Origin of the sequence: Solibacillus silvestris, from assembly GCF_051967575.1 — a bacterium.
In the GTDB taxonomy this organism is placed as follows: Bacteria; Bacillota; Bacilli; order Bacillales_A; family Planococcaceae; genus Solibacillus; species Solibacillus silvestris_B.
On record NZ_JBQCJW010000004.1, the window covers coordinates 11,419 to 69,089 of the forward strand.

The 57,671-nt window shown below is 42.0% G+C and carries 56 protein-coding genes, 1 riboswitch and 1 other annotated feature (1 of these 58 running past the window's edge); of the genes, 21 read left to right on the forward strand and 35 right to left on the reverse strand.

Features of this window, described 5'->3' with window-relative positions:
• The 3 genes from ACTHOQ_RS03530 to ACTHOQ_RS03540 all read right to left on the reverse strand — a co-directional run.
• The coding region (locus ACTHOQ_RS03530; RefSeq protein WP_440494292.1) for a collagen binding domain-containing protein at positions 1 to 5,204 on the reverse strand (5,204 nt) is incomplete at its 3' end.
• Positions 5,205 to 5,786: 582 nt separating this feature from the next.
• On the reverse strand, positions 5,787 to 7,094 hold the full coding sequence (locus ACTHOQ_RS03535) for an HD domain-containing protein (protein WP_440494293.1): 1,308 nt from the start codon (positions 7,092 to 7,094) through the stop codon (positions 5,787 to 5,789).
• 132 nt (positions 7,095 to 7,226) lie between these two features.
• Complete coding sequence (locus tag ACTHOQ_RS03540; protein ID WP_008404549.1) at positions 7,227 to 7,451, reverse strand: YuzB family protein; 225 nt, start codon at positions 7,449 to 7,451, stop codon at positions 7,227 to 7,229.
• Between the two features lie 231 nt (positions 7,452 to 7,682).
• Between ACTHOQ_RS03540 and ACTHOQ_RS03545 the strand changes: the two genes are divergently transcribed.
• On the forward strand, positions 7,683 to 8,327 hold the full coding sequence (locus ACTHOQ_RS03545) for an RsfA family transcriptional regulator (RefSeq protein ID WP_440494294.1): 645 nt from the start codon (positions 7,683 to 7,685) through the stop codon (positions 8,325 to 8,327).
• Positions 8,328 to 8,437: 110 nt separating this feature from the next.
• Here ACTHOQ_RS03545 and lipL read toward each other — a convergent pair whose 3' ends face one another.
• The gene (lipL, locus tag ACTHOQ_RS03550; RefSeq protein WP_440494295.1) at positions 8,438 to 9,265 is read right to left on the reverse strand and encodes an octanoyl-[GcvH]:protein N-octanoyltransferase; all 828 of its coding nucleotides are present in this window, start codon (positions 9,263 to 9,265) and stop codon (positions 8,438 to 8,440) included.
• 166 nt (positions 9,266 to 9,431) lie between these two features.
• Between lipL and hemQ the strand changes: the two genes are divergently transcribed.
• The gene (gene hemQ / locus ACTHOQ_RS03555) at positions 9,432 to 10,169 is read left to right on the forward strand and encodes a hydrogen peroxide-dependent heme synthase (protein ID WP_440494296.1); all 738 of its coding nucleotides are present in this window, start codon (positions 9,432 to 9,434) and stop codon (positions 10,167 to 10,169) included.
• A 375-nt stretch (positions 10,170 to 10,544) separates the two neighbouring features.
• Here the strand turns inward: hemQ and ACTHOQ_RS03560 are convergent, their stop codons facing one another.
• Positions 10,545 to 10,715: a hypothetical protein gene (locus tag ACTHOQ_RS03560; protein WP_440494297.1), complete on the reverse strand. Its 171-nt coding sequence runs from the start codon at positions 10,713 to 10,715 to the stop codon at positions 10,545 to 10,547.
• Between the two features lie 417 nt (positions 10,716 to 11,132).
• Between ACTHOQ_RS03560 and gerQ the strand changes: the two genes are divergently transcribed.
• Positions 11,133 to 11,444: a spore coat protein GerQ gene (gerQ, locus tag ACTHOQ_RS03565; RefSeq protein ID WP_440494298.1), complete on the forward strand. Its 312-nt coding sequence runs from the start codon at positions 11,133 to 11,135 to the stop codon at positions 11,442 to 11,444.
• Between the two features lie 122 nt (positions 11,445 to 11,566).
• Here gerQ and ACTHOQ_RS03570 read toward each other — a convergent pair whose 3' ends face one another.
• From ACTHOQ_RS03570 to ACTHOQ_RS03595, 6 genes are all read right to left on the reverse strand, one after another.
• Complete coding sequence (locus ACTHOQ_RS03570) at positions 11,567 to 13,252, reverse strand: methyl-accepting chemotaxis protein (protein WP_440494299.1); 1,686 nt, start codon at positions 13,250 to 13,252, stop codon at positions 11,567 to 11,569.
• A gap of 2 nt (positions 13,253 to 13,254) precedes the next feature.
• Positions 13,255 to 14,448 carry a M20 family metallopeptidase gene (locus tag ACTHOQ_RS03575; RefSeq protein ID WP_440494300.1) on the reverse strand — a complete coding sequence of 398 codons (1,194 nt, stop codon included), beginning with the start codon at positions 14,446 to 14,448 and terminating at the stop codon, positions 13,255 to 13,257.
• 136 nt (positions 14,449 to 14,584) lie between these two features.
• Positions 14,585 to 14,962: a DUF423 domain-containing protein gene (locus ACTHOQ_RS03580; RefSeq protein WP_440494301.1), complete on the reverse strand. Its 378-nt coding sequence runs from the start codon at positions 14,960 to 14,962 to the stop codon at positions 14,585 to 14,587.
• A 24-nt stretch (positions 14,963 to 14,986) separates the two neighbouring features.
• Positions 14,987 to 15,259: a YwdI family protein gene (locus ACTHOQ_RS03585; RefSeq protein WP_440494302.1), complete on the reverse strand. Its 273-nt coding sequence runs from the start codon at positions 15,257 to 15,259 to the stop codon at positions 14,987 to 14,989.
• Positions 15,256 to 15,438, reverse strand: a complete 183-nt coding sequence (locus tag ACTHOQ_RS03590) for a uracil-DNA glycosylase (protein WP_440494303.1) — start codon at positions 15,436 to 15,438, stop codon at positions 15,256 to 15,258. The genes ACTHOQ_RS03585 and ACTHOQ_RS03590 overlap by 4 nt, the downstream gene beginning before the upstream one ends.
• Positions 15,439 to 15,477: 39 nt before the next feature.
• Positions 15,478 to 16,188 carry a uracil-DNA glycosylase gene (locus ACTHOQ_RS03595; protein WP_440494304.1) on the reverse strand — a complete coding sequence of 237 codons (711 nt, stop codon included), beginning with the start codon at positions 16,186 to 16,188 and terminating at the stop codon, positions 15,478 to 15,480.
• A gap of 164 nt (positions 16,189 to 16,352) precedes the next feature.
• Here ACTHOQ_RS03595 and thiD point away from each other — a divergent pair, with 164 nt between their 5' ends.
• From thiD to ilvA, 5 genes are all read left to right on the forward strand, one after another.
• A complete protein-coding gene (thiD, locus tag ACTHOQ_RS03600) occupies positions 16,353 to 17,201 on the forward strand; it encodes a bifunctional hydroxymethylpyrimidine kinase/phosphomethylpyrimidine kinase (protein ID WP_440494305.1) in 849 nt (282 codons plus the stop codon).
• Between the two features lie 228 nt (positions 17,202 to 17,429).
• Positions 17,430 to 17,780, forward strand: coding sequence for a YojF family protein (locus tag ACTHOQ_RS03605; RefSeq protein WP_440494451.1), 351 nt, complete (start codon positions 17,430 to 17,432; stop codon positions 17,778 to 17,780).
• Between the two features lie 13 nt (positions 17,781 to 17,793).
• On the forward strand, positions 17,794 to 18,471 hold the full coding sequence (bshB2, locus tag ACTHOQ_RS03610) for a bacillithiol biosynthesis deacetylase BshB2 (RefSeq protein ID WP_440494306.1): 678 nt from the start codon (positions 17,794 to 17,796) through the stop codon (positions 18,469 to 18,471).
• Between the two features lie 283 nt (positions 18,472 to 18,754).
• A complete protein-coding gene (locus tag ACTHOQ_RS03615) occupies positions 18,755 to 20,107 on the forward strand; it encodes a YjiH family protein (RefSeq protein ID WP_440494307.1) in 1,353 nt (450 codons plus the stop codon).
• 492 nt (positions 20,108 to 20,599) lie between these two features.
• On the forward strand, positions 20,600 to 21,862 hold the full coding sequence (gene ilvA, locus ACTHOQ_RS03620; RefSeq protein ID WP_440494308.1) for a threonine ammonia-lyase IlvA: 1,263 nt from the start codon (positions 20,600 to 20,602) through the stop codon (positions 21,860 to 21,862).
• Between the two features lie 138 nt (positions 21,863 to 22,000).
• On the opposite strand, the gene ACTHOQ_RS03625 is transcribed toward ilvA, so the two are convergent.
• From ACTHOQ_RS03625 to ACTHOQ_RS03635, 3 genes are all read right to left on the reverse strand, one after another.
• Positions 22,001 to 22,795, reverse strand: a complete 795-nt coding sequence (locus ACTHOQ_RS03625) for an ABC transporter ATP-binding protein (RefSeq protein ID WP_440494309.1) — start codon at positions 22,793 to 22,795, stop codon at positions 22,001 to 22,003.
• Entirely contained in the window at positions 22,788 to 23,828 is a 1,041-nt protein-coding gene (locus ACTHOQ_RS03630) for an ABC transporter permease (RefSeq protein ID WP_440494310.1), read from the reverse strand. Before ACTHOQ_RS03630 ends, ACTHOQ_RS03625 begins: the two co-directional genes overlap by 8 nt.
• Positions 23,829 to 23,963: 135 nt before the next feature.
• Positions 23,964 to 24,977, reverse strand: coding sequence for an ABC transporter substrate-binding protein (locus ACTHOQ_RS03635; protein WP_440494452.1), 1,014 nt, complete (start codon positions 24,975 to 24,977; stop codon positions 23,964 to 23,966).
• 296 nt (positions 24,978 to 25,273) lie between these two features.
• A riboswitch (PreQ1 riboswitch) is annotated at positions 25,274 to 25,319 on the forward strand.
• Positions 25,320 to 25,325: 6 nt separating this feature from the next.
• Here ACTHOQ_RS03635 and ACTHOQ_RS03640 point away from each other — a divergent pair.
• The 8 genes from ACTHOQ_RS03640 to ACTHOQ_RS03675 all read left to right on the forward strand — a co-directional run bounded on the left by ACTHOQ_RS03640 (position 25,326) and on the right by ACTHOQ_RS03675 (position 31,999).
• Positions 25,326 to 25,811: a QueT transporter family protein gene (locus ACTHOQ_RS03640; protein WP_440494311.1), complete on the forward strand. Its 486-nt coding sequence runs from the start codon at positions 25,326 to 25,328 to the stop codon at positions 25,809 to 25,811.
• A gap of 188 nt (positions 25,812 to 25,999) precedes the next feature.
• Positions 26,000 to 26,227, forward strand: a binding site (T-box leader).
• 79 nt (positions 26,228 to 26,306) lie between these two features.
• Positions 26,307 to 27,290: a chorismate-binding protein gene (locus ACTHOQ_RS03645; RefSeq protein WP_440494312.1), complete on the forward strand. Its 984-nt coding sequence runs from the start codon at positions 26,307 to 26,309 to the stop codon at positions 27,288 to 27,290.
• Between the two features lie 6 nt (positions 27,291 to 27,296).
• Positions 27,297 to 28,334: an anthranilate phosphoribosyltransferase gene (trpD, locus tag ACTHOQ_RS03650; protein ID WP_440494313.1), complete on the forward strand. Its 1,038-nt coding sequence runs from the start codon at positions 27,297 to 27,299 to the stop codon at positions 28,332 to 28,334.
• Positions 28,331 to 29,125, forward strand: coding sequence for an indole-3-glycerol phosphate synthase TrpC (gene trpC / locus ACTHOQ_RS03655; RefSeq protein WP_440494314.1), 795 nt, complete (start codon positions 28,331 to 28,333; stop codon positions 29,123 to 29,125). Before trpD ends, trpC begins: the two co-directional genes overlap by 4 nt.
• Positions 29,122 to 29,739, forward strand: coding sequence for a phosphoribosylanthranilate isomerase (locus ACTHOQ_RS03660; RefSeq protein WP_440494315.1), 618 nt, complete (start codon positions 29,122 to 29,124; stop codon positions 29,737 to 29,739). Before trpC ends, ACTHOQ_RS03660 begins: the two co-directional genes overlap by 4 nt.
• Entirely contained in the window at positions 29,736 to 30,923 is a 1,188-nt protein-coding gene (gene trpB / locus ACTHOQ_RS03665; protein ID WP_440494316.1) for a tryptophan synthase subunit beta, read from the forward strand. Before ACTHOQ_RS03660 ends, trpB begins: the two co-directional genes overlap by 4 nt.
• Positions 30,920 to 31,699 carry a tryptophan synthase subunit alpha gene (gene trpA / locus ACTHOQ_RS03670; protein WP_440494317.1) on the forward strand — a complete coding sequence of 260 codons (780 nt, stop codon included), beginning with the start codon at positions 30,920 to 30,922 and terminating at the stop codon, positions 31,697 to 31,699. The genes trpB and trpA overlap by 4 nt, the downstream gene beginning before the upstream one ends.
• Before the next feature lie 69 nt (positions 31,700 to 31,768).
• Positions 31,769 to 31,999: a sulfate permease gene (locus tag ACTHOQ_RS03675; RefSeq protein WP_440494318.1), complete on the forward strand. Its 231-nt coding sequence runs from the start codon at positions 31,769 to 31,771 to the stop codon at positions 31,997 to 31,999.
• A gap of 38 nt (positions 32,000 to 32,037) precedes the next feature.
• Here the strand turns inward: ACTHOQ_RS03675 and ACTHOQ_RS03680 are convergent, their stop codons facing one another.
• The 11 genes from ACTHOQ_RS03680 to ACTHOQ_RS03730 form a co-directional block, all read right to left on the reverse strand.
• Positions 32,038 to 32,160, reverse strand: coding sequence for a hypothetical protein (locus tag ACTHOQ_RS03680; RefSeq protein WP_440494319.1), 123 nt, complete (start codon positions 32,158 to 32,160; stop codon positions 32,038 to 32,040).
• Between the two features lie 17 nt (positions 32,161 to 32,177).
• A complete protein-coding gene (locus tag ACTHOQ_RS03685) occupies positions 32,178 to 32,882 on the reverse strand; it encodes a DUF4956 domain-containing protein (RefSeq protein ID WP_440494320.1) in 705 nt (234 codons plus the stop codon).
• 20 nt (positions 32,883 to 32,902) lie between these two features.
• Entirely contained in the window at positions 32,903 to 33,604 is a 702-nt protein-coding gene (locus tag ACTHOQ_RS03690; protein ID WP_440494321.1) for a polyphosphate polymerase domain-containing protein, read from the reverse strand.
• A 4-nt stretch (positions 33,605 to 33,608) separates the two neighbouring features.
• On the reverse strand, positions 33,609 to 34,319 hold the full coding sequence (locus ACTHOQ_RS03695; RefSeq protein ID WP_440494322.1) for a CotH kinase family protein: 711 nt from the start codon (positions 34,317 to 34,319) through the stop codon (positions 33,609 to 33,611).
• Positions 34,312 to 35,532 carry a CotH kinase family protein gene (locus ACTHOQ_RS03700; RefSeq protein ID WP_440494323.1) on the reverse strand — a complete coding sequence of 407 codons (1,221 nt, stop codon included), beginning with the start codon at positions 35,530 to 35,532 and terminating at the stop codon, positions 34,312 to 34,314. The genes ACTHOQ_RS03695 and ACTHOQ_RS03700 overlap by 8 nt, the downstream gene beginning before the upstream one ends.
• A 92-nt stretch (positions 35,533 to 35,624) precedes the next feature.
• Positions 35,625 to 36,869 (reverse strand): sensor histidine kinase, encoded by a 1,245-nt coding sequence (locus ACTHOQ_RS03705; RefSeq protein WP_440494324.1) that lies wholly within the window; start codon positions 36,867 to 36,869, stop codon positions 35,625 to 35,627.
• The gene (locus ACTHOQ_RS03710; RefSeq protein ID WP_440494325.1) at positions 36,869 to 37,549 is read right to left on the reverse strand and encodes a response regulator transcription factor; all 681 of its coding nucleotides are present in this window, start codon (positions 37,547 to 37,549) and stop codon (positions 36,869 to 36,871) included. The genes ACTHOQ_RS03705 and ACTHOQ_RS03710 overlap by 1 nt, the downstream gene beginning before the upstream one ends.
• A gap of 128 nt (positions 37,550 to 37,677) precedes the next feature.
• The gene (locus ACTHOQ_RS03715; RefSeq protein ID WP_440494453.1) at positions 37,678 to 38,616 is read right to left on the reverse strand and encodes an L-threonine 3-dehydrogenase; all 939 of its coding nucleotides are present in this window, start codon (positions 38,614 to 38,616) and stop codon (positions 37,678 to 37,680) included.
• 407 nt (positions 38,617 to 39,023) lie between these two features.
• The gene (locus ACTHOQ_RS03720; protein WP_440494326.1) at positions 39,024 to 39,344 is read right to left on the reverse strand and encodes a YolD-like family protein; all 321 of its coding nucleotides are present in this window, start codon (positions 39,342 to 39,344) and stop codon (positions 39,024 to 39,026) included.
• A gap of 12 nt (positions 39,345 to 39,356) precedes the next feature.
• The gene (locus ACTHOQ_RS03725; protein ID WP_440494327.1) at positions 39,357 to 40,610 is read right to left on the reverse strand and encodes a Y-family DNA polymerase; all 1,254 of its coding nucleotides are present in this window, start codon (positions 40,608 to 40,610) and stop codon (positions 39,357 to 39,359) included.
• Between the two features lie 1,083 nt (positions 40,611 to 41,693).
• Positions 41,694 to 42,485, reverse strand: coding sequence for a carbon-nitrogen family hydrolase (locus tag ACTHOQ_RS03730; RefSeq protein WP_440494454.1), 792 nt, complete (start codon positions 42,483 to 42,485; stop codon positions 41,694 to 41,696).
• A 157-nt stretch (positions 42,486 to 42,642) separates the two neighbouring features.
• Here ACTHOQ_RS03730 and ACTHOQ_RS03735 point away from each other — a divergent pair, with 157 nt between their 5' ends.
• Positions 42,643 to 43,824, forward strand: a complete 1,182-nt coding sequence (locus ACTHOQ_RS03735; RefSeq protein ID WP_440494455.1) for a pyridoxal phosphate-dependent aminotransferase — start codon at positions 42,643 to 42,645, stop codon at positions 43,822 to 43,824.
• A gap of 281 nt (positions 43,825 to 44,105) precedes the next feature.
• Here ACTHOQ_RS03735 and ACTHOQ_RS03740 read toward each other — a convergent pair whose 3' ends face one another.
• The 4 genes from ACTHOQ_RS03740 to ACTHOQ_RS03755 form a co-directional block, all read right to left on the reverse strand.
• Complete coding sequence (locus ACTHOQ_RS03740; RefSeq protein WP_440494328.1) at positions 44,106 to 45,296, reverse strand: glycine C-acetyltransferase; 1,191 nt, start codon at positions 45,294 to 45,296, stop codon at positions 44,106 to 44,108.
• A 58-nt stretch (positions 45,297 to 45,354) separates the two neighbouring features.
• On the reverse strand, positions 45,355 to 45,972 hold the full coding sequence (locus ACTHOQ_RS03745) for a YczE/YyaS/YitT family protein (protein ID WP_440494329.1): 618 nt from the start codon (positions 45,970 to 45,972) through the stop codon (positions 45,355 to 45,357).
• A 14-nt stretch (positions 45,973 to 45,986) separates the two neighbouring features.
• Positions 45,987 to 46,475, reverse strand: a complete 489-nt coding sequence (gene ybaK / locus ACTHOQ_RS03750) for a Cys-tRNA(Pro) deacylase (RefSeq protein ID WP_440494330.1) — start codon at positions 46,473 to 46,475, stop codon at positions 45,987 to 45,989.
• A 263-nt stretch (positions 46,476 to 46,738) separates the two neighbouring features.
• Complete coding sequence (locus ACTHOQ_RS03755; protein WP_440494331.1) at positions 46,739 to 47,485, reverse strand: putative metalloprotease CJM1_0395 family protein; 747 nt, start codon at positions 47,483 to 47,485, stop codon at positions 46,739 to 46,741.
• A gap of 271 nt (positions 47,486 to 47,756) precedes the next feature.
• Between ACTHOQ_RS03755 and ACTHOQ_RS03760 the strand changes: the two genes are divergently transcribed.
• A complete protein-coding gene (locus ACTHOQ_RS03760; RefSeq protein ID WP_440494332.1) occupies positions 47,757 to 48,617 on the forward strand; it encodes an EAL domain-containing protein in 861 nt (286 codons plus the stop codon).
• Between the two features lie 97 nt (positions 48,618 to 48,714).
• Here the strand turns inward: ACTHOQ_RS03760 and ACTHOQ_RS03765 are convergent, their stop codons facing one another.
• Positions 48,715 to 49,347: a nitroreductase family protein gene (locus ACTHOQ_RS03765; RefSeq protein ID WP_440494333.1), complete on the reverse strand. Its 633-nt coding sequence runs from the start codon at positions 49,345 to 49,347 to the stop codon at positions 48,715 to 48,717.
• 189 nt (positions 49,348 to 49,536) lie between these two features.
• Positions 49,537 to 49,854, reverse strand: a complete 318-nt coding sequence (locus ACTHOQ_RS03770) for a hypothetical protein (RefSeq protein ID WP_440494334.1) — start codon at positions 49,852 to 49,854, stop codon at positions 49,537 to 49,539.
• A 401-nt stretch (positions 49,855 to 50,255) separates the two neighbouring features.
• Here ACTHOQ_RS03770 and ACTHOQ_RS03775 point away from each other — a divergent pair, with 401 nt between their 5' ends.
• Together ACTHOQ_RS03775 and ACTHOQ_RS03780 are read left to right on the forward strand one after the other, a co-directional pair.
• Positions 50,256 to 50,819: a sigma-70 family RNA polymerase sigma factor gene (locus tag ACTHOQ_RS03775; protein WP_440494335.1), complete on the forward strand. Its 564-nt coding sequence runs from the start codon at positions 50,256 to 50,258 to the stop codon at positions 50,817 to 50,819.
• On the forward strand, positions 50,803 to 51,885 hold the full coding sequence (locus tag ACTHOQ_RS03780) for a DUF4179 domain-containing protein (protein ID WP_440494336.1): 1,083 nt from the start codon (positions 50,803 to 50,805) through the stop codon (positions 51,883 to 51,885). Before ACTHOQ_RS03775 ends, ACTHOQ_RS03780 begins: the two co-directional genes overlap by 17 nt.
• Positions 51,886 to 51,963: 78 nt before the next feature.
• Here ACTHOQ_RS03780 and ACTHOQ_RS03785 read toward each other — a convergent pair whose 3' ends face one another.
• Positions 51,964 to 54,150 carry a DNA topoisomerase III gene (locus ACTHOQ_RS03785; RefSeq protein ID WP_440494337.1) on the reverse strand — a complete coding sequence of 729 codons (2,187 nt, stop codon included), beginning with the start codon at positions 54,148 to 54,150 and terminating at the stop codon, positions 51,964 to 51,966.
• A gap of 222 nt (positions 54,151 to 54,372) precedes the next feature.
• Positions 54,373 to 56,055, reverse strand: coding sequence for a methyl-accepting chemotaxis protein (locus tag ACTHOQ_RS03790; protein WP_440494338.1), 1,683 nt, complete (start codon positions 56,053 to 56,055; stop codon positions 54,373 to 54,375).
• A 498-nt stretch (positions 56,056 to 56,553) separates the two neighbouring features.
• Here ACTHOQ_RS03790 and ACTHOQ_RS03795 point away from each other — a divergent pair, with 498 nt between their 5' ends.
• Positions 56,554 to 56,754, forward strand: a complete 201-nt coding sequence (locus tag ACTHOQ_RS03795; RefSeq protein ID WP_440494339.1) for a cold-shock protein — start codon at positions 56,554 to 56,556, stop codon at positions 56,752 to 56,754.
• Between the two features lie 140 nt (positions 56,755 to 56,894).
• Here the strand turns inward: ACTHOQ_RS03795 and ACTHOQ_RS03800 are convergent, their stop codons facing one another.
• Together ACTHOQ_RS03800 and ACTHOQ_RS03805 are read right to left on the reverse strand one after the other, a co-directional pair.
• Positions 56,895 to 57,605: an ABC transporter permease gene (locus ACTHOQ_RS03800; protein WP_440494340.1), complete on the reverse strand. Its 711-nt coding sequence runs from the start codon at positions 57,603 to 57,605 to the stop codon at positions 56,895 to 56,897.
• On the reverse strand, positions 57,602 to 57,671 hold the 3' portion of the coding sequence (locus ACTHOQ_RS03805; RefSeq protein WP_440494341.1) for an ABC transporter ATP-binding protein. The gene runs 779 nt beyond the window's last position; only the last 70 of its 849 coding nucleotides appear in the window; the start codon falls outside the window, past its right edge; it ends in the stop codon at positions 57,602 to 57,604. Before ACTHOQ_RS03805 ends, ACTHOQ_RS03800 begins: the two co-directional genes overlap by 4 nt.

The following is a 57,671-nucleotide window of genomic DNA, read 5'->3' on the forward strand; positions in this document are numbered from 1 at the left end:
GGTGGTGTGCCTGGATTTGTCGGCTCACCTGGGTTTGTTGGTGGTGTGCCTGGATTTGTCGGCTCACCTGGGTTTGTTGGTGGTGTGCCTGGATTTGTCGGCTCACCTGGGTTTGTTGGTGGTGTGCCTGGATTTGTCGGCTCACCTGGGTTTGTTGGTGGTGTGCCTGGATTTGTCGGCTCACCTGGGTTTGTTGGTGGTGTGCCTGGATTTGTCGGCTCACCTGGGTTTGTCGGTGGTGTGCCTGGATTTGTCGGCTCACCTGGGTTTGTCGGTGGTGGCGTGTTGCCTCCTCCGCCCGGTGTCGGTGTTACCGGATTTTCCGGCTTAAACACCGCATCACAATTTTGGGTTGTAATCGTCCCTAATAACGTTGTACCTTCATATACTTTGTACGTGCCTGGTTCAACTGTATAAGGAACCGTTATTTTCCCATCCGCATCAGTTGTGCCTGCTGCAATCGTGTTTTCATTTGCATCTTTAATCGTAACTGTGATGTTTGGACGATTCATACCATATTGATTTTGGACAGTTAATGTAAAGATTGGACAGGAGTTTGTTGGAACTTGTACCGAAGCTCCACAAATTTCATCGATATAGCTAACATTAATTGTCCCTAACTCGCTTCCGGAAGTATTAAACACTTTATATGTTTCACCTTCTTGCAGCGTTCCATCTACTTTACTATATACAATTTGACCAGCTGAATTTGTCACAGAAGTCGCTACAACTGTACCATCAGCTTTCTTAATAACAATTGTTACATTTGCCCCTACTGGTTGTACGTTAGAATTATTAATTGTTAATGTAAATTGTGGACAAGCGTTTTTAATTACATCATCTACACAAGTAGATGTATATGTTACTTTAACATCCCCAATTTTTTCTCCTTTAGAGCCATCAGTATTTACTTCATAAACTGAATATTGTCCTGGCGATTGATTTGGCGGTAATTGAATTTTTCCATCTCCATCTGTTGTTGATGTAGTTAAATTTAACGGATTGCCAGAGCTATCTTCCACAATCACTTCTGCATTTTGTTTTGGCGTTCCATCTGGGTTTTTGACAGTGATGGCGAAAACAGTACATGCTCTTGGCAATTCAACTACCTCTTCACAATCACCCGTATAACTTAAGTCAAAATTTCCTAACTCTTTACCAGTAGTTTTAATTTTCACCTTATAATTCCCTACTGGAGTTGTAGTAGCTAGTTGAACTTCCCCATTTTCGCCAACTGTAGCTTCGATTGTTTTTGTCAAATCTGTTGAATCCGTTAAAATCACTACAGTCCCTTCAGACAAGTTACCATCTTCATCTTTTACAGTTAAAACAAATATCGGACAGCTTGGATTAGGTTGCACTTCTGCTTTGCAATCTGTAGTTGTTGTAAACTCGCCGATTTTAGTTGTACCATCTGCCTCGTAAACTATATATTTACCTGGTTCTAAATTGTTAAGTGTTACATTACCAGTACTATCAGTAGGATTAGTAACTGGAATTGTTTTACTGTCATCTTCAGTTTTCACAATTACCGTTTTTCCGCTTACCGGTTTTCCATCTGCATCTTTAACAGTTAATGTGAAAGTCGGGCATTTTGGTGCTTGAGTTAGTGATGTTCCACAGTCATCTCTATAGGATACTGTAATTTCACCTAAATACTGACTTCCTTCATAGACAGTATATTTCCCAGCCGGCGTTGTAGATGGAATTGTAATTTTACCATTCGCATCTGTAATTAATGGAGTAGCTGTAGTTACTTGGTTATCTGATGAATCCTTTAATGTAACTGTAACACCTACACGTGGCTTGTCGTTGCCATCAGCATCTTTTTCATTTAGTGTAACCGTGAATACTGGGCATGATGGTGAAGGTTTAATTTCTATATTACATGGCGAATTACCATAGTTTACATCAATTTCTTTTGTAATACCGCCATACGTAACGTCATATTTGCCAGCAGCTAATACCGGTTCATTACCACTTGCACCTTCACTATGCTTAAATACAAGTTTACCGTTCGTACCAATTGTATATTCCACAGTTTTTTCAGTGGATTTGTTTTTAAACGTTACTTTGTTTCCTGTAACATAAGGTTTTCCATCAACATCATAAAGGGTTACTGTAAATTTACTGCAAGCCAAAGTTGTTGGAATGTTTGATAACTGTATGACTTGATATCCAGCATACTTACCGGATGTCTCAACTTTCGCTGGATCAAGTTCAAACTCGTATGTCAGTGGCTGATAACCAGGCACCGTTTCCTCCACAACTTTATATTTCTGGCCTTGTGTGCTTTGTGCCAATTTCAGACCATAGTCTAAGTATCCATCTGCATTCGTTGTTTTTGATGCCAACAACGTGCTCCCTGTATATGGACCAAATAAATCAAACTTCACATTTGGCATTGGCTGCCCTGTGCTGGCGTCTGTCTTTAAAATAACTAGCTTCATCGTGCTAACACTGCCTCCACCGCTATAAGTGAAGTTGGCATGGCTATATTGATCAGAGCCTTGACTACCATCAGCACTTGTGTATGAAACTTCCACCAAATTTTCAAGGGCGCTTCCTGAAGGACCCATGAAAACTGTAGAATACTCTACGTAATAGGCTTTATCGCCATCAGGTAAATTCAATGTAAATACACCATTTTCGATATCGACTATTAAATTCTCATTCGTTAGTATTACAGGGTTCCCTTTTGCAGGAGTTGAGTTAATACCTGTAAAATTCATTTCCCATACTTTAAATGAATCTTTTAATATCAGCTGTGATGGATCTCCATCGATTTTGCCAACAGTATCAGTAATGACAATATTATTTAACTCCGATTGTGCATAGTTAAATTTAAAATTCCAATTAACTTTTGGCGAAGTACCATCTTGCGTACCTTCTTTATGCAGAATCTTTTCTGTATGCTCTACCGCCACTGTTTTTCCCCATGAAGCATTTGCTGTCGTAGACGTACCTTCATAAAGTGCAGCTTCGTTTAGAATAGTCTCTTTACCTGAACCATGCGGGAATACTTGATCCGCATCAATCGATTCATAAGTAATTTTGTAAGGCCCAATAATCGCTCCTAATTCAAGAACGATTTCATTATCCTTGCCTGATATGTTTGGAATCGTTTTTACCGGCCCCGGAACAAATGAGCCTGCTGCATCAAGGGCGCCCTCCGTCACTGTAATACTTTTCACTTTTTGACTCTCTGGTAACGAATCTTTAAAAATAGCATTGGTAAATGAGTTATAGTTAAAGTTCACCTCAACATCCCAATGGAATGTTTTTGTTTGATAGTTGTAATAGCCTTCTTTTTTACCATTTGCTTTTTGCTCTTCCTTGATAGATTGGGAAGCACTATCTGTTGTTGAGGCTGTTCCGAATATACCTGTATTAGTTAAATTAACCGTATTTTGATAAGTACGATCATTGACACCTGAATCTTTAATTGTATACTCCGTCGTGTAAGTAACAACTACTTCTTCACTTACAGCCTTATTTAACACTAGCTCAAACCCAGTTTCTTTTCCATCCGCTTCTGTAGTTGTAGTAAAGGTGAAGTCAGTGAATGACTGTCCACCAACTGTGACTATCGGTGTCCCTTGTACTTTTAAAAGCGAGCCGTTATATGTGTCTACAAAAGTAGTTCCACTTGCTAAATTATAGCCTGCTGAATTGGCTTTAATTTTCCAATTCATCGTTTTATCTGCATAGTTTACACCTTCTGCAGTTTTATCTAGTACGAATCTTTCTTTCGGGTACGAAGCCGCTACCGTACTTGTACCACCCGTTGTCATATCTTGCCTTGTAACTGTATTCTTATTTGTTAAACCATTTGTTGGATAAATGCCAGATGGTTTCGTTTTATATTTGATTGTATACGCTTCTGTTACTTCTTGCTTGAATGTTAAAGTAAATCCATTCGTATCATCGTTAGGAGTTACTGTGTATAAATTTGAGTCGACGGCTATTGTACCCGCTTCATCATATACTACTATGTTCCCTTCAAGTACATGTCCTTGTGTCCACGTATCAGTTAACACAGCATTAACTTGCGATATTGTGCGCTTATTGTGATTATATTTAATCGTCCAATTTGCTGTTAAATCATTATTAGGGCCTGAAACTGTTTTTTGCAATGGAGTGCCGAATGATACTGGTACATTTTTCTTACCGGACGGTATCCCATTATATTTAGCTTCATTGCCAAAATTGGCACTAGCGACGTTACCCGGGTCACCGATTTTTGTTTTATAAACAATACGGTAGCCTGTATATTCTTTATTTGGTAAATCGATTTCCATTGCTTTACCGCTAATGGTTGGTAATGAAGTTACAGGCGAACCCTCTGTGACAGTTCCATTCGGTGCAATATTTAATTCTGTAATCGAAACAATGGAATCAAATTCATGAGCACCTGTTAAGGTATCGCTGAATTTTGTAGAACCGCTTGCAGTGTTGACAGTTAGATTTGTATTTACATCTACAGTCCACGTAATGAATTCGCTGTTTTTTCCACTTCTATCAGCAGCACCATTTTTAGTGATTGTATTTCCAGTAGATGCGGGTGTGTAATTCAAAGTAATGACTTCAAATCCGGGTACTTGTATTGTATCTTGCCAATTACCGCTAGTCGATTGAAGCTTTCCACTCACTTCAAACCAGGCCTCAGTTGGCAATCCACCCGATTCACCTCTAATATTCTCTGAAAACGTTACAATTGCTGTTTGTCCTGAGATAGTGACAGTTCCAATAATCATAGTTCCCATGTATAAATCTTGGGGAGTGACAGTTAATTGAGCAAACTGTGAAGGCAACTCATAGCTCAATGTAGAGCCAGCCCCATAATTATGACCGGCTTCTAAGTTTAGCACCACCCTATATTTGATTTCACTTCCAAGTGGCGCAGAAACAGAAGAACTCACTTCTAGACCATTAATCTGAAGAGATATGTCCTCTCTTAATTTCGGATCTTGCCTATCAACAACTGTATTAAATGTCAGTGCCGCTGAATCAGGTGTTGCAGTAATAGTATTCATCAATGAATTTTCCAATTCAGATGCCGTCTCTTCGGCTGCATTCCCATCGCTTAAATCCAAAGTATCCGTTCCATCATCCGCAAACACAGTCTGATAGGAACCAATTGGACCTAATATCGTCTGGAAAACGAGCAAAATTGTCAATATTGCGATATTCAGTTTTTTCATTCTGCGATATATCCTCCTTTTTTATTCAATAAAATACTTTTTATTACATCCCCCTTTCTATTCATCTTTCCGATCATTTCAATATTACTATCCACCTCTGTACAAATTCTGTACAAGTTGGCAAATCATCAGATGAATGGAAACTGAGTTCGAGTACAAACTCTTGTGAAAATTTTTTTAAAATACTATTTATGCTGTGTTTAGTTTTCTTATTTGGGCATGAATAGGGAGGAAAAAGGATACCTTCATTAATTTAATTCTCAATTTCCTATAGAAGCGGTCAGTTGGCTGGCTTGCGAAAATATAATCCTCACTACAAGACAGATAATCCTCGCTATGCACAGGATAATCTTCACTAGCGTTCTCATAATCCTCAATTAGTGTGGCGTCATCCTCAGTTCAGACAAGATGGCAAAATATAATCCTCGAATTCCCAGAATACTCCTCACCATTTTTAGTGGCATAATCAATTATTCAGGAATGGATAGGTCTTCTCACTTTTTCACATATACAAATGCATAATCGAAACTAAAAAAGATATCCCGCAAGTACAAGCCTACGAGATATCTTCTTCAATTTCCGCTATATCGTTTGCATTAACTCCCGGATTTTCTGTCTCAATGATTTCGGGATGCGCTCATCTGCAAACAGCTCTTCTGGGTAATACACTTTATGGTCGACTTTTATGCGCCCGGCAATCGCTTCGACAATTTGGCTTTCCTCAGATAGTTCCCGCTGCCTTCCATCTTGCATAAGCAAATAAATCGGTTTTTTCGTCCCTTCGATTCCAGGACGGTAAAAATCATACGGCAAATCTGATGTGGAATCATGGACCAGATAATAGTCCGGATCAATGCCCGCCTCTGTAAACAGGCGGTGCAGCTGCTCATACACTTCGGGTTGCTTGAGCGGATTGAAGTTTTTGTATTTAAACAGTTTACGGTTGACGAATCTTCGGCATAAATCTCTTAAAATTTCATCGTCTTCTTCCATCCAAAATTGGAAATAGGCAAGCATAATGCTTTCGTCCAGCGCGATATAATCTTCAAGCGTAATCTTTCCTTTGAAAAAAGCGATGAAAGGGGTTGGCTCAGATTTAAATGAATAATTATTCGCACATAGCATCTTCACCCGCTTCAAAATATTATTGAGCACAACTTCCGCACTGCGGGATACAGGATGAAAGTATATTTGCAAATACATTTGATAGCGACTCATTATATAATGCTCGACCGCGTGCATTCCGCTTTCTTTAATGACAACCCCATTCTCGCGGGGGCGCATGACACGCATAATACGCTCCATGTCAAAATGGCCGTAGCTGACACCTGTGTAATAGGCATCCCGCTGCAAATAATCCATTCGATCGGCATCGATTTGACTTGAAATCAGGCTCACGACCAATTCATTCGGATACGTTTTTTCAATCACTTGCGCCACTTTCTCGGGGAAATCGGGTGCAACACGTCTGAGTACGGCATTGACCTCTGTATCTTCCAATAATATACGGCGAGTGAAATATTCATGATCGGTTTCGAATACATTTTCAAATGCATGGGAAAATGGTCCATGCCCTAAATCATGCAATAATGCGGCACATAATACGAGTAGCCGCTCAGATTCATCCCATTCTTTTCTTCCTTTAAATACGTCATCTACAATACGGCGAACAATTTCGTACACGCCCAGTGAATGATTAAAACGGCTATGTTCGGCTCCGTGGAATACTAAATATGTTGTACCAAGCTGCTTAATGCGGCGCAGTCTTTGGAATTCCCTTGTTTTTATCAAGTCCCAAACCACTTGATCCCGAACGTGAATATATCGATGGACAGGGTCTTTAAAAACTTTTTCCTCTTGCAGTTTTGTTTTTGCATATGTTGTCAACATAGCGACCTCCTTTGCCCTTTTCCTTATTATAAGGGAGTTCTCGGTGAAAAGAAATGAATCCATTATCGAACAGGATAAATGCGAAAAGGACCTGTCCTGAAAATTATTTCAGGACACGCCCCCATTACGCTACTACTTTTTTAGTTTGTCGAGCACCTTTACCATTAACTCCTCTTCAGTCAATGCGGCAACCGGACGATTGTTTACAAATGTGAATGTTTTTTTGCGGCCTGGACCACAGTATGAATGACAGCCAATTTCAATCGTTGCTTCTGGATCAATTTCTTTTAATTTTGGAATTAACGTCTTTAAATTAACGGCCTGACATTCATCGCAAACGTGAAATAAGTTTGCCATAGTGTCAACACCTCTCTTTTAGCTATTTTAGCTGTTTTAACCTATTTGCTATTGTATCGCATATTGCTTATTTCATTCAAGCATAATACTAGCAATTCCGTCAAAGGTCTGATAGGTATATATTGCTCATTATTCTAGCAACAATTTACGATATAGTGAATAAATGTTTTCCCCCTTGGACATGATAGATTTACAACAACCAAACTATGAATAAGATCAGGGGGAGTTTTTATGACAAAAACGAGACAAGATGCGTGGGTGAAGGAAAATGATGAACTATTGGCTGAGGCTGTTTTACGCCATGTCAAGGAAGGGAGCACACAGCTAAACGCGTTTGAAGAAGCCGGTGATTTGCTGAATCGAACAGCTGCGGCTTGTGGTTTCCGCTGGAATGCGGTAGTACGACGCATTTATGAGGAAGATTTGGCACAAGCGAAAAAGGAACGTAAAGAGCGTATGCGCATGATGAATACTGCGACAAAACGAAGAACGACGCCATTATACTTAATGCCTTCAAACGAGAATCAACCGACATCCATTCCATTATCGGCATTGTCGCTCGATATCGTCATTGCATACTTAGTAAAATTGCAGCATACAAATTCAAATGAACAGGATTTATTAAAGTGGCGCAAATTAACGTCCCTTTTAACAGAACAAAAATCCCAGCTCGAACAACAGTTGACGACGCTTCAAAAAGAAAACAAAGCGATTAAAGAAGATTACGAGCAATTTGTATCCATTATGAATCGCGCAAGACGGCTAGTTGCCCTGGAAACAGATTCAGAGCCGGCCGCACCGACATTCAAAATGGAGAGAAACGGCAATTTAATTTCCCAAACATCGTTAAATGATCCAGGCGAAGCGCTTTATTAGCACCTCGCCTTCTTTTTTTGCCGCATTAACGGGCAGTAAGCATCTAAAAGCCCGGGTGGCAAAGACTTTCAAACAGCAGCAATCAAGTCCCTGTTGGCTGAAGCTTCACTTTATTTTTTCAGCATTGATTCATTGCGTTTCAAAACACGCTGCAAATAATATCCATATAACTCCATTTCATCTTGCTGTAATGGGAGTTCATATAGCTGTCCATTCCACTGCGCCAAAAGATTGCGCAGGCACTCATTCACTTCATGCACTGTTATATTTCGTCCGCTAAGCTCTTGCAGCGAAGCCATTACATCTGGTTTAATAGCGGGATATTGGAATTTCGTTTCCTCCCCCTGCAGACCATCCTCATAAAACTTCGCAATCAGTTTTGCACGCTCACTTCCGCTGCCCTCAACACATAAGTAAATTTGCACTGCAATCCCGTTTTTCATGCGGCGCTGTGAAATTCCCGCAAACTTTTTGCCGTCGATGCTCAAATCATATGAACCTGGACAATACGAGCCGACAATTTCATATGCTTCTATTTTAGTAGCGATTTCAGGGAATATTTGACGGATCAATGCGACCATCATTTCAAAGGCGCCGTTGATGCTTAACGGTTTGTCTTCACGTATAACAATGGAGATGTTTAATACGCCGGCATCCAATACGACGGCTAATCCTCCGGAATTGCGCACGATTGGTGCATATCCGGAGTTCATTAATGTTTCCATCCCTTCTTCAATATGCGGCAGGCGGTGATCTTGAATGCCTAACACAACCGAATCGTGATGAACCCATGTACGTATTGTTGCATTAGCCATTTGCTGTCCGACAAGATGGCAAAGTGTGTCATCCATCGCAAACGACTCCAAAGGTGAGCGTTTATTCGCGCTAATCGATTGATCGATGAAGCGCCAAATTGTTTGTTCCAAAATTTCATTCATAAATGTTTGCTCCTAGCCTAATTTCTACTCACTTTAGCATACCGCAAATGCAAGTCATGTCAAATTGGTGAATATATTGAATTTGCAGTGTTGAAATGATATTTTTCCGTTGATCTATGCTACACTAAATGTGAATCATTTTCATTTACAAGGAGTGTTTGAGCATATGAATGAAGCAGCAATTACTTTAGACGGCTGGTATGCACTACATGATTTCCGCTCGATTGACTGGGCATCATGGAAATTAGTTTCGGCTGAAGAACGCGAAGCCGCAACGAGAGAATTTATCGCATTTTTGGAAGACTTAAATAAAGATACAGGTTCAAATGCTTTTTACTCAATCATTGGTCAAAAAGCGGATTTCATGATGATGACTTTACGTGAAACACCTGAGGAACTGAATGAAATCGAAACGAAATTCGCTAAACTGGCGATTGCCGATTTTACGATCCCAACATATTCTTACGTTTCAGTAGTTGAATTATCGAACTACTTAGCCGGCAAGTCTGATGAAGATCCATACCAAAACCCGCATGTACGTGCGCGTTTATATCCTGAACTGCCAAAATCCAAATACGTTTGCTTCTATCCAATGGACAAAAAGCGTGACGGCAACGACAATTGGTATATGCTTTCAATGGACGAGCGCCGTCAATTAATGCATGCACATGGTCTGATCGGCCGCAGCTATGCAGGCAAAATCAAGCAAATCATCACAGGTTCTGTCGGTTTGGACGATCATGAATGGGGCGTTACATTATTCTCCGATGAAATGCTTCAATTCAAAAAAATCGTCTACGAAATGCGCTTTGATGAAGTATCCGCTCGCTATGGCGAATTTGGCGAGTTTTTAGTAGGAAATTTATTGGATAACGAAAAGCTTGAAAAATTATTGGCAATTTAATGAAATGAAAAAAAGCTTGGTTGTTTTATAATGCAACCTAGCTTTTTTTGCCTTTTAAATGGAACAAGTATGCAGAAGATTTCATTCACAGTTGGAAAATGGGTATTTCATTCGCCATTTGTCACTATAGGAGGGGAATTTTGCCAACCTATTTCAGCTTCATGCAAATTCACCATTATAAAAAAGACCGGGTAGCTCTGGACATATTATCCCTGATCACCTTCACTTCAAGGAGACTCCATCAACCCAACCTCATCATGCCCATTGCAGTCATTCCGCCATATTGCCCCGCAACATGCGCTTTTCCTATACAAATCAAATTACCCGAATTTCCTGCATGCTTAATAGGTGAGTCGAAAAAATTCAACCCACCTTTTACGTATGATCATCCTGTAATTTTAAAATGATAATAATGGTATTAATGAACAAGCCCGTTACGATTAGGAGGATTAATAAATACCAATGAATCGGTTGTTCGTAAAATACCGCAACCGCGAAGGACAACAATGCACTAATAATTATTCCTAACCATACGCCTATTTTCATAGCTTTTCACCCCCGCGTTTTTCATTAACACTGGGCAACAATCTCATTTTTTATGTAACTTATCTTTACCCATTTTATTGAAAGTTATTACATATTTCTCAACTAATTATCCTATAGTATGTTACATGGACAAAAAATAACACTGTTATTGGTGTTCAACTTTTTTATGGATGCATATACTAAAGCGAAAAAGGAGGTCACTTATCACGATTACATTATCGCATATTGCCCTTCTTGCACGTTTAATGGACGTAGAAGCAGAAGAGTGTGAGTGCTCAGCTCATTAGGATGGACAGTGGAATGGTAGCCGATTCATAATGCTTATTGTTTCTTGCCCCTCGACTGCGGATTGTTCGAAAAACGTAATTCATTACTTAATGAAAGGATGCAAAATTGACTTATTATTGGACGTCTCCAATGCAGCAAATGAATCCTACGGCGGTTACAATGCCAACAAATATGCCAGGTTCAAGCATGCCACGCGAGGAATCTTACATCGAAAATATTTTACGGTTAAATCGCGGGAAACCGGGTACGTTTTATTTTTCATTTGATAATGCGGTAGCAGGCAGCAATACACGCGCTGTCCGTGGCGTTGTCGAAGCGGCCGGACGCGATCACGTCATTTTACGCGATCTGAAAAATAACCATCGCTTCCTGTTCCCGATGATTTATTTTGACTATGCAGAATTCGACGAGGAATTAAGCTATTTTACGCAAACACCTTAATCAAGGACGAATAAAAAACAAGGCGCTATGTATTTACAAAGCGTCTTGTTTTATTATTGGTTTTTTGGCAAAGCAGCCTGTATAAAAACGGCGCCTTATTGAAAGGCGCCGTCCATTATTCATCACACTTTAAACTGCTGGATTTCTTGCTGCAGATTTTGCGCGCTATCACTAAGTGTGTTTGCTACTGCATTGACCTGCTGCATTGTTGCAGTTTGCTCCTCTACGGCTGCTGCAATCATTTCCAGGTTGCTGCTTGATTCGTTGGAGCCTTTCGCAATCTCGTTTACCGATGCCGTCACTTGTTCCGCACTTGCCGAAAGCTGCTCGGAAGTTGCCGAAATTTCTTCGATTTGCGTCGACATATGAGTAACTGCCTCCACAATCGATGTAAACGAATCGCCTGCATTTGTAATGATTTTCACGCCATCTTCCACCGAAACCAATGATTCCGATACTGCGCGTTCTACATTTTCCGTATCTGCCTTAATTTCAAGCGTTAAATTCACGATGGAATTGGCGGAGTTTTTCGATTGCTCTGCCAGTTTACGCACTTCATCCGCAACGACCGCGAACCCTTTTCCGTGCTCCCCTGCTCGTGCCGCCTCAATTGCTGCATTTAATGCAAGCAGATTCGTTTGATCCGTGATCGCCGTAATGATTTGCGAAATATTATTAATTTCCTCTGTTTGTTCAGCAAGCTTTTGAACTAATTCATTTACCGAGTTCGTCGATGTGCTAATAATGCTCATTTGTTGTTGGGCATTATGGATAATTTGACCGCCGTTTTTCGCTGTTGCGGATGCATCAAGCGAATTGCCATGCAGCTTTTGCGTTGCCTCTGCAATTCTTTGCACACCTGTTGCTGTTTCTTCCATTGCACGGGCGCTTTCATTGGACGCATGTGCGGAAATTTGCGATTTTTCCGCCGTATCGCTTACACGCATTGTCACATCCTCTGTAGTCGCCGTAATTTCCTCCGTGCTCGCCGATAGTTCTTGGGCAGCAGCGCTTACCTGTTCTGAATTCATTTGAATATTTCTGATGAGGCTCGCCAGATTATTTTTCATCGCATTGAACGCATTGCCAAGCTGACCAATTTCGTCTTTTGTTTTCACCACGATATCCTGCTGCGATAAATCCCCTTCCGCAATGATATTCGCCTTTTTTACAATTGTTTTCAATGGCGACGTAATCGTTTTGCGGATATATAAAATAACAAAAAAGGCAATCAATATACTAATAATTAAAACAACTACCGCTACTGTTTCGGACAGTGCAATTGCATCATTGGCTTTTCCTTTAATTATGTCAAGCTGCTGTTCCTGATACTCCACAATTTGACTGGCTACATCCAGCATTCCGTTGCTTGCCACTTGAAGCTTTGCATTAATAAAGCCGTTTGCCAATATTTGATCGCCGCGATTATAAGCGTCGAGCATATCAAGATAGCCGTTATTAAAGTTATCGCGGAGCTTTTTCACTTGCTCCAAATATTCGACCATCACATCACTGACTACCAATGTATCCAAATAATCTATTTCCGCATCCAGCGCTTCATTGTACTGCTTAAAATTTGCAAAAGATTCCTCTTTGCCGTCTGATACTATCGCACGCGCATATAATCCCTGCATAGCTATGTTTAAACGTATTTGATCGACCGTGCGGATTTGTTCGACGCGGTGGTCAAGCGCCTCATCCATATTCCCTTGAATATTTTTTAAACTAAAATAATTAAGGGTTGAAGAGACTGCGATTAATACAATCATTAAAATGAAAGCAAAATTCAGCTTTTTACCAACGCTCATTGTCATACCCCATCTCTCTCGTCATTATTTAAAAGGAATTCCAGCGCTGCCTGTCCTAAAATTTGTGCAGCGATTAACATTGCCCGCTCATCAAAATCGAATTTTGCATGATGATGCGGATATACCGTTTCCCATTGCGGGTTTTTAGCGCCCGTAAAGAAAAAAGTTCCTGGAATATGCTGCATATAATATCCGAAATCTTCTCCTATCATAAATGGAGGGCATACCGTAAGCTTTTCAACAGCAGCTGTTTGCTCCGCTATTTTTGCAATGAATTTTGTTTCCGCTTCGTGATTAATGACAGGTGGATATCCGTCAAAATATTTGTACTCATATGTAGCATGCATTCCTGAACACGTCGCTTTTAGCAACAATTCAATCTCTTCTTTAATTTGTTTGCGCACTTGTTCATCAAATGCACGCACTGTCCCTTGAATTTTCACCGTATCTGCTATGACATTGAACGGATTGACCGCTTCAAATTGCCCGATTGTCACAACAGCAGATTCAAGCGGGGCAATTCGACGGGAAATTAGCGTTTGCACCTGTGTCACAAAATGCGCCCCGACTACAATTGCATCCACCGAATGCTGCGGCTCTGCACCGTGGCCGCCCTTTCCTTGAATGACAATTTCAAATCGGTCTGCCGCCGCCATAATGGCACCTTCTCTTACAAGCACTTCTCCTAAAGGGGTAGGTGCCCATAAATGCATGCCGAAAATGGCATCAACATCTTGCAAACAGCCATCTTCAATCATTGCCAATGCGCCGCCTGGAGCGAGTTCTTCGGCATGCTGATGAATAAAAACGATATTTCCCGCCAATTGTTCCTGCATTTCTGCCAATGCTTTCGCTAAAACGAGCAATGTTGCGGTATGTCCGTCATGACCGCATGCATGCATAATCCCATCGCTTTTTGATTTATAAGGTACATCATTCAATTCTTGGATTGCCAATGCGTCAAAATCTGCGCGCAAAGCCACAGTTTTTCCGGGTTTAGCCCCTCTTAGTGTCGCAACAACTCCGCGTCCACCTACATGTTCACGCACTTCCAATCCGAGCTCGCGGTGAAAGTCCGCAATATAAGCAGGTGTATGCACTTCCTCATGTGACAACTCGGGATATTCATGTAAATAGCGTCGAATGATAACCATCTCTTCAAAACGCTGTTCAAGCTTTGTTAATAACTGATTCATTTCTTTCGCTCCTTCACTAGCCTACTTTCTAACTATACATTAAATTCTAACAATTTAGATAAAAGATTTAGTTTTCTTTATAAAATAATAAAAAAAGCATATACTCCCAATTTATGAGGTACATGCTTTCAGTTTTCTATGCCTTTTTTACTACGGTTGTTATAATCATTATCCAGCCGATTAAAAACAGCACACCGCCGATAGGAGTGATTGCCCCTAATACGCCTATCCCCGTGAAAGCTAAAACCATTAGGCTTCCCGCGAAAAACACGATGCCGGCATTGAAGCAAATCATCGCAATCTTCAATTGCTTCACTTCGCCGAAAATGGCTTTTGACATTAAAATTCCGACTAAAATAAGCCCGGCTGCATGAAACATTTGATATTGAATTGCTGTATCCCAAATGCCGGTACTATAGTCGTCCAATATATCTTTCAATGCATGTGCGGCAAATGCCCCTAATGCCACAGCCAAAAAGCCGTGAATAGCGCCTGATATAATTGAGCCTTTCATGTGTTTACCTCTTTCTCTTATCTATTAAAAATCAAAAATCGAATCTCCGTTAGCATCCTCTTCATCAAGCTTTTGTGCCGGGATTGCCACGGGCTGTGCATAAACAGGCGCGGAAATGCTGGCACTTCCAAAGTTCTGCGGCGGAAGCTTCGGCAAATTCGCTTTTTCGTCCAAAACAACATCGCATAAGGCGCGTATGGCAGTGAGCTTTTCGCGTACTTGCTGCTCGGTAGTGGCATGGTTCGCTTCAACCGTCAGCTTTTCAATTTGCCTTACAATTGTTTCATGCGTAATCATCGTCCTTTGCCCCCTTCCCTATTTTTCGGCATAAACTTTAAGCAATCCATTCCCGATGACTGTTTTACAACGAGAGATGGCAGCTGCTTCGTTTTAAAACCGTAAGCGGTGCAGCCACGCGGATTATTTTGATCCCATGTCACACGAAAATGCTGACATTTAAAGCAATCAACTTTCATTAGCCGCTCCCTCTCTTTCTATCAATACTTTACCATGCTTCAGTCAAAAAGTTTAGTTTGTTTCGATGTGTTTCCCTTTAAACACCAGTTAATCGGCTGTTCACCGATTGCTTGAAGCGCCTCATTTGCTATTGAATATGGCTTGCTCCCAAAAAAGCCGCGATGTGCACTTAATGGGCTTGGGTGAGGGGATTCGATAATCGCATGCTTTTTCGATATTCGCTCAATTAATGCCCGCTTACTTTGTGCCGGCTTTCCCCATAGTATAAACACAATCGGTTTGTCGCGCTGTGCAAGCTTTTCAATGATGGCGTCCGTAAATTGTTCCCAGCCTTGGCCTTTATGGGAATTGGCTTTGCCTGCTTGAACTGTTAAAACGGTATTGAGCAGCAAAACACCTTGTTTCGCCCAATCTGTCAAATCCCCATCTTCCAACGTTTCACATCCGATATCCTCGTGCAGCTCCTTCATCATATTTTTAAGGCTTGGCGGCAACTTTTGCCCTTTTGCCACAGAGAAGCTCAAGCCGTGCGCTTGATTCGGGCCATGATATGGATCTTGGCCTAAAATCACTACTTTTACGGCTTCATAATCCGTCAGCTTTAACGCATTAAATATAAGCTCTTTCTTCGGATACACGACTTCATCTTTATATTGCTTCGCTAAAAATATTTCCAAGTTTTTATAATACGGCTGTTCGCTTTGCGGCGCCAATAATTCCCGCCAATTATTCGTTAGTTGTTCAATCATTTCTTTCACCTCATTTTAAACGGTATGGAATTTTGCTTTAAAGTTCAAGCTAATCCCCTCTGGCATTACGGTTTTTTTGTTTTCTGACTATTTTTATATAGTCAGATACACGTTATACTTAATACACTTATTATTCGAATATTCATTTTAAGGAGATATGCTTTATGACACTAAAAAAAACATTGACGATTGCAGGTTCTGACACTTCTGCCGGTGCAGGGATGCAGGCGGATTTAAAGGCTTTTCAGGAACACGGGACATACGGGATGGTCGCATTGACGGTTGTCGTAACGATGGATCCGGAAAATTGGAGCCATACTGTAACACCATTGCCGACAGCTCTTTTGCAAAAGCAAATCGACACTGCCCTTTCAACAGGTGTGGATGCGATTAAGACAGGAATGCTTTCTACAGAAGAAATTATTCAAATTGCTTCAAAAGCCATTCAAGCATCAGGGACAGATAAAGTAGTCATCGATCCGGTCATGGTATGCAAAGGCGATGACGAAGTATTAAATCCAGGCAACACGACAGCGATGATTAATTATTTATTACCCTATGCCGCAGTTGTCACACCTAACCTATTTGAGGCGGGTCAGCTAGCTGGTACAGGTACGCCGAAAACGATTGAAGAAATGCAGGTTGCTGCCGCGAAAATTCATGAGCTCGGAGCAAAAAATGTAGTCATTAAAGGCGGAAAAGCGCTAGTGCACGATAAAGCGGTTGATTTATTCTACGATGGACAGCAATTTAAACTGCTTGAAACGGAAAAAGTCTCTTCTACTTATAATCACGGGGCGGGCTGTACGTTTGCGGCAAGTATTTGCGCCAACCTGGCAAATGGTCTTTCTGTTGAGGAATCTGTAATTGAGGCGAAGGAATTCGTTTCAGCAGCGATTAAACATGGCTGGGCTTTAAATGAATTTGTCGGTCCGGTGATGCATGGGGCTAAACCTCGATTCGGTGCTCCTGAAGTAACTGTCACAGCAATTTCAAACCATATTAATGCATAGTTCAACTTCTTTAAATAGAAGTTAAAGCCTCCGGACACAATTGCGCCAATGCTTAATTAATGTAACGTCACACAAGAAATCGCTTCTTGTGTGACTTTTTCCTTTTCATAGCTTGCTGAATTTGACTATACTATTAATAAAGTGAAACTACATGCAGTGAGGGCTTTCTTCATCTCCGCTGTACATTAGTTGACCGCTCAATAGATTCGAAAGGAGTTAATAATAGTGATGAAGGAAGTAAATACAAAAGAGCTCCAGGAATTACTTAATTCTTTTGCGAACAAAGACGTTTTTATCCATCTAGAGACTACGAATGGCTCTTATGCAACCCATTATAATGAAAGCTTTTTTAATGCGGGGGCGTTTATCCGCAACGTGAAATTGCGCTATGAATTAGGGAAAGTCGCCGGGGATGCCCCACACCGAGTCGGGCTGAAAATGGCGCATGGCTGGGTGTACGCCCAAGGAATCACACATTTCGAGCTGGACGATCAAGGTCGCCTGCTAATGGCTGGATTAGATTATACAGGGAAGCTTGCGATTGCATTGGAAATTAGCGAATCGCCATTTGCTTATTAAGGAGGTCGCTTACATGACATTACAAAAAGAGCAGCACGTTTTAGTCGTATACCCTCATCCGGATGATGAAGCCTTTTCTGTTGCAGGTACATTGCGCTTATATCACAATATGGGAGTGCCCGTTACATATGCTTGTTTAACATTAGGCGAAATGGGGCGTAACTTAGGAAATCCACCATTTGCTACTCGTGAATCATTGCCTGAAATACGCCGAAAAGAGCTGATTGCCGCTTGTGAGGCGATGGGTATTAAAGATTTGCGGATGATGGGCTTGCGCGATAAGACGGTTGAATTTGAAGATGACGAAAAAATGGTTCAGCTCGTGACAGAGTTGATTAATGAGCTCAACCCATCATTGATTTTCACATTTTTGCCGGGCTTTGCTGTACATCCGGACCATGAAGCGACGGGCCGGGCCGTTGTCGAAGCCGTTCGACGCATCGACAAACAATATCGTCCTCGCATTTTAGCTTGCGCTTTCGCAAACGATACGATCGAAAAAAACGGAGAGCCGCATGTAACAATTGATATTCGCTCCGTCAAAGCAGATAAAGTAAAGGCTCTGCAGGCACATGCATCCCAAACTGCATGGATGATGCAGGAAACGGAAAAGCGCATTGACGATGGCGAAGTTTTATCGGATAGCTGGCTGAATGCTGAAAAGTTTTATCATATTACATTTAATGATTAAATGCATATTTATAATTAGTAAGACGTTTTGCAAAATTCCATTTGCGGACGTCTTTTTTATCGGATTCATTTATGCGTATTTTTATTCAGCTATGAATTAATAAATTCCATTCACTATACTAATGATTACTTTATCTCCATCTTGCCTTTTTATTTTTTTATTCAATTTTTAAACATACGAGTTTTCTGAAATATTAATCTTTATGCAAAACAGTGGACAAATGAATATTCACGTTTTATAGTGTATAAATATTCAAACTAACAATTCAAAGAGGTTATTATAGATGAAAACGAAATTTACTTTTTATACTTGGTTTCTATTTATAGCCCTTTCTGCACTCGGTGTGTTTTTATTTATTACACCGATCAGTACAGGAGAAGGCATAAAAGTGCCAATTGCCATACTTGCGAACCTTTTAGCCGGCAAAGTGGAGCCGTTTATTCATTTGTTCGCACTTATTGTGTTTGTTATTGCGGCGGCAGGTTCTGTAGTGATGCAATTCATCCCGCAAAAAGGGCCGCGTACAATTGCCGATTCTTTATTCCGCGTCAATTGGTTTTGGACAGTAATGCGTGTTCTTGCGGTGATTTTTGCGAGTATGTATATTTTCCAAATAGGCCCGGAGAGCTTAAGAAGCGATGCCACAACAGGTGTGCTGATAGATCCTGCTTCCGGTCTTGTAACATTCATGTTCGTGCTGTTTTTATTTGCCGGTTTATTGTTGCCGTTATTAACAGACTTCGGTTTACTTGAATTTTTCGGTTCGATGATGGTAAAAATTATGCGACCACTATTCAAAATTCCCGGGCGTTCTGCAATTGACTGCTTAGCTTCATGGGTTGGCGACGGGACAATTGGTGTATTGCTGACAAGCAAGCAATATGAGGAAAAAAACTATACAGGTCGAGAAGCCGCAACAATCGCGACAACTTTCTCGGTCGTTTCGATTACATTCTGTTTAGTCGTTGTCGAAACAATTGATATTGCCGATTACTTCATCGAGTTTTATGCTTCTGTCATTATTTGCGGATTGATTTTGGCATTCATTATGCCGCGTATTTATCCTTTAAAACAAAAAGCGGACATATTAATCGATGGCTCGCAAGTTCCTGCAAATCGCGAAGATGTACAGGAAGGCTTCAACGTTTTTTCTTTCGGTTTGCACAATGCTTTAAATAAAGCGGACTCAAATCGCAATTTAGGTAAAATGGTGAAAAATGGTTTCGTGAATGTGCTCGAAATGTGGTTTGCAGTAACGCCTATTATTATGGCCTTCGCCACGATTGCTTTAGTATTAGCCGAATTTACAAGCTTCTTCCGCATTTTAGGGATGCCGTTCGAGCCAATTCTGGCCCTTCTTCAAATTCCAGAGGCCGGGGAAGCAGCGCAAACAATGATTGTCGGCTTTGCGGATATGCTGCTGCCTTCTATTTTAGGTGCAGGTATTGAATCGGAAATGACGCGTTTCTTCATCGCAACGGTTTCTGTTACGCAATTAATTTATATGTCTGAAGTAGGCGGATTGATTTTAGGTACGAAACTTCCATTAAAGCTTTGGGATTTGTTCGCTATCTTCTTAATCCGTACAATTATCTCAATTCCGATTATCGCAGTAATTGCTCATTTGCTATTCTAATATGCGCCCCACACTTTAACTTTAAAGGCAAAGTGTGGGGTTTTTTTGCGGTTTTAGAAAGCGCCTTTATTATTGTCCGATTGTGCCTGCCAAAAGCCTGATATGCACTTTCCACGATTCCCCCCAGCTGACAAGCGATCTTTGAAAAATGACCACAAAGCCGCAATTCTCCATACTTTCTCCATTAAAACGCTTTCATTATGACAATCCGGCAAACTTTCATAATTTGCTGAATTTTTGCAACATTAATATGTATTTATATGATAGAATTATTTAACTTCTTTCAGTATAAGTATCCTGACTGTATTGATGCGAGATGGATAAAGGGATTCCTTTTTTGAAGTACACAAATCGCTAACTGAAATAAGTTAAAGGTTCCGGCAGATATCACGAATTTGGAAAGGGTATCTTTGTGCTAGCACAAAGCCGAATTCAGACGCAATTATGCCGAGGCATATTTGATTTTTAATCAGATGACGGAGGTTACTATAAATGGAAGTTGCTCAACCAAAGACAATTGCAGTTGAAAATGTATTGATCGCGCATCATTTTTTAAAAGATGTAGTCGTGCATACACCATTGCAATTGAATGAATATTTATCGGAAAAATACGGCGCGAAAATTTATTTTAAGCGTGAAGATTTGCAGCATGTGCGCTCTTTTAAATTACGGGGCGCCTATTATAAAATTAAAAAAATCGAAAATGAGGCGCGTGCTTCTGGTGTCGTATGCGCAAGTGCAGGCAACCATGCACAAGGTGTCGCATATGCTTGCGCAAAACTTGAAATCAAAGCGACCATTTTCATGCCGAAAACAACACCAAAACAAAAGATTGACCAAGTTCGCATGTTTGGACGAAGCTTTGCCGAAATCGTTTTGGCGGGTGACACATTTGATGACTCGGCGGAAAGCGCATTGGCATATTGCGAGGAGGCAAATCGCATCTTCATCCATCCTTTTGATGATGTGGACGTAATAGCTGGTCAAGGGACAGTCGCTGTGGAAATTATGAATGATATTGAAGAGCCGATCGACTATGTTTTCGGCAGTATCGGTGGCGGAGGGTTAATGTCCGGTGTTTCTGCCTATATTAAAAATTTATCGCCCGCGAGTAAAATAATAGGTGTCGAGCCAGCTGGCGCGGCAAGCATGAAATCCGCCTTTGAAAATGAAGAGCCTGTTGCCCTTGACTGGATCGATAAATTCGTCGATGGCGCTGCCGTTAAATGTGTCGGTCATGATACGTATGAAGTATGTCGCCATTATGTGGATGATATAATCGCTGTTCCTGAAGGCAAAGTGTGTACGACAATATTGGATTTATACAATAAGCATGCAATCATCGCTGAGCCGGCAGGAGCTCTCTCCGTTGCTGCCCTGGACTTTTATGCTGAGCAAATTCGCGGGAAATCCGTTGTCGTCATCATTTCTGGTGGGAATAACGATATCGGGCGCATGCAGGAAATTAAGGAACGCTCGCTTATTTATGAAGGGCTTCTTCATTATTTCATCGTTAGCTTCCCGCAGCGATCTGGCGCATTACGTCAATTTTTATCAGAGGTTCTTGGTCCGAATGATGATATTACAACATTTGAATATACGAAGAAAAACAATAAAGAAAGCGGTCCGGCATTAGTGGGAATCGAGCTTGCCCACCGTAATGACCACGCAGGATTAATCGAACGCATGCTGGCAAATGGATTTGAATATAAAGAGGTAAATAAAGACAGCACATTGTTTGCGCTGCTTGTATAATCAATTGTGCCAAAGCATTTGCCCGATTCCAGCCGAAATGGCTTGGAAATCGGGGCTTGCCTTGGTGAGAGCCCTTATTTCCTATATAGCCAAAAGAACCCCGGCAGTCATTTATACAATGACTGCCGGGGTTTTGATTTATCCTAGTAATGCGCGGTCTGAATTCATTTTCTCGCCGCGAATATGCTCAAATTCAGCCATTAAATCCGGAATCGTCAAATCGGGCTTGCGTTCCTCACCCACTTCCAGGATGATTTGCCCTTTATCCATCATAATTAACCGATTCCCCAAATCCAACGCCTGCTGCATATTGTGTGTTACCATAAGCGTTGTCAGCCTGCTTTCCTCCACCAACTCCTTCGTTAGCTTCGTGATTAGCTCTGCACGCGACGGATCAAGTGCTGCCGTATGCTCATCCAACAATAAAATCGAAGGCTTCGTGAATGTTGCCATCAACAAACTTAATGCTTGGCGCTCACCGCCGGATAATAACCCCACTTTGGCAGTTAAGCGGTTTTCCAAATTTAAATGCAGCTTTTCCAATGATGCTTTGAAAATCTCCCTGCGCTTTTTATCGACCCCGAAGCGTATAGAGCGTTTTGCATTTCGTGAATATGCAATCGCCAAGTTTTCTTCAATTGTCATCGTTGGGGCGGTCCCGGCCATCGGATCTTGGAAAACACGGCCGATATGCACCGCGCGTTTGTATTCCGGCAAACGTGATAAATCGTTGCCATCAATTACGACCGAGCCGAAATCCGGCGTTAACGCACCGGAAATCATATTCATCATCGTCGATTTCCCTGCACCGTTGCTTCCGATAATTGTGACAAAATCGCCTGGTGCCAAGTGCAAATTAATATTATCCAATGCAATTTTCTCATCGGGTGTCCCTTCATTGAACACTTTATTTATCCCGTCTAATTTAAGCAAGGCTCTTCCCTCCCTGCTCCACTTCTAAACCGGACTTTTGCAGCGCCATCCGTTCCTCCCAACGTTTTGCTTTCCGCTTTTTTTCTTTATATTTACTAATAATTTGCGGAATAACCAGCGCTAAAATAACGATGAGCGCCGTGATCAGCTTCATATCGCCAGAATCAAGCCATTTCACCCGCAATGCCAATGCATATATCATGCGGTAAATAATTGCCCCGGCAATAACGGCAAATGTCACGCGCACAATTGATTTCGTGCCAAAAATCGCTTCCCCTATAATAACCGAAGCTAAGCCAACAACTATCATCCCGATCCCTAAGCCGATATCCGCAAACTTTGTATATTGTGCGATCAATGCTCCCGCTAAAGCGACCATTGCATTAGATAGGCCTAACCCTAAAATAATAAGGGAATCCGTATTTGCGGAAAAGCTTCGAATCATGCGCTTATTGTCACCTGTTGCACGAATCGCCAAGCCAACTTCCGTTTTTAGGAACCAATCCACAATTAGCTTAATAATAAATGTTACGACGATCATTAATATTAAAATCCCCCATGTAGCCGGGATTGCTTGAACACCCATTGACTTCAGCATATTTGATAAAGCATCGTCAATACCGAGGTTTGACCAGAAACCGTCGAAAGCCGAAAAGATTGTTTCCGAATTCAATAATGGAATATTGGGCCGCGATACACCGGTATCCGAGCTTAGTCCCATAATGCGAAGATTGATGGAATAAAGTGCGATCATCATTAAAATCCCCGCAAGCAGCGGATTTACTTTCCCTTTTGTGTGTAAAATCCCTGTCATGCATCCAGCAATAAATCCAGCAACTGTTGCGACTAATGTTGCGAGTAATGGATGATAGCCAAGCACGATCATCATTGCTGCCGTGCCTGCACCCGTTACAAAGCTTCCATCAACCGTTAAATCCGGGAAATCCAGTACCCGGAATGATAAATAGACTCCTAGTGCCATAATTGCATAGATGATCCCTTGCTCCACCGACCCAAACATAGCTGTTAACATCTCGAATCATCTCCTTACTTTTTAAATAGGGATTCACGCAAGGGGCCCACAGGACGTGGATCAGCCAGCCGTTGTCGCGCGATGCGACGTTTCTAGGCCGACTTCCTCTTCAAGGACACAAGCGTGAACGTTAAATTATTTTACTTCCGCTTCCCACTCAGGCTTTACTTCCAAGCCCAAGTTTTCGGCAGCCGCTTTATTGATGACCAATTTTAAATTTGCCGGGTATGCAGCCGGAATTTCCGAAGGCGATTTTCCTTCCAGTAAAATTTCAGCTGCCATTTGCCCTGCTTCATAGCCGATATCATAGTAATCAAAACCGTAAGCAGCCAATCCGCCGCGCGCTACAGAGTCCAACTCGCCAACGATTAATGGTAATTTATTGGCATTTGCTACATCTATAACTGACTCTAATGCATTGACAACTGTGTTATCTGTAATGATGTAATACGCTTCTACCTTGCCTAGTAATGATTCTGTCGCTTGCTTTACTTCTGCTGATGTGGATGCAGTCGCTTCCACAATTGTCAGGCCCTCTTTTGCCGCCAATTCTTTCGCAGTTGTGATTTGGGCAACTGAATTTTGCTCGCCCGCATTATAAACCATCCCTACATTTTTGACACCCAACTCTTTTAAAAACGCCATTGTCTTTGGCATCGTTTCCGGATGTAAATCAATCGTGCCCGTTACGTTTGCTCCTGGTGCTGCCATCGAATCGATCAGTTCTGCCCCTACCGCATCTGTAACAGATGTAAAGATAATTGGAATATCAGCTGTCACACCTTTAGCTGCCTGTGCAGATCCTGTAGAGTTCGCAAAAATCAAATCTACATTTTCACTTACTAATTGTTGTGCAATCGTCAGATTTGTACTGTTATCCCCATTTGCTGATTTATCCATATACTCCGCTTGAATGCCCGCATCTTCAATCGCTTTTTTGAATCCTTCTTTTGCCGCGTCAAGTGAAGGGTGTTCAACGATTTGCGTTGTTCCGATCTTAAATGTTTTCGCTTCCTCCGCCTGCGCTTTTTCAGCCCCGCTGCCCGCTGCATCGTTCGTTGACGTCCCGTTGTCTTCCCCGCCGCATGCAGCTAATAATAAAAGAAGCCCGAATAGTAAAAAAGATAGCTTCGTTAAATTTCGTTTCATCATGTTTTGTCCCCCTATATATTCTCTGTCGATTTAAAGCGTCGCACTTCATTTGAATGAAGTGTGAATTAAAATTATATTACCGCTTCGTTTTCAGATAGTCAATAACATTTGGAATGTTCAGAATTTAAATCGACCAATAACGGGTTTTTTATCGAAAAATTCAGCACTTTAAACCGTTGAATTACGCTATTTCCCATAAGGTTTGCCGGCAATTGTCAATTTAGCGAAAATTGTTGAGAATTTGCCCCCGAATAGCTTTACATTCCATTTCAATCTTGCTATGATTGCAGATGCTTCACGTGGTTCGCAACCATCCCACGTTAAAAAAACTAGGAGGAATTCAATATGAAAGTAAAGTTTATTGCAACAAGCGCCATTATTGCAGCATTATATATTGCTGTCACAATGCTTGTCGCGCCGATTAGCTTTGGGCAAGTACAGTTTCGTATTGCCGAAATGTTCAATCACTTAATCGCCTTCAACCCCCGCTATATGCTTGGCGTTGTACTAGGTGTATTCATCTCAAATTTCCTTATGTCATCAGTTGGTCCGATCGACTTGATTTTTGGCGTAGGGCATACCATTCTTACACTTGGAATTTTTATTTTCATCTGCAAGTTTGTAAAGAACATCTGGGCTCGCTTAATCATTAATACAACTCTCTTCACGTTTACAATGTTTATCATCGCGGCACAGCTGAATTTAGTTTTGGAATTTCCGTTTTGGGAAACATGGCTGTTTGTAGCATTTGGCGAATTTGTTGTATTAGCGGTTGGAGCGCCTATTATGTATGCTTTAAATAAACGTCTGGATTTCAATAAATTGATCTGACATCAGAAGTTCCGCCAGCTAGCATTTTTCGCTAGCTGGTTTTTTAATTTTCCGGAAAAATTTTAGAATTGTTTGACTTTTCGTTTTTCAGTGTTAGAATAAGCATATTCAAATTATTACAATACGGTAGCAGGTTGCGGGAGCGTGACCACCGTTTTCTTTAAGTTGAGTTTAGTCGAGCCTAGTTGAGTAAATTGTTGAATAAGAAGAGTAGCATTTAGCGTTTTGCCTAGAGAGCGTATGGCTGGTGGAAATACGTCAAAAGCTGAATGTGAATGGGCCTTATGAAAGCTGCCGGCGTTAGTCGGCGGACGGTACCCTGCCGTTATCAGGTTTAAGTGGGAACAAATCGGTTGCGCCTAGGCATATCGGTTTATTTCAATCGAGGTGGCAACGCGGTAATAATCGTCCTCAGCAAAAGTTTATTCTTTTGCTGGGGACTTTTTTTGTCTTCATTGAGCGGATGTCGCAATTTCTTAAAAAGGAGTGTTTCAAATGTCGATCCAGCAACGCTATCGCACATCGATGAAAAAAGTAAACGGAGATTTATTAACACCGATTTCCATTTTTCAGCGGTTAAAAGGAGAGCGGAAATTTTTATTGGAGAGCTCTTCCAAATACGAAGGGAATGGACGCTATTCCTTCATCGGAGTCAATCCGCGCAAAACTTATGTCGGGAATGAACAGCGACTTTTGGATAAATCGCATCTATCCAATAAAGAATACACATATGAAGGAGAGCTCATTCAATTAATAAAGCAAGTGATGCCACGCATATCATCACATAATGAGTACCCATTTACAGGAGGCGGCATCGGCTATATTCGTGCACTCGAAAAGCCATCGCCTGAACTGCAATTCCATGTTTATGACACACTCGTTATTTTCGATCATTTAACGGACGAAATTGCCGTTTTCCATACGAATATTGAGGCAGAGCAAGCTGAGCCGAATATCGATGCGCTTATCGAGCAATTGTTTACTAGCATTGACAACGAAGAAGCGGCATATATGCTCCACTCTGTCGAAAAAGAGCAAAACGGGCATTATCGTGCACACTTTACCGGGGATGCCCTTTCCCTTTATCGAAAAATGCGGATTGAGTATGCTGCGCCGTATATGTATTATGTCGAATTCGATGATTGTACAATGATCGGCACATCAAAAGCGAACTATATACAAGTACGTGATGGCACTGTTTCAGCAGCAGCGATAGCACCGGAAATTGACCGCTACTGTGCCGAAAATTCAGTGCAGCACACGGCAGAAACGAAAAGCGGCTCGCTTAATCCAGCGCTGCATGCGATAGATGCTGTAAAAGGGCTTTTGCCTGCACAAGGTTTAATCGGCTATATCGGTTTTAACGGGCAAGTCGATTTCACAACACCGGAAAATACGATGACGATTCAAGGGAATGTTGCGCATCTTCACACAGAAACGAGTGATATGGCCCCATTCCAATCTTTACTGAAAGGATGATGACAAATGTCTTTACTTCCATATATTAAACAAATTGAGCGGAAAGAGCATTTAATTTTTCAGGAAATGCAACAGGCCGCACAACTAATTTTTAATGAGGGAACACCGAAAGAACAAATCGCTTCCTTTTTGATGGCGATGAGCGCAAAAGGTGAAACAGCGCATGAAGTGGCCGGGCTGGCATCTGTCATGAAATCGCATGCCGTCGCTATCGATGCACCGGAAGGCATTTATATCGATAATTGCGGTACGGGCGGCGATGGGCTTCAAAGCTTCAATATTAGTACGACAGCTGCTTTCGTGCTGGCTGGCGGCGGCATCTCAGTCGCAAAGCATGGCAACCGTAAAGTGTCGAGCGCTTCAGGCAGTTCGGATGTTTTAGAAGCGCTTGGCATTGCTCTATTGCCGGATACAGCACAGACAGCGGATTTACTGAAGCAGCATGGGATCGCCTTTTTGCATGCACCGAATATGCATCCGAAGCTAAAGCGGATTGGTGAAGTCCGACAAGCGCTTGGCAAGCCGACAATCTTCAATTTAGTTGGCCCTTTAACAAATCCTGTGCCGCTGAAGACACAATTTGTCGGCATTAATCGGCCAAATTTCACGACAGACTATGCAGAGGTGCTTCATATGCTCGGTCGTGAACGCGCCATTGTCGTATCAGGGGCACGCGGCATGGATGAGGCGTCATTGGATGGCGAGAATACATTCGTCCTTTTAGATTATGGCGATATTATACCGTTCAAGCTGCGTGCCGAAGATGTTGGTTTGACCGCACAGCCATTATCCGCCATTCGTGGCGGCACACCTTCCGAAAACGCGGAAATTATGCGGAATCTATTAAAAGGAAAGCAAAGCGTGTATTTCGACACGGTTCTTTTAAATGCAGGCATTGGCTTCTTTGCATATGGCTTGGCGGACACGATGAAAGAGGGAATCGACATGGCAAAGGACAGTATTTTATCGGGGCGCGCTTATGAAAAGCTCGAAAACGTTGTCGTCTATAGCCAAAAACAGATGAAGGAGGAATCCGTGAAATGACGATTTTAGACCGGATTATTGAACAAAAAAAAATGGAGCTGCCTCATTTACTCGCGACAGAGCCAAGCTTTTCGACGATGGGGAAATTGCGTCCTTCTTTATATGATACTTTAATTGCTTCGCATACTTTGCAAGTCATATCCGAAATAAAGCGCGCTTCTCCATCAAAAGGCGATATTGCGACACATATCGACCCGGTGGAGCAGGCTTTACAATATGAAGAGGCTGGAGCTGCATGCATTTCCGTTTTGACAGAGCAAGCATTTTTTAAAGGAAGCTTCGAAGATTTGAATGCTGTTGCGAATGCTGTGAACATCCCGGTTTTATGCAAGGACTTCATCATTCATGAAGCACAGATTGACTATGCAAAGGCCGCCGGGGCATCTGTTATTTTATTGATTGTCGCTGCATTAACGGACGGACAATTAAAAGCGCTTTACACTTATGCGACAGAAAAACAGCTTGAAGTTCTCGTGGAAGTGCATGATGCGGATGAATTGCAGCGGGCGCTGACTATCGGAGCGAAAATTGTCGGTGTGAATAATCGCAACTTGAAAACATTCGAGGTTTCCTTGACAACGACAGCGGAAATTGCCCAACACCTCCCCTCTTCCGCTGTCGCTTTCATTAGCGAAAGTGGCATTTGGAGTCCGGAAGATGCGCAGTTCGTGGCGAATGCTGGCGCAAAGGGAATATTGGTCGGCGAATCATTAATGCGTAGCGGAAACGTCAAAAATTCACTAAAAGCACTACAAATCGACATAACAGCAAAGGTTGGCGAAAATCGATGACAAAAGTAAAAATTTGCGGATTGAAAGAAATCGAACATGTGGAAACGGCGGTCAAAGCAGGCGCTGACTTTATCGGATTCATGTTTGCCCCGAGCAAACGCCGAATTACAGTGGAGGAAGCAGTGGAGCTCGCAAAAGCGATTCCAAATACAGTGAAAAAAGTCGGTGTTTTCGTAAATGAAGAACGAGCAGCCATTTTGCATATTGCTGAACAAGTTGGGCTCGATTATATCCAATACCACGGTGATGAAACGCCTGAGCAAATTCAGGCAATCGGGCTGCCGGCTATAAAAGCATTCTCGATACGCGGAGGAGAGGATGTAGAGCGTGCCGCAGCATATGAGGTTGACTATTATTTATTTGACGCACCAGGTACGGACTTTCGCGGCGGCAGCGGAAAATCATTCGACTGGATGCTGCTGGATAAAATGAATATACCACTTGAAAAGGTCATTTTGGCAGGCGGATTAAATGAGGGCAATGTTGGACTGGCGGTAATGCTTGTCGAGCCTTTTGCCGTGGATGTTTCAAGCGGGGTGGAAGTCGATGGCCGAAAAAATGCGACAGCGATTGAAAACTTTATCGAAAAAGTGAAAGGAGAATTGATTTTATGACGACAGTAAAAGGACGCTTCGGGCAATTTGGCGGGCAATTTGTTCCCGAAACATTGATGACTTCGCTTGAGGAATTGGAGCTCTCTTATGAACATGCAAAACAAGACCCCTCTTTCCAGGAAGAGCTCGATTATTATTTAAAGCAATATGTCGGTCGGGAAACACCGCTTTATTTCGCGGAACGCCTGACGAAAAAAGTCGGGGGCGCAAAGATTTATTTAAAGCGCGAAGATTTAAATCATACAGGCGCGCATAAAATTAATAATGCGATCGGGCAAGCTTTATTGGCAAAACGAATGGGGAAGAAGAAGATTGTCGCTGAAACCGGCGCAGGCCAGCATGGTGTCGCAACTGCCACAGCCTGTGCATTGCTCGATATGGAATGCATCGTTTATATGGGGGCGGAAGATGTGCGCCGCCAGCAATTGAATGTTTTCCGTATGGAGCTGCTCGGCACTAAAGTCATCGCTGTTGAAAAAGGCTCCGCAACATTAAAGGATGCTGTCAATGAAGCATTGCGCCATTGGGTGACACATATTGAGGATACACATTATATTTTAGGCTCGGCGCTCGGTCCGCACCCCTTCCCTACTATTGTCCGTGATTTCCAGCGCGTTATTGGGGATGAAACACGGGCGCAAATTTTGCAGCAGGAAGGACGTCTGCCTGACACGGTCATTGCCTGTATCGGCGGGGGCAGCAATGCGATCGGGATGTTTTATCCGTTTGTGGAAGATGAGGAAGTTGCATTGTACGGTGTGGAAGCGGCAGGCGCGGGTGTCGATACAGGCCAGCATGCGGCGGCGATCCATGTAGGAAAAACAGGCGTCCTTCACGGTGCTTTCATGTACTTGCTGCAAGACGACAATGGGTTCGTTCAAGAAGCACATTCCATTTCAGCCGGCTTGGATTATCCGGGAGTCGGCCCGGAGCACTGTCATTTGCACGCAACAGGCCGCGCAAACTACCCTTCCGTCACCGATGAACAGGCCCTTGAAGGCGTGAAGCTGCTATGTGAAACGGAAGGCATTTTACCCGCATTGGAAAGTGCGCATGCAGTGTACTATGCAGCGCAATTTGCCAAAAACCGTCCAACTGATGAAATTATCGTTGTATGCTTATCAGGACGCGGAGATAAAGATGTCCATACATTAATGGATAAGCTTGGAGGCGATGTTCAATGAAATTACAGCAACAGCTTGAAAGCATATTAGCGGCCGGCGACAAGGCATTCATTCCTTACATTATGGCTGGCGATGGCGGGATCGAAACATTAAAGCCGACCCTTTTAAGACTCCAGCAATTAGGCGTTTCCGCGATTGAAGTAGGGATTCCATTTACAGACCCAGTGGCGGATGGACCGACAATCGAACAAGCAGGTGAACGCGCGCTTGCACACGGAGTCACACTAAAGAAAGTATTGGTTGAACTGAAAAGCTTTGCACAGGAAATTCAAATTCCGCTCGTTGTCATGACGTATTTAAACCCGGTTTTGGCATATGGCATTGAGGCATTTGCCAAGGATGCGAAGCTTGGTGGCGTTCAAGGGCTAATCGTACCGGATATGCCGTATGAGGAAAGTGCTTTGCTTCAAACAGCTTTAAAGGAAAACGATATTGCGCTTGTCCAGCTCGTATCATTAACGAGCCATCCTGAACGAATCAAAAAATTAGCTTCGGCAAGCGAAGGATTTATTTATGCTGTAACTGTAAACGGCATTACCGGAGAACGTGCAAGCTTTGCAACAGAGCTCGCCCAGCATTTCGCGAATTTGAAAACAGCAAGCAATATACCCGTTCTGGCGGGCTTCGGCATTTCAACAGCCGAGCATGTAAAAAGCTTCGGCGAAATTGCGGACGGGGTCATCGTCGGCAGCAGAATTGTCACAGCGCTTGCAGAAGATGACTGGACAACAATCGAAACACTTGTACAAGCAACGAAAAAATCGACGATAATTTAGTCTATGTTCTATTCCCTTCCTATGGTATCGTTACTATACACGAATGAATGGATGGACGGAGGTCACTGGATGAATGTAAAAGATTTTTTTGCAGGCATATTTTTTATCGCGCTTGCGGGTTATTTTACGTATGTATTAGTCGATAATATGTCGCTGCTTTTTATTGACAGTACGACAGCTTGGCAGTATTTTGTCGCATTCTTTCGCGTTGCGCTCATTATTTTCCTTTTTAATCTGGGGCTTTCGCTTATTAAACGCTTTTTTAAAGGCAATACAGCAAAAAATGGGGACGCTCGTTAATGATGCGTTCCCATTTTTTTGCTGTAACTGTGTTTTTCCTATTCTTCGGCTTTTGTAATATCGCCGTAAGCTGTAGTTGCGACAATATCGTCATCTGCATTCCCGCAGGCCGCCAAGAAAAGTGAAGCTGTCAATGTGAATCCGATTAAAGTTTTTTTCATCGTTGCACCCCCTGTTTTTATGCCGTGAAGTTGCCATCATAGCTCAGCATTACTGCTGATGATACACCCTCTACTTTTGATAATGTCGAAACGAAAGCAGCATCATTCCCTTTTAAACGCACCTCATATGTCACTTCCATTTGTTCATCATTCATGACTGATTTTGATTTTAATAAATAGCGTTTTGAAGCGGCTTTTAGCAACCCTTCAATTTGCGCATTTGTTTCTTCTTGTTCAAAGCGAACAACAATTAAATAAGGGTTTTCGATGACAATTTTATTTTGGAATACGATAATGACAAGCCCGATAATTACTGTGCCGATCGCAGCCAATGGGATAAACCCAGCGCCGCATAAAATACCGACTACGACTGACCAGAACAGAAAAATCAAATCCATCGGGTCTTTAATTGGTGTACGGAAACGAACGATTGATAGTGCACCAACCATACCAAGTGATAATAAAACGTTTTGACTGATTCCCATAATTACAAGCGCCGTCGCCAATGACATGATCATCAGCGAAATGTTGAACGAATGCGAGTACACAACCCCGTTAAATGTTTTCTTGTAAATGAAGTAAATGAATACTCCGAGCAAAAAGGCGCTTGCGAGTCCGATCAATGCGTCAACTAATGAAAATGTCGACGTTTTTTCCAAAAAGCTTGATTTGAAAATATCATCAAAATTGGTGATATTGTTTGCTGCTAATAATGTAAACACAACTGATTCCTCCTAAATTTTCAGCCGAACATGCGGCTTAACTGATATTTTGAATACGCTTCATGGCGTGTATGAATGCCTTGCAACAGCATTTTAATGACGGTCGGCAAGTACTCGTCATACTTTACTTCCAAAATGACTTCATTTTGCTCGAGCACATCGACCATCGGCAATTCTTTATTGAACATGTCGGTATTGCGCAGGCTCGTCTGCACTTTGCAGTCGAATGTTATGCGCACATTGCCATGCTCGTACAAATAGGCTTCGCGCTCATAATCGACTACTGTTGCCGGCTTTAAATGATAGAGCTTAATATCTTTGTACAAATCTTGGATCAATGAGCGCCCGTCATCCTTCATCCATTCAAAATCATTGATGCGCATACGCTCGAACTCTTTTTTTGTAAGCAGGCATTTCGATTTGAATGTTTGATTATTGCGCTTTGATTTACGTTCCAAATGAATGACTGCATCGCTTTTGTTGTAAATGCGCACACGGTATTTATCACGATTTAAGAAGCCCTCTTTTTTCTCGTTCATCACTTTATTGTCGAAGTTATCGAAATAGCATGAACGGATCAAGTAACGTCCGTTTGCATTGGCATGCGGATCAAGCACCATCATATGGCACAGCTTCATTTTCAGTATTTGATAATCGATATACGTAATACCGAATTTCATTTCACTGCGGCCATTTGGGTTATAGGATGTTTGTATTGTCATATGTTCACCCCTTTTTATATTTTTTTCTGCTTAATAGTACGACAGCGCCAATTGCGATGAATACGACTGCAAAGGAAGCTGCCAATAATATTAGTGTTTGCTTCGAATTAATCGTTGTGCTTTGATCGCTGCCTTGCTGTCCTGGGAAGCCCCCCATTTGCGGCATTTCACCATTCATTTGTGGAGGGGTGCCTTGCGCTCCTTGTCCGCCATTTGCCTCTGTTTCCTCGCCGTTTCCGAAATTCGGCGGTGCCTGCCCATTCATCTGGGGCGGGGTGCCTTTCGCTCCTTGCCCGCCATTTACACCTGTTTCCTTACCGTTTCCGAAATTCGGCGGCGTCTGACCATTCATCTGGGGCGTATTTTCGGAGTTTGGCATTTCCCCATTCATATTGTCAAAACTTGAGCTACTAGCGGCTGATACACCTTCAATTTCGCCGGCAAGCTGTTTTAAAATCGATTCGCTTCTCTGCTTCGCAAACTCCGGCAAGCTTTGTTCGCCACTTGCACCTGCTGTGAACTGTTCTGTCGTTGCAAATTTCGTTGGATCTTCATCCACTGCGTTAAGCAATAAATCATGCAATTTTGTTGTAATTGCCGAAACATTTTCTTCTGTTAAAATTTCCGTCGCGATTTTTTCCAAGTAACTGTCATATAATGCGCGTGTCTCCTCGTCCTCTAAAACGATATTTAATAATGGGCGTGCATCAACCAACCGTCGTACCCGATACTGGTTCCGTAATGCTGAAGTTGATGCTTGAATCCATAACAATATTTTCGTTCAGCATCATGCCTCCGTTCATTTGCCGGCGGTTGTTTGCTTGGCCATCGTTTTCCGCTGCTGACGATTGCTGGATTTGCCTGTCAGCATTCGTTGGCGGCATTGTATTATTTCCATTCCCTGTTGCTGCATTAACCGCGCCCTGATCGTCAACTGCAGCCCCTTGCCCCGCATTTTCCTGAATATTGCCCCGTTCGCCTTGTCGACCTCCGCCACCGCCGCCTGTAAAGCCGCCGAATGACATATTATAATCCCAAGGAATTACAGAGAATACACCATCGCCATCTTCATATAAGTAGTAATTATGCTTAAACGAACCTTGATAACTATCCATGCTTACAAGCGCCGTATTCAAGGCAAAGTAACGGGCAATTTGATCGGTATCGATGGATGAAGTATCCCCTTCGCTTATTTCCTTCATCATATTAACGATGTTGGAGTTTTTTTCAGCCGTTTTTTCGTTCATTTTCACTTCATCAAAAATACCGGCATAATCCTCTGTATCATCCGAAACATAGGCTAAGTCACTGCCATTTCCTTCTGGTTTAAAAATATAGCCTTCTGTCGATCCATAATTCGTTTTCGCAAATGCGTCCCCAATTTCTTCGACGGCCAGCATTAACCCATAATATTCGCCGTTCACCATTACTTTCACGTAGGAATGGGCTGGTGCCGCAATACCCATCTGCTCCATAAGTTCGTATGAAACAAACTCTTTCATTTGTGTCGTATCTGAAAAATTATTGTTTAAATTCACTTTTTCCAACCCGTAAAATGTTTGGTTGGAATCATATTGCGCAAAATCCACTTTCAAACTGTAACGTTCCGAATCACTGTTCGCCACACTTGATAATGAGGAGTTTCCTTTCGCACGAATGCCGACATTATTATATGTTTCACCGTTAACTGTCACCGATGCTTCCACATACTCCTCGGCAGTCGGATCATCTAAAATTTTATTCCAATTACTGTCGCTTACCTCTATTTCAATGACTCCGATTTCATCTTCCATAAATAACTGCTCTTTATAGTCATAGCCTGCCGTTGATTTTTCCACGTCAAAATAATTAAGCGTAAACACCGATGCACTAATGACTGCAAGTAATATTGCAATCGGGACAATGAGCCATATCGTACGTACTTTCAAAACCATTCCTCCTTACAAATCATACTTTACGAAAGAAAAATGAAATGAAAATGAAAAAACGCAGCAAATTTTAATAATTCGCTGCGTTTGTTTCATTTTTGCAATAAGGGGAATTCGATTGTGAATATTGTGCCTTTCCCGAGCCCGCTTTTCACCGTAATTTGCCCGCCATGCAAATCCGTGATGACTTTGGCAATCGCAAGCCCTAACCCGGTGCCGGACTTATTCCGGATTTTGTCAGCACGGTAAAAGCGTTCAAAAATATGGGGTAAGTCTCCTTCGGCAATGCCGATGCCTGTATCCGCCACTTCAATTTTTACATTGTTTGCTTCTGTATAGGCGCGCACGGTAACAGTTCCTTCATTTGTATAGGTAACTGCATTTTTCAATAAAATATAAAGCAATTCCTCAACCAAAATCGGGTCTGCCTGAATTGTTATTTCATCATCTATTTCCAGCTGAAATGCAAGATGCTGCACCGTTTTTGCAAAGCGGCGCGTACGCTGGATAAGTACATTCGATAAATCGACATCCCGGATATTCAACCGGATTTGATTTTGGTCTGAGCGTGTCAATGTTAATAAGCTTGATAGCATGTCATTCATATAGTTTGCTTCGTTTTTCATATCATCCATCGTATCGCTTGGATATTCCGTTCCTTTTTGCTTCAATTGTTCTTCAAACAATTCAAGCGAGCTGTATAAAACAGCTAGCGGTGTACGAAGCTCATGCGAAGCGTTTGCCACAAACTGGCGTTGCTGCTCGTACGATATTTGAATCGGGGTCATCGATTTTTTCGCAAGGAAATAGCTTAATAAAGCAATTCCTATACTCGAAACGATGAGCAGCATAACAAGCAGAATAAGCACATTTTGCAGCAGTTCCGCATAGGTTGTCACATTTTGCCCTACCGCAATATAGCCAAGCGTGTCGCCTTGTATGCGGACCGCCTGTGTCATGACAAGCAATGTTTCGTCTTCGTATTCATAACGCTCAAACTGCTTCGTTTCGACTGGCTTTAAATTTTGCTGCAATACTTCATTGAAACCTTCATGCAATTCTTCCCCATACAAAATCTCCAGATCCTTTGAAATCACATAGAAAAAGCTTACTTGATCGACCTCCAATTCAAAGCGGTTCGGCGGCTTTGGCGGTCCATTATAAATATTGAAAAACTTGTCGGTATTGTTCGCCGCATAGCTTTCCACCATATTTTCCTGCACTTTATTCAATATTTGCGCAAACGACATGTAAAACACCGTTAAAAACAATACAAGAAAAATAAAATAACTGATGGCATTCATCCATGTGAGCCGCATTTTGATTTTTTTAAACATTAGCTGTCCCTCAATTTATAGCCAAGCCCGCGAATACTTTGAATGTACGACGGCTCATCTTCCACATCGATTTTTTTGCGCACTAAACGCACTAAAGCCGCAAGCGTATTCGTATTGGCATTATCGTCAATATCCCATACATAGTCGATTACTTGTTCATGTGTCAATACTTGTCCTTTATTTTCGATTAAATATTCGAGCAGCAAAAATTCATTTTTCGTCAGGCTAACCTCGAAATTATCGATAAAAACTGTCCGTTTATTTTTATTAAGTTTTAGCGCCCCTACGATAATTTCTTCCTCGACTATTTTATTTTTACGGCGCAATAGTGCCCGGACCCTCGCACGGAGCTCTTCCATTTTAAAAGGCTTCACCATATAATCATCCGCGCCATTATCCAAACCTTCGATAATATTTTCGGTTGCGTCTTTTGCCGTCAACATTAAAATTCCGCCGTCAAAGCCTTTGCTGCGCGCATATTGGCATACTTCAATGCCCAGAGCTTTCGGCATCATCCAATCAAGCACGAGCAAATCATAATTATAGTAATCAATTAAATCCTTTGCCTCCATTCCGTCAAACGCAGAATCGACAGAATAATAATCAAACTTTAATATTTTAGCGATGTTTTCACAAAGCGTTTTGTCATCATCCGCTACTAGAATCCGCAAATTCCACACCTTCCTTCTTATCATTGAATTGTATTTGCATAACTTCTGTTCAATTCATAACAATAAGCTAATTTTCGGCTCTTGTCTTTAAAAAAAACGGCGATTGGAACTCTGCTTTGAATTCCAACCGCCATTTATTAAATCACTTTTTGATCTAAGCGCACTTTTAGCTTTTCCAGCATATCAATCGTCATTTTTTCCAGATCGTAGCCCGCTTTAAAGCCCCACTCCTCGATTGCGGCGGAAGAATCTATCGCATTTGGCCAACTATCCGCAATCGCTTGACGTACTGAGTCTACATCATAATCAACCGTAAAGTTTGGTATATGCTTTTTGATTTCCGCTGCGATTTGCGACGGCTCAAAGCTCATCGCCGAAATATTGAATGCGTTGCGGTGAATAAGCTTAGCCGGGTCCGCTTCCATCAAATCGACAATCGCCTGCAGTGCATCCGGCATATACATCATATCCATATACGTGCCTTCTGCAATATACGATGTGTAGCGGCCTTCTGCAATCGCTTTATAATAAATATCCACCGCGTAATCCGTCGTTCCGCCACCAGGAGGCGTCACATACGAAATCAGACCTGGGAATCGGACACCGCGCGTATCCAGTCCGTATCGTGTGTAATAGTAGTCGCATAATAATTCCCCTGCCACTTTATTTACGCCGTACATCGTTGTCGGGCGCTGTAATGTATCTTGTGGTGTATTGTCCTTTGGTGTAGAAGGACCGAATGCGCCGATTGAGCTTGGTGTGAAAAACTGCATATCAAGTTCACGTGCCACTTCAAGTGCATTCATTAAACCACCCATATTTAAATTCCAGGCGAAAACCGGATTTTTTTCTGCTGTTGCTGATAGTAATGCAGCCATATGAATCATCGTGTCCGCACCAAAATCATGTGCAAGTGCATGCATGTGTTTCCCATCTGTTACATCCAATACTTCAAATGGTCCTTCATGCTGATCAATTTTTCGAATATCTGTTGCCAATACATTGTCCACGCCATACGTATGACGCAATTTCCCCACTAATTCCGAACCAATTTGACCTAAAGCCCCGGTCACCATAATTTTTTTCACGATGAAGCCTCCCTATCCTTTAAAAGACTTATTCCTGGCTTGAAATTGCCGGATACCGTCTATTATTTCTCATCTATTAAAACAAATGTCCTTGTGGAAAACACATAGAAACACCCATAAAACTTGATGTTTAAACATTTTCATGAAATTTATTATAGGGTGTTCTTTTCTAAAAAACAATATGTTAAAAATATTCTTTTTCAGCAATACATTTGTACGCGTGAAATATTCGGATAGGGAGAGCTGTCTAGATCGGCTTTTCGGGCAACCCATTGCGGTGTATATAGCGGGAAGTTATTTCGACTAGTACAGGAGTGTTTGATGTACAAGCAGGTGTATATGCAAAAAGTTTTTTTATATTGAATAAAGCTCCTCTCTCTAAAAGAAGGGAATTTCTAATCATCTATTGACGCTTCGCAAATTTGCCGAAATTGGATTTTCGCGCCGGTTTCCAGCTTTATATATTGTTCATGGAAATTTACCTTTTGAATAATATCCGAAACAGTATGCATGCCTGTTTGTTCCCATATTTTCAGTTGGATAGGACAATGCTCTTTATAGGCCCGCTGCAAATTTATATTAATTTGTTCCAATTGCGCTTCATCCAATTGCGGCTGTGCAACTAGCACATCCTCCTTTTGCCATTCCCGCAGCAGCTTTACATGCTCCGGCAGCATCATTGCTGTCCATTTGATCACACCTCTGTCTTTGTTCATCACATTCACTCCCTATTGTTTATGCCCGCCTATCAATGTCGCCCGTGCAAGCGCAGTGCCTGCTTCCGTATAGGAGACGGCGCGCAAAATGGATGTCGTCCCATATTTTGCACGCAAGTGGTCCATCGTTTCCCCAAGCTTGCGGCTGCGCCATTTTGTCTCATCAAACAAGCTTAGCTGCATCGAATATTCGCTTTCAATATTGCTTAATGTAATCGTAATTTTGCGTGCCGGGCGCTCTGTATAAAATTCGTCGAGCAGCTGTTTGCATATTTCAAATATTTTCAATGTATCGTTCGTCGGCTCATCAATTGTGCGCGAACGGTGAAAGCCGCCCCCGAATGCATTTTTGCTATAGCTAAGCCCGAGCGAAATTGTCCGTCCGATTTTCTTTGCCTCGCGCGCACGTCTTGCTACATCCTCGCACATTTCAAGCATCACGACTAAAATCTCTTTCCGGCTTTGATAATCGCGCATAAGCATTTGCCCTTTGCCGAAGCTGATCTGCCCTTGTACTATCGGTGCGCCAACAGTCGAATGATCGATACCCCATGCATGATAATAAAGCTGATTGCCGATGACACCAAAGCGTTCCTCCAATAAAGCCAAGTCGGTATGCGCCAAATCATAAACAGAGTAAATGCCCATATGGTTCAATGTCTTTTCTGTGCGACGGCCGATTCCCCACATTGTAGACAATGGCATGATGGGCCATAATTTTGCCGGTACATCATTATATGTCCATTTCGCAAAACCCGTTTTTTTCGCCTCGATATCAAGCGCTAATTTTGCCATGAGCATATTAGGTCCAAAACCAACGACACAAGGAATTCCAAACTGATTGTAGACAAGCTGTTGAATGTATTTCGCTGTTTCCTCGGGCGCACCTCTTAATTTTTCCGTTCCTGTTAAATCGATAAAGCTCTCATCGACACTATATACATGGATTGCTTCTTTTGGCACAAACAAATTGAACAGACGTGTAATTTCCATCGACATACGTATGAACAACGACATTTTCGCCTCGAATAGACGGATATCGGGATGTGGCGGAATTTCATGAAGACGTGAGCCTGAGCGAATATTAAATCGCTTTTTCATCGGCGGGGACGCTGCAAGCACAACACTTCCCTTTTGCTGAAAATTCCCGACAATCGCAATCGGCACCTCCATTACATTTAAATTTTCAACTAATGCAATACAGCTCGCATAAAAACTACGCATATCAATACAGACAATCGAACGTTCAGGCGCATTTTCATACATGAAGCTCATCTCCTCATAACGAACATTTGTTCTTATATTAAAATGAGATATATGAGATGGCAAGTGGAAAGTAGTGGGAAATTCTAAATTGCATTTTTTATGATGCGATTTAGGATATGCAACGGTAATGAAGGGACAAGAGCAAGATTTTATTATTGCATTTCGTATAATATGATAGAAGCTTTGTGCCAAGGTTGGCTGCAACTTGTTGCGGCTACCGCAAAATCAGCATTTAAGAGTAAATCCCTAATATTTGGCGGACTCCTTTCCCATGCAGCAACAAAAGTGCTAAAGCGCCCGTTCAACTCCGACAGATATTGGAGGACCCGACGCAAAAGTAAACGTTCCACCACTTTTGCAAAGGGCGCTGAAGATCTGTCTTTTTAATTTTGGGCTTTCATTTCAATTAACAGTTTTTTACGGGCACAACTGCCAGTCCCGTTTCTTCAGTAAATGTGTCTGCCTACTTTATTCGCCAGCTGAAAATCCCCGAGGAAATATAAGCATATTTTCAGCGAAGCGGCTTGATGGCAAAAAAGAGACAGATCACCGCAACTTGGATGAAAAGGGATCCGCTATTAACGGGGGGCGGTCCATTTAAGTGCCTCTTTAAGAAATAGACGGAAAAATTCCCCTTATATAAAAAATACAATAAAAAATGCTCTCAATAAACGGAGAAATTCCGCCTATTGACCTAAAAAACATGAAAATAGAATATTTTTCTTTGGATAACCGGAAAAATTCCTCTTATTTACTCCAAAAAGAGCCACATTGCGCAAATAACCGGAAAATCTCCGGTTATTTTTCTTATTAATTTAATTAAGAGCCGGAATTTCTATCAGGGAGTGTAAATTTCGCCCACTCCAATCCAAAAGAGAAGCCCTTATTAAAAATGATAGTAGATTTTAAATAACCGTGGATTTTCAGTGCCTTTCTTTTGCGTGGTGGGGCCTAATGGTGCGAAGAATTGGCGCGGTTTGCTTGGACGGGGACAACACTTTTTTATAAAGTTATCTACATTGCCAAAATCTATAGTTTCCTAAAAAAAAACGCACCGGTATCAGCCAAGTGCGCTCCACAAATTTATTCCATTATCACTTTTTCATAAAGGCTTGGGCGGCGATCCTCGTATACAGGAATGCGGCCGCGCACTTCATCGACATTTGAAAAATCAACGTCAATAATCGCCAGCTCCTCATCCTCTGCGCCCGTCCAAAGCACCTCGCCCCATGGACCGATAATCATCGACTGTCCATTGAAATTTTCCACTTTGCGGGCAATCCGGTTCACCGCAACAACAAAGCATTGGTTTTCAATCGCACGCGCCTGCAGTAAAATTTTCCAATGGTCGATGCGGGGTGTCGGCCATTGGGCTGGAACGAACAGCACCTTTGCACCGTCCAGTGCATGGGATCGCAGCCATTCCGGGAAGCGGATATCATAGCAAATGACACCGCCTGCTTCTAGCTCACCTAATGCAAAGCGGTTCATCCCGCTGCCTGACTCCAAATACAAATGCTCATCCATTAAGCGGAATAAGTGTGCCTTACTGTATTCGCCGACTAATTCGCCGTCACGATTATATGTGTACATCGTATTATAAAACTTGTCGCCGCGCTTTACCGCCACCGATCCGCCTACAATATGTACCGCCAATTCTTTTGCAAGCCCGCTTAAAAATGCTTGCGTGCGTTCACCGTTTATATCTGCAAGCTCGCCCAATTTTTCGAGTGCATATCCTGTGTTCCACATTTCCGGCAATACAATGATTTCCGCACCGCCCGCCACTGCTTCGCGGATGAACTTTTCCGCCCGTTCATAATTTTCATCCACTTTGCCAAATCCTACATTTAATTGAATACAACCGATTTTCATAAATGACACCGCCTTTAGTAAATTCAATGCGAAATAGAGCTTTCGCATACCCATATTCATTTTAACATTCCGCCCCAAATTATCATAATCTTCACTTTACTTAAACCTAGAAAAATACTAAGATTAATTTAATATTTTTAGGGGTGATGAACGAATGATAGAATTCTCGAAAAAGCTGCAGCAACTCCCGCCGCAATTTTTCGCCGCACTTGTGAATAAAGTGAATGCCGCAATCATACAAGGACGTGATGTAATCAATTTAGGCCAAGGTAATCCAGACAAGCCAACACCAGCGCATATTATTGAAGCACTGCAAATTGCGGCAAACGATCCGCAAACACATAAGTATCCCCCATTTCGCGGCATCGCGGAATTAAAGCAGGCGGCAGCCGATTTTTATAAACGTGAATATAATGTCGACATCGACCCGGATACGGAAGTAGCGATACTTGGCGGAACAAAGATCGGTTTGGTAGAACTTCCGCTTGCACTGCTCAATCCAGGCGACTATATGCTGCTTCCCGACCCTGGCTATCCCGATTATTTGTCAGGCGTTGCACTTGCCGATGTGAAGTTCGACACGATGCCGCTTGAAGCGAAAAACCAATTTTTGCCGGACTATGAAGCATTGTCGGAAGAAGTCGTACAACGCACAAAACTTATGTATTTAAACTATCCGAACAACCCGACTGGCGGTGTCGCAACATATGATTTCTTCAAGAAGACCGTTCAGCTTGCTAAGGAAAACAATATCGCTGTTGCACATGATTTTGCATATGGGGCAATCGGCTTTGACGGTGAACGTCCTCCAAGCTTCCTGCAGGCAGAAGGGGCAAAAGAGGTAGGCATTGAGCTTTATACATTATCGAAGTCTTATAATATGGCAGGCTGGCGTATCGGCTTTGCAGTTGGCAACGCGAAAATGATTGAGGCGATTAATATTATTCAGGACCATTTATTTTGCAGTCAATTCCCTGCGATTCAACAGGCGGCAGCTACCGCATTGAACGAAGAGCAGCATTGTGTAGACGAATTGCGCGCATTGTACGAGCGCCGCCGCAATGCACTCGTGGAAGAAGCACGAAAAATCGGGTGGGATATTACCGCACCAAAAGGCTCGTTTTTCGCATGGCTTCCTGTGCCCGTACCTTATACGAGCGAACAATTTGCCGACCTTTTGCTTGAAAAGGCCGATATCGCGGTCGCGGCCGGAAATGGCTTCGGGGCGTATGGCGAAGGCTATATTCGTGTGGGACTTCTCGTCGATGAAGAGCGTCTGCGTGAAGCAATGCAGCGTGTGGCGAAGCTCGGGCTATTTACAGAAATGATTTTAGAATAATTCATCCATATAAGCACTTAACGATTTTGTTGCCCTATTATGCTTTTCATACAATTACATTTCTCTGCGCTTTGAAATGCGGTGAAGACGACGGTTTATTCTCCGCATTGTCCTTTTAATTAGATAATATTCTCTCGTGAATTTCGTCATCCCATCAACTTGGATTTAATCCTCAATTCACATACGATAATCCTCAATTGGAGCAGCAAGCGAATTTGGGTCGGTTACTTTATATAAAAAAGCCCAGCACTATCCTCAAAATAGCGCTGAGCTTTCATTCTTTATTTAATTACGCCTAATTCACGACCTACTTTTTCGTAAATCGCCAATGCGTCATCAAGCATTTCCTTCGTATGCGCGGCTGTTGGCATATTGCGCACGCGTCCTGTTCCTTTTGGCACTGTCGGGAATACGATTGCCTTCGCATACACACCTTCTTCAAGTAAACGTTTCGAGAATTGCTGTGTCAGCTTTTCTTCGCCAATGATACAAGGTGTAATCGGTGTCTCAGATTCTCCAATATTAAAGCCAAGCTCCTTTAAGCCATTCTTTAAATAATCGCCATTTTCCCAAAGTTTGTCATGCAGTTCCGTCGATTCCATAATCATCTCCACAGCAAGTGTAATTGCCGCAACATCCCCTGGCGGCAATGCTGTAGAAAATAAAAACGGACGGGAACGAACTTTTAGCCAATCGATCAGGTTTTTCTTCCCTGCTACATAGCCGCCGACAACACCGATCGCTTTCGATAATGTACCGATCTGGAAGTCGATTTCGTTTTGCAAACCGAAATGCTTCACTGTCCCTGCACCTTTGCCTGTAACGCCAGAACCGTGCGCATCGTCTACATACGTAATTAGATCAAATTCTTTTGCAATTTCCACAATTTCAGGCAATTTCGCAATATCGCCATCCATCGAGAACACACCATCTGTAATGACCATAACTTTATTGTAAAGACCCGATTCCTTCGCTTGTTTCGCTTTTGCACGTAAATCATCCATATCCGCATGTGCGAATGGAATGATTTTTGCCTTTGATAAACGACAGCCATCAATAATGGAAGCATGGTTTAATGCATCCGATAAAATCGCATCATTTTTATCCATAACCGCCGAAATTGCCGCCATATTACAGTTGAAGCCTGATTGATAGCTAATGGCAGCTTCCGTACCTTTAAATTTCGCCAATGTTTCTTCCAATTTCACGTGCAGATCGAGCGTGCCATTAATTGTACGGACAGCCCCCGCACCGACACCATATGAAGCGATTGTGTCTTGCGCAATCTTTTTCAGTTCGTCATTTGTCGCCAAGCCTAAATAGTTATTCGAAGATAAGTTAATAAGCTGTTTGCCTGCCACTTGAATAATCGGCCCATTTGCACCTTCAACAGGGTCGATTTCATTGTATAAACCTTGTGAGTGTAATGCATGCAGATTTTCATCCAAAAAAGTATTTAATACGTTTGACATGCTCGTCCATCCTTTCGATTTCAACATCCTCTTTATTTTAGCATATGGTATGTATTTTTTATGTAAGGGACTCCCCGATTATTTCCTCAAGCTTTCTTCTGAAGAAAAATAGTGACGGCTGAATAATATAGCCTGTGCCGAGCGCTAAAATAACCGTCCCGACGCCAACAGGACCGCCAAGCAGCCAGCCCGCGCTCGCTGCAAATACTTCCATTACCATACGCCCTGTTTTTACGGAATAGCCTTTACTCGCAATAATCATCATCACTGTATCGCGGGGACCTTCGCCTAAACTTGCCGCAATATAGAGAGCACAGCCAGCACTCATAACAAAAAAGCCTGCTGTAAAATAAGCGATTTCAAACATAAATATAGTCGCCTCGGGCAATAGCCAGTTGAAAAAGTCAATGAACGAACCAATCAACAGCATATTTAAAATCGTCGCCAGCTTTGGAATCCGTTTTAAATAGAGCGATGTTGCACTAATGATAAAAAGCCCCATTAAAATTGACCATGAACCAATTGTCAAACCGAATTGCTTGAAAAGGCCAATATGCAAAACATCCCAAGGAGCCGTACCGACGACATTTCCTTTAATCGTCATCGTAACCCCCAATGCCATCACGATCAATCCTGTAAAAAAACTTCCCCACTGCCATTTAAATTTCTTCGACACAATAATCCTTCTTTCTATTTTGCGGCAATCGCGGCAAAATGCCCATTCGTTGCCTTTGCTAAATCTGCGGGCGCAAGCTTTATTTGCATCCCTACTTTTCCTGCGCTTACGATTATATAATCGAGCGTTTTTGCGGCTTGCTCGACAAATGTCGGAAACAGCTTTTTCATGCCGATCGGAGAACATCCCCCGCGCATATAGCCTGTTAAGCTGAGCAACTCTTTTACAGGAATCATTTCTATTTTCTTTTCGCCCACCGCCTTTGCGGCTGCCTTCAAATCAAGTTCCGCGTCGACCGGGATAACGAAAACAAAATATTTCCCCTTTCCAGCGGTGGCGACTAATGTTTTATATACTTTTTCCACCGGCTGGCCGATTTTGCCGGCAACAGTAAGACCATCAACCGCCTCGCCATTTTGTATCGTATATTCAAAAACTTCATGTGTAATTTTTTGTTGCTCGATTAAACGAATCGCATTTGTTTTTGTTTGCTTCTTCGCCAAAATGACCACTCCTTTTTATCAATAAGCCTCGGCGCAATTGTGTCCGGATTCTGCAGGACGCGGGTCAGTCGGCCGTTGCCGCACGATGCGATATTTTTAGCCTCGGTTCGTACATTTCAGCGAATTGTTGAACACCTGCCGAAATAAGCTGAACTTTGAACATAGTATAACATTGGATGACCTGCTAATGCGCTATGCTTCGGCGATTTTTTGCAAATAAAAAACCGCTCCAGTATTTTCGCTGAAGCGGGCTGTACCCTTCATTATGCAACTTCCGAGAAAATCGGCTCATCTGCCGGGCGATAGCCGTTGTTCACCATTGCAATATGCGAACTATACTTTTGCGTCGCTGTATTGAATGTCCGCTGGAATAGAAGCCTTTCCAAATCCCGGCCAAACATGGTTTGCTCGTCTGGATTACGGATGAAGTCTTTTTGGAACTTTTCAGGCATATCAAATGTTAAATCTTCATTTGCGAACGGGGCTGTTTCCTCCTGATATCCTCGTTCCATTTGCTCCTCCGCTTTGTCTGGACGAACTTGCTGAATTTGTGCAGAGGCACTTTCTGCAATGCGTAAATCCTGAGGTGAAGGCTCGGCCGGCGCCAATGCTGCCTGACGGACTTTTTCCAATAGTTCTAGCGTTTCATCGGAGGCATCGTTAGCGGATGGTATTTGGACCGCCGCTTCGCCGCTGCTAATATAACGCTGATTGTCCGGAGCAGTCACATGCGTATATGTTGTCGCTCCTGCCGCATGCACATTATCGCGGGCGATGACTTCTTTTTCCGCTTGCTGCACATCTTTGCGGGCCGCTGCATCCGCTACATGCAATTCCTTTTCCGTCTTGCCGGAAAGCAAATTTTCAAGTGCTTGAAGCATCGGATTTTTGCTCGCATCCGCATATTTCGCATGCTTTTTATAAACTTCGCCAACCTCTTTTCGCTGTTGGATGCGTCTTCGTTCTTCCAAATCCGGATTAAAGCTATGCAATAGGCTGGATATTTTCATCTATTCTCACCTCTTTTAGTAAATTTCCCGCTGCTTTTTAATTTAGTCTATCAATATATATCGGGGAAAAATAGAATTTATTCATAAATTATACACATTCAGAACTTTCTTACTAGCAGCTACTATTTTAATCACCTGTAAATTGGACTAGCTTTTTGTAGTTTATAAAATACCCGATCCCTAAAAATAAAAACAATTTTTACATAGGCTTTATAATATAAAAACAATTATCGTTTACAATCAATGATAATAACTTGGAGCAGGTGTTTAAATGAAATCCTTGGCGAAAGCGCAAATTACCCCTTCTATCGATTTTAGAAAATATGTACAGCGATTCCTGTTAAAAAATAAAACGGTTCTCCATTTTGCCCGGTCGATTGCGTTGAAAAACATTATTGCGCAAGAAGCGATGAATACCTGTTTTCAGCCAATATATGATGTAAAAAATAAAAGCACCTTTGGGTTCGAAGCGCTCAATCGTCCTATCGCCCTGAAGCTTTTTCAAAATGCCGATGTTTTTTACGATTTTGTCGGGCACACAAATAAAGTTTTTTTATTTGAATGTTTTTGCCGCAATATATCGCTCGTGCGCTATCATAAAAAGCTGCTCGATTTTGCTGAAGCGAAAAGTTCCGCATTGTTCCTCAATATCCATCCGAATGTGCTGCTCGATAAAAACTACCATAGCGGAGAAACGCTTGCATTGCTGAAAACGTTGAATATTTCTCCGGAGCAAGTCGTATTTGAATTGACGGAGCGGAGTGCTGTGTCGGACTTTGAGGAATTTGCGCGCGTGCTCTCGCATTATCGTTCACAAGGGTACCGCATCGCTGTTGATGACGTCGGGTCGGGATACAACAGTTTAAAAACATTGATTTATTTAAAGCCTGAATTTATAAAGCTGGACCGCTCTCTTATCCAGGACATTGATCAGCACAGTGCCCAGCAGCAGCTTTTGACGGTCATTTTGAATTATGCGATTGAATCGGGCACAAAAGTCATTGCAGAAGGAGTCGAAACGAAGGCGGAGTATGAATTTCTCCAATCAGCCGGTGTCCATTATGCGCAAGGGTACGCGATTGGACGCCCTAATGAGAATTTAATTTTCGGGAAAAACCCATGTGATGAATAATTTGATGTCTATCCTCATGGAAAAGCATATTTCCCCCAAAAAAGACTACTTAGCATCCATAAAATAATGGATATTAAGTAGTCTATGTTCACTTTTATTAATAGCCGTTGAAATTGACAAATTCCCCGACCGGCTTGCGATAACCACGCGCACGAACTTTATCCACGCTTTTGCCAACCGTAATCATCATGACAGGCTCCAAATGATCCGGGATATTGAACTCTTTTCTTAGCTCATCCACATTGTGGACATGCATTGGACATGTATCAAATCCATAATGCTTTGCGCTCAGCATAAAAAGCATTGCATGAAGGCCGGCATTCAACGATAACTCTAAATTTAATGCGCCTTGCTCCCCTTTTAATCCATCACTATAGCCTTTTATCATATTCATCGTCGTCTCATAATCAACTTCATCCATTATTTTCAGCATTTTCAGCGGCCCGTAAATTTTCTCGGCTTCAGGCATTTCAATACTGTTTTTATTGCCCATCACAATGACAACGGCACTTGCTGTATGGATTTTATATTGATGGTAGCTTAACTCTTTCACCTTTTCCTTCTTATCTTTATTTGTAATGACCAAATAATTCGTAAACTGCAAATTGTAAGCGCTTGGTGCTGTTTTTGTAAGCTCGAATATATTTTTGAAATCTTCTTCAGTCATCTGTTCGTTTTCCAGAAAGTTTACTGCGGAGTGACGAGATTTTACTAATTCTTCAAAGTTCATGCTTTGCTGCCTCTTTTCCAATTTACTTCGAATTTAATTATCTTTATTTCGAGGTAAATTTACCATAATGATATTTCGTTTGTCAATATTTTCATCCTATACAATTGAAGAATACTTTTCTTCAAACAAAAAAAGCGTATCAATAATTTTCTATTGATAGGCTTAATATTGTTCAATCATTTAAATAGGCTATCTAAAAAGGCTGAGCATTGCACCGACTTGCCTCATCATATTTATTCCATTTGTAATTGTTCCGACATGGCCCATCATTGTATTCAGATTATCCGATAAACCTCCATATCTGGAATTCGGTGCTTGCGGATAGGGGTTAAACTGCTGCCCCTGTCTTGGATGAAACGGATAGGACGGGTAAAAAGCCTCTCCAGGCTGCGAAAATTCATCGAATCTAGGCGCTTCCATTCGTTGTCTTGCCATTTGAGGAGGGCCGAATCGTTGGCCACCCGCGGGAAATCTCCCCATTCTGACATCTTGCCGATAATATGGCATATTATTCACCTCCCTGCTAATATAGAGCCGTACCATATTATATGTGCACATTTTTTCACAGCTTAGACATTTGAAATACTCCAATGAAACCATGCTTATAATAGGAGCTTCCATAAATCCCCTCAATGCGAACTGCTCTATTTTTCACCCCAACTCGATTTTGTTTGCCGTCCAGTCTTTCACTTCTTTCGCTTCAGCTCAGCACATGCCATTTCCATTGCCTTTTCCGCTGCAAATTATAGTCATCTGCCCGATGCGGACGAAGCAAACTTAAACCTATTTTTGGCTATATCCACAAAAGTTCAAATTTTTTAAAACTTTTGCGAAAAAAATAAGGCCCCTACCGTTATATATAGTGTAAAAGCTTTTGCAATATCAATACGGGATTAAAGGAGAAAGAGATGAAGATTAATGAGCAGAATTTTATAAAACATCTTCAAGCCGGCAAAGAAGAGGCTCTTGATTACGTAATCGACCACTACCTTCCATTAATAAAAGGGGTTGTCCTTAAAACGCTTGGACCGCTTGGCCAGAACGATAGCCCAAAGGAATGCATTAACGACATTCTATTTTCCATCTGGAAAAACGCGAAAAAATTCAGCGGGGATGCGGCTGCGTTTCAAAAATGGGTTTGTGTCATCGCCAAATACAAAGCGATCGATCATTACCGGACGGAAATGAAGAAAAAGGAAAGCCACGTTTCGGATATGGGGCTGGCACCGGCTGACCATGCGCTATATAAAAGCACCCGCTTGGAGGAGCTGGAGGACATTCAGGCAATTATCGCAACATTAAAGCCTGTCGACCAGAAGATCTTCATTATGAGGTATCTTCTCGATTTGGATACAGAGGATATTGCCCGTCAGTTGCAGATGACGAAATCGGCAATCGACAACCGGCTTTACAATGGGAGGAAAAAACTAAAAAAAGCTCTAGGAGGCATTCCAATTGAAAAATCTATTTAAACACTTCAATGATATTGACATTGATGTATATGAGTTTGAGGAAGCGGATGTAACGGAATTTGAAAAGGCGCAGTTTAAAAAAGACATGAAAAACCGAATATCGAAAACAAAATCGCGGAAATGGATGAAAGGCGCCGCAGCCGTCTGCCTGTCGCTCGGCATCGGGGCTGCATCACTCGCGGGTTTGTCCTACACGACGTTTGCCCAGGAGATACCGATTGTCAACAGCATATTAAAGCTTTTCTCGGACAAGGAAGAGATACTGGCAGGCTATGAAGAACTGGCCGAGCGGCAGAATCTTACAGCGGAAAATAGCGGTGTCAAAATCACTGTAAATGAGAGTTTATTTGACAGCAAAGTGTTTTTTGTCGGCTACCTTATTGAGACAGACAAAGATTTAGGTGAGACACCGCAGCTGACTACTGAATTTAAGGTGAATGGACAGGAACACGCCCTCTTTGATACCGTGAATAGAATTGAAAAAGTCGGAGAAAATCAATATGCCGGCTTGACAAGTGCAATACTGCCGCTGACGGAATCATTGCAGGAGGCGGATTTCGAGTTCCATATTAGCAAGCTTGCCAGCAGGGATGAAAAAGAATTTATAGAAGGAAACTGGAATTTTGAGGTTTACGCGAAGGCAACCGAAAATACGGTACAAATCGTAGAGCGGGAATCCGAAAAAGAGGATATGGGTATTCGATTGGATAAAGTCACATATACACCGATTTCCTTTATGGTCAATTTCAAGGAAAATGTAAAAAATAAACTTCTTCAGGAAAAATGGGACTTTGTCGTATCGGGCTTTAAAGTGACAGACGATTTAGGAAATACGTACAGATCGAGAATGAATGGCGGTATAGGTGAACTGCCAGGCGATCTGGAATACATGTTCACCTATGAAAAACTGCATCCGGATGCCAAAACTCTCACGTTTACCCCGTTCTTTGATTTGATGGAAGCAGATGAGGTGCAGGAAAACGGCGTTCTGTTCCGCGACTATGACAGCAACGCACCAAAGGAAACAATGATGCTTGACGATATCATTATAGAAATCCCAAAATAATAGAACGCCGAAAGCAAAAACGCAAGAACATTGTCGCTTCAATTCAATGTTCTTGCGTTTTGTTGTCTATTCAAATGATTAATCAAATTTCATGCCTTTCAATAAATCCGCAAACGCGTTATTGATCGGCTCCGCTTCTTTTTCTTGCTCTTTCAAATACTTTTGGACGGTGCGTTTATCCACTTTACCGCCGCCTTCTTTTTTGCGGCGCGCTTCGAATGCGGATAATTTTTCGCGGTAGCCGCATTGGCATACGAAAATTTGTCCATCGCCTTGTCCATGCAATTCCAGCTTTTTCTTGCATTGCGGACATCGGGCGTTCGTTACGCGTGAGACATTTTTGCGGTGGCCGCATTCACGGTCCTGGCATACGAGCATTTTACCTTTTTTGCCGTTCACTTCCAGCATCGGCTTTCCGCAATCCGGACAGGACTTTGTCGAGATGTTGTCATGCTTGAATTTTTTGTCGCTGTTTTTAATGTCCGAAACGATCGCTTTAGTATGCTGCTTCATTTCATTTATGAACATATCCTTTTTCAGCTTGCCTTTAGCAATTTGCTCGAGCTTTTGCTCCCACTGTGCCGTCGTTTCAGGCGATTTCAGTTCATTCGGCACCAAGTCCAGCAGCTGGCGGCCCTTTGACGTAATGTGAATATCTTTTCCGCGCTTTTCAATAAGGAAGGAATTGAATAATTTGTCGATAATATCCGCACGTGTCGCGACTGTTCCTAATCCGCCCGTTGATTTCAGCGTATCGGCAAGTTCCTTATTTTGTGTGTTCATATACTTCATCGGGTTTTCCATCGCCGATAGCAATGTTGCCTCCGTGAAGCGAGCAGGCGGTTTTGTTTGCCCGGACGTTTGTGCAAGTAAATTCACTTTTAATACTTGCCCTTTTTCAAGCCGCGGCAATAATTGCTCCTTCACATCATCATGTGGTTCCTCTTCATCAAAACGATTCGAGTAAACTTCCTTCCATCCGGCAGAAAGAACCGTTTTGCCGCGCGCGATAAACTTCTCTTTCCCGATTTGGGCTTGTACCGTCAATTGCTCAAATTCATATGCCGGGAAAAGGACAGCCAAGAAACGCTTTACAACCAAATCGTAAATTTTGCGCTCTTTGTCGTTGAAGTTCGCGAAATTCACATATTCTTCAGTCGGAATGATGGCATGATGATCCGACACTTTGCTGTCGTCGACAAATGATTTATTCGCTTTGACCGGCTTTGTCAATACTTTGTTCGCCAAAGAACGGTACTCTCCAACACCGCAAGCTTTTAGACGCTCCGGCAATGTGCCGACGATATCTGATGAAAGATAGCGCGAATCGGTACGCGGATATGTGAGCACTTTATGCGACTCATACAGCTTTTGCATAATGTTCAGCGTTTCTTTCGCCGAGTAGCCGAACATTTTATTTGCATCACGCTGCAATTCCGTCAAATCATAAAGCCCTGGTGAGAAAGATTTTTTCGGTTTGCGTTCAACATCGATCACTTTCGCGTCCTGCTTATCTAAAGCATGAACGATTTGATCGATTTTTTCTTTATTGAAGCTGCGGGAATTGCCGTTAGCATCTTGCCATGTCAATTTTAATTCCTTTGTCTGTGCCTCGATGCCGTAATAGGTTTGTGCCTTGAAATGTTTAATTTCATCTTCGCGTGCGGCTACCATTGCGACAACAGGAGTTTGGACGCGTCCTGTATTTAGCTGTGCATTGAATTTCGTCGATAGTGCACGGCTTGCATTCAGTCCAATATACCAATCGGCCTCGCTTCGGGCAACCGCCGCATAATACAAATCTTCATATGCTTTGCCTGGCTTTAAATTTGCAAAGCCCTCTTTAATCGCTTTATCGGTAACCGACGAAATCCACAGACGCTTTATCGGCTTGTTCACCTTTGCGCGGTCAATAATCCAGCGCGCAACAAGCTCCCCTTCACGGCCCGCATCTGTCGCGATGATGATTTCATTCACATCATTTCGCGTAAGCTGGGATTTGACCGCGTTGTATTGTTTGCTTGTCTGCTTGATCGTCGTCAGTTTCAGACGCTCCGGCAACATCGGCAAGTCCTCTAAACTCCACTTTTTATATTTTTCGTCATAGCTTTCCGGATCCGCGAGTGTCACCAGATGCCCCAGCGCCCAAGTGACGATGTATTTGTCCCCTTCCATAAAGCCATTTCCTTTTTTATGACACTTCAGCACATTGGCAATATCGCGCGCGACTGAAGGTTTTTCTGCTAATACTAAGCTTTTAGCCATACAATTCATCCTTTCAAAAATCCTTGTGTTTACTATAGCACACATAAAATAAATAAATCCCCCTCCACCTTTTTTAAAAGTGGATTGGCTATTTCTTTGAAGAATGCATCTTGCGCAAACGTTTGCGATAATATCGCACCTTATAGATTACAGTAATAACTTTAATTCCCTATCCATAAATAATAGAGCCATTAGCAAAATACTGCTAATGGCTCCTCTTCATTATAGTTTAAAGTGGCTCACTTCATGCTGTAGCTGTTCGGCTAATTCAGATAGTGAATACGCATTGTGCGAAATTTCTTCTGTAGCGGCCAATTGTTCCTCTGTTGCTGCGCTTGTGTCGCTTGCTGTGTCGGCTGTTCTTGCCGCAAGTTCTTGAACATGCTTCACGCTGTCTGTTACTGAACCGGTCATTGCCTGGATTTCCTCTACCGCTGCAGACACGGATTCCACACGATAGACAACTTCGCCGATACCTGTTTCGATGCTGTGGAATACACGTAATGACTCCGAAGTTTTTTCCATCCCTTCATCAACCTTCACGCCGCCTTCAACGATTGTTTTAGTCGCATCATTGGAAGTTTGCTGAATTTGCTGCACCATATTGCCAATTTTCGTCGCCGAATTTTTTGACTGCTCGGCCAACTTCCGTACTTCCTCTGCTACGACAGCAAAGCCCTTCCCATGCTCTCCTGCACGCGCTGCTTCAATTGCGGCATTTAATGCCAACAGATTCGTCTGGTCCGCAATATCTGTAATAATGCTCGTAATGTTTTGAATGCTATTCGAATGCTGTGCCATCGTATGCATCATAGTCGTTGTATCTTTAAATGTATCGTGAATCGTTTCCATTTGATCCACCACATTTTGGATTGACATCGCGCCTTGGTCAATTAATTCTTTAACATCTGTCGTAGCATACAGCATTTGTTCATTATCACCAGAAATTTGATCAATGCTCGTACGCAGCTCGTTCATTGAAACGATTGATGCGTCCATGTAACGCGATTGCTCTGTACTTGTATTCAGCTGATGTTCTGCTGATTTTGCTACCATTTGCGAAGATGCCAGGCTTTGTTGCGAGCTTGCTGAAAGTTCCTCCGCATTTGCAGCCACTTGCATCGATGAATCATTGACATTCGATACGATATTCCGCAAGTCTGCCAGCATCGCATTAAAGCTTTGCCCCATCACGCCGATTTCATCTTTGTTCTTGATTTGCAAAGGCTGCATAGCTAAATTCCCCTTGGCAATTTCCTCGAGCGCATTTGTCATTTTGCCTACGGGCTTCGAAATATGGCGGCTCATGTAAGCTGAAAGTATTAACGCTAATACAATTGAAAGAAGAGTAAATGCAATCATAAATGCGATGGCACTGCTTTGGTATTTATCGATTTCTGCGCGTGTTTTTGCAATATTTCCGTTTTGAACATCGATAATTTGATAAATGATTTCCAATATTTCATTGTTCAAGCTTGTTGACGCTGCTTGATGCACAGATATGTCCTGCCCTTTGCTCTTCAAATCCAAAATTAATTCATTGGATTCGAACAATTGCACCGTTTTAACTTTTAGATCTTCCAATAATTTAAGGGAAGCCTCATCTTTGCTTAATTCGATCAATCCCCGTGCCGCAACTGACCCATTTTCAATCTCTTGGTCAATCTCTTGTTTTGCTGTTTCTTTATTTGTTGCAACATACTCCAATAATCGGGTTGCCATGTCCTTTTGGGCAACTTCCAAATCGCGCGCATAATTAATGCGTTCCACATCTTTGTCTAAAATTTTATCATAGCGACTTTTAACGTTTTCTATAGATAATGAACCGATTATATTAATTAAAAGAATCAATACAATGGACACAGAAAATGATAACCATAACTTTTTTGATATTGAACGTTTCAAAATATATTTCTCCTTAAAATAATAGTTTTTTATTTACTTAGAAATTATATACAATATTTAGGCAATAAGTCATCATAATTTTAATGATAAATTTAAATATTTTTAGCTGAAATTAACCATTTATTTAGAATGAAAGTAAATAGCATGAATGTTTATAAGCAGCTCGAAGGTAATTTTTAAATTAAAAAGTCCATATAGCTTTCATAAAAATTTTGGCATTTTTATAAATGCACATGCTACAATATAATAAAATCTGGAAATAAAAACCGCTCTATTCCTTCATTTGTACGAAAAGTCAAAAATTTTCTTATCTTTCCGAGAAATTTTTGTAGACAGTTGGATAAAGTTGTTATACAATAAGAATAATTAAATTGCTTAAGCTGTTTACGATTAATTCACATATTAAAAAAGTGAACGTGTACGCTCCCTTTTTTAATGTGTGAATTTTTTTATACATTTAGCAATTCAATTAATTAATTTTTTTGGAGGTTTTCTCTCATGCAACAAGGTACAGTAAAATGGTTTAACTCAGAAAAAGGTTTCGGTTTCATCGAAGTTGAAGGCGGTAACGATGTATTCGTACACTTCTCAGCTATCCAAGGCGAAGGTTTCAAAACTTTAGACGAAGGTCAAAAAGTTGAATTCGACGTTGAAGAAGGCAACCGTGGCCCACAAGCTACTAACGTAGTAAAACTTTAATTTTAACGAATTAAGTTCATATAGTTAGTTGCAAGAAGCATGCTCTAATCCGAGTATGCTTCTTTTTGTAGATTCATAATTGACATAAAACAGCTTTGCCGAAAGTCAATCCTTTCAGCAAAGCTGTTTTTCATTATTCGCTATTCATCTTTCGTGCGTTTTTTAAATAGTGCGACCGATAATAATACAGCGATGATCGTCCATACACCGATGACCGCCAACGGACCGATTAACTGTGTAAATTCGGCATTTGCTTCTGCCTGCTCGGCCAACTGCAATAATTGAGTACTCGGCAGCCATTCTACGATTTTATATAAGAGATGGTTTTCTCCTAAAGCTATTGCCATTGGACCGAATGTGAAAATAATCATTATCGGCAATACCGCCAATGAGGCTTCCATAATTGACTTCGTATATAGCCCGCAAATTGTACCAAGTGCCAAATAAAATACCGTTGAAACGGCCAATGCTAATGCCACAGGCGTTATTTGACTTGGCATATAACCTACTAAGTAAGACGAAACGAATAAAATAACTGCAGTTGTAATAAAAACCAATAAGCTTTTCCCTAGTAGAATATCCGCTGTCGAAGCAGGGGACATCATTAGCCCGCGCAATGTATTACGCTCTTTTTCTTCCGCAATCAAGCATGCTTGAATATACGCCGTCACCATCGAGAAAGTCATGTTTAACGGCAAAAAGTACATATCTATCGAACCTGCACCGACACGCCCATAAAATAAAGCGAGGATAATCGGTGTCAATATGACAGATGATACTGCATAATTTCGCGAAAATTCTTTATAGTCTTTCATAAAGATTGCCTGAATTCGTTTAATTGAAATATTCATTTTAAATCACTCCCTGTTAATTGTACGAAAATATCGCCTAATGTTGGTTCGTTCGAATACATGCGC

Bases quoted from the DNA above. Each gene is read 5' to 3' on its own strand.
- ACTHOQ_RS03535 (WP_440494293.1), bottom strand. From the start codon at position 7,094: ATGTTGACAACATATGCAAAAACAAAACTGCAAGAGGAAAAAGTTTTT.
- ACTHOQ_RS03540 (WP_008404549.1), bottom strand. From the start codon at position 7,451: ATGGCAAACTTATTTCACGTTTGCGATGAATGTCAGGCCGTTAATTTA.
- ACTHOQ_RS03545 (WP_440494294.1), top strand. From the start codon at position 7,683: ATGACAAAAACGAGACAAGATGCGTGGGTGAAGGAAAATGATGAACTA.
- lipL (WP_440494295.1), bottom strand. From the start codon at position 9,265: ATGAATGAAATTTTGGAACAAACAATTTGGCGCTTCATCGATCAATCG.
- hemQ (WP_440494296.1), top strand. From the start codon at position 9,432: ATGAATGAAGCAGCAATTACTTTAGACGGCTGGTATGCACTACATGAT.
- ACTHOQ_RS03560 (WP_440494297.1), bottom strand. From the start codon at position 10,715: ATGAAAATAGGCGTATGGTTAGGAATAATTATTAGTGCATTGTTGTCC.
- gerQ (WP_440494298.1), top strand. From the start codon at position 11,133: ATGCAGCAAATGAATCCTACGGCGGTTACAATGCCAACAAATATGCCA.
- ACTHOQ_RS03570 (WP_440494299.1), bottom strand. From the start codon at position 13,252: ATGAGCGTTGGTAAAAAGCTGAATTTTGCTTTCATTTTAATGATTGTA.
- ACTHOQ_RS03575 (WP_440494300.1), bottom strand. From the start codon at position 14,448: ATGAATCAGTTATTAACAAAGCTTGAACAGCGTTTTGAAGAGATGGTT.
- ACTHOQ_RS03580 (WP_440494301.1), bottom strand. From the start codon at position 14,962: ATGAAAGGCTCAATTATATCAGGCGCTATTCACGGCTTTTTGGCTGTG.
- ACTHOQ_RS03585 (WP_440494302.1), bottom strand. From the start codon at position 15,259: ATGATTACGCATGAAACAATTGTAAGGCAAATTGAAAAGCTGACGGTT.
- ACTHOQ_RS03590 (WP_440494303.1), bottom strand. From the start codon at position 15,438: ATGAAAGTTGATTGCTTTAAATGTCAGCATTTTCGTGTGACATGGGAT.
- ACTHOQ_RS03595 (WP_440494304.1), bottom strand. From the start codon at position 16,188: ATGATTGAACAACTAACGAATAATTGGCGGGAATTATTGGCGCCGCAA.
- thiD (WP_440494305.1), top strand. From the start codon at position 16,353: ATGACACTAAAAAAAACATTGACGATTGCAGGTTCTGACACTTCTGCC.
- ACTHOQ_RS03605 (WP_440494451.1), top strand. From the start codon at position 17,430: ATGAAGGAAGTAAATACAAAAGAGCTCCAGGAATTACTTAATTCTTTT.
- bshB2 (WP_440494306.1), top strand. From the start codon at position 17,794: ATGACATTACAAAAAGAGCAGCACGTTTTAGTCGTATACCCTCATCCG.
- ACTHOQ_RS03615 (WP_440494307.1), top strand. From the start codon at position 18,755: ATGAAAACGAAATTTACTTTTTATACTTGGTTTCTATTTATAGCCCTT.
- ilvA (WP_440494308.1), top strand. From the start codon at position 20,600: ATGGAAGTTGCTCAACCAAAGACAATTGCAGTTGAAAATGTATTGATC.
- ACTHOQ_RS03630 (WP_440494310.1), bottom strand. From the start codon at position 23,828: ATGTTAACAGCTATGTTTGGGTCGGTGGAGCAAGGGATCATCTATGCA.
- ACTHOQ_RS03635 (WP_440494452.1), bottom strand. From the start codon at position 24,977: ATGAAACGAAATTTAACGAAGCTATCTTTTTTACTATTCGGGCTTCTT.
- ACTHOQ_RS03640 (WP_440494311.1), top strand. From the start codon at position 25,326: ATGAAAGTAAAGTTTATTGCAACAAGCGCCATTATTGCAGCATTATAT.
- ACTHOQ_RS03645 (WP_440494312.1), top strand. From the start codon at position 26,307: ATGTCGATCCAGCAACGCTATCGCACATCGATGAAAAAAGTAAACGGA.
- trpD (WP_440494313.1), top strand. From the start codon at position 27,297: ATGTCTTTACTTCCATATATTAAACAAATTGAGCGGAAAGAGCATTTA.
- trpC (WP_440494314.1), top strand. From the start codon at position 28,331: ATGACGATTTTAGACCGGATTATTGAACAAAAAAAAATGGAGCTGCCT.
- ACTHOQ_RS03660 (WP_440494315.1), top strand. From the start codon at position 29,122: ATGACAAAAGTAAAAATTTGCGGATTGAAAGAAATCGAACATGTGGAA.
- trpB (WP_440494316.1), top strand. From the start codon at position 29,736: ATGACGACAGTAAAAGGACGCTTCGGGCAATTTGGCGGGCAATTTGTT.
- trpA (WP_440494317.1), top strand. From the start codon at position 30,920: ATGAAATTACAGCAACAGCTTGAAAGCATATTAGCGGCCGGCGACAAG.
- ACTHOQ_RS03675 (WP_440494318.1), top strand. From the start codon at position 31,769: ATGAATGTAAAAGATTTTTTTGCAGGCATATTTTTTATCGCGCTTGCG.
- ACTHOQ_RS03680 (WP_440494319.1), bottom strand. From the start codon at position 32,160: ATGAAAAAAACTTTAATCGGATTCACATTGACAGCTTCACTTTTCTTG.
- ACTHOQ_RS03690 (WP_440494321.1), bottom strand. From the start codon at position 33,604: ATGACAATACAAACATCCTATAACCCAAATGGCCGCAGTGAAATGAAA.
- ACTHOQ_RS03705 (WP_440494324.1), bottom strand. From the start codon at position 36,869: ATGTTTAAAAAAATCAAAATGCGGCTCACATGGATGAATGCCATCAGT.
- ACTHOQ_RS03715 (WP_440494453.1), bottom strand. From the start codon at position 38,616: ATGGTGACCGGGGCTTTAGGTCAAATTGGTTCGGAATTAGTGGGGAAA.
- ACTHOQ_RS03720 (WP_440494326.1), bottom strand. From the start codon at position 39,344: ATGAACAAAGACAGAGGTGTGATCAAATGGACAGCAATGATGCTGCCG.
- ACTHOQ_RS03725 (WP_440494327.1), bottom strand. From the start codon at position 40,610: ATGTATGAAAATGCGCCTGAACGTTCGATTGTCTGTATTGATATGCGT.
- ACTHOQ_RS03730 (WP_440494454.1), bottom strand. From the start codon at position 42,485: ATGAAAATCGGTTGTATTCAATTAAATGTAGGATTTGGCAAAGTGGAT.
- ACTHOQ_RS03740 (WP_440494328.1), bottom strand. From the start codon at position 45,296: ATGTCAAACGTATTAAATACTTTTTTGGATGAAAATCTGCATGCATTA.
- ACTHOQ_RS03755 (WP_440494331.1), bottom strand. From the start codon at position 47,485: ATGAAAATATCCAGCCTATTGCATAGCTTTAATCCGGATTTGGAAGAA.
- ACTHOQ_RS03760 (WP_440494332.1), top strand. From the start codon at position 47,757: ATGAAATCCTTGGCGAAAGCGCAAATTACCCCTTCTATCGATTTTAGA.
- ACTHOQ_RS03765 (WP_440494333.1), bottom strand. From the start codon at position 49,347: ATGAACTTTGAAGAATTAGTAAAATCTCGTCACTCCGCAGTAAACTTT.
- ACTHOQ_RS03770 (WP_440494334.1), bottom strand. From the start codon at position 49,854: ATGCCATATTATCGGCAAGATGTCAGAATGGGGAGATTTCCCGCGGGT.
- ACTHOQ_RS03775 (WP_440494335.1), top strand. From the start codon at position 50,256: ATGAAGATTAATGAGCAGAATTTTATAAAACATCTTCAAGCCGGCAAA.
- ACTHOQ_RS03785 (WP_440494337.1), bottom strand. From the start codon at position 54,150: ATGGCTAAAAGCTTAGTATTAGCAGAAAAACCTTCAGTCGCGCGCGAT.
- ACTHOQ_RS03795 (WP_440494339.1), top strand. From the start codon at position 56,554: ATGCAACAAGGTACAGTAAAATGGTTTAACTCAGAAAAAGGTTTCGGT.
- ACTHOQ_RS03800 (WP_440494340.1), bottom strand. From the start codon at position 57,605: ATGAATATTTCAATTAAACGAATTCAGGCAATCTTTATGAAAGACTAT.